This window comes from Cellvibrio fontiphilus, from assembly GCF_042646205.1.
GTDB classification, from domain to species: domain Bacteria; phylum Pseudomonadota; class Gammaproteobacteria; order Pseudomonadales; family Cellvibrionaceae; genus Cellvibrio; species Cellvibrio fontiphilus_A.
Genome location: NZ_JBHRTF010000006.1, coordinates 461,374 through 507,990, shown reverse-complemented (window position 1 = coordinate 507,990; position 46,617 = coordinate 461,374). Strand labels below are relative to the sequence as shown.

Below are 46,617 nucleotides of genomic sequence, written 5' to 3'. Positions count from 1 at the left end.
AATTTAAAGCCCAATGTGTAGTCACGCTGAGTGCGTTTAATTCGAGCTGGGATAGTGTTTTCCAAAATAGGTCTCCAAGGTGTAAACCTATTTCAGGACGGGACAGCGGCAACAAAAAAGGCAGCAAGCCGCCAATAAACTGGCCTTATCGAGTTGAGCGCAAGGAAATCCAGTAAAACTACTCAGGGTTAATTGCGACCTGCATCAAATTTATCTGGCCTTGTAGTGCTCAAGTCCCTATAATTTGCGCACTTTCAGTGACCCCCTTCCTTGATCGTGAATGTCTTGCCGGGGTAATGCTGATACAGACGGATGTCTGAGGGCTGCCGGTTTACCAAGTTGGTAACGTTCACGCTGATTGATTCTGCACCACAATCTTTTCAGCCTGCCCCAAAGTATACAATCGGTTATGCAATACGGATGTTGTGGATTGTAGCTGTGTCTGCTTTGCAGATTACGCGGGAATTTGTTGATTAAATCGCTTTTTATGATTGCCCTTGTGCCCTGACTCGCGCGAGTTATTTTCACAGGCTTTTCAAACATCGTATGTTGCTCATACGCATAGCGATCCAATCATCGCTCCCACTTTATTGTGTTTGCCCATTCACTGTTTCGTTTTGCACGGGCGGCTTTACGCAGCTTGTTTAATTCGCGATGACTTTTGCAAACACGCCTTAGAAAATTTTATACACATCAATAACAAACCGCTGGAACTGCCACGTTCGGTTTTTACCTGCGCGTTTGCAATTGATAACGATGTTTACACCAACAGGTTATTACATGTCTGACACTATTTTGTTTTCCGATTTAGCCCTTTCTGCGCCCGTTCTTAAAGCCATTCAAAATGTTGGCTACGAAGTCCCCTCACCCATCCAAGCCGCTGCGATTCCAGTGCTTTTGGCGGGCGGCGATATTTTAGGTATGGCGCAAACCGGTACCGGTAAAACAGCTGCATTTGCTTTACCTCTGCTCTCCAAATTGGATTTGAGCAAAAGCGAACCGCAAATTCTGGTGCTTGCACCTACCCGTGAGCTGGCCATTCAGGTGGCTGAAGCCTTCCAAAAATACGCGGCAGAAATGCCCGGTTTTCACGTACTGCCTATTTACGGCGGTCAGGACATGACCAGCCAGTTGCGTCAATTAAAACGCGGCGTACATGTAGTTGTTGGTACGCCCGGCCGTGTTATGGATCACCTGCGTCGCGGCAGTTTGAATCTGAACAATTTGCAAAGCCTGGTATTGGATGAAGCCGACGAAATGTTGCGCATGGGCTTTATTGACGATGTGGAATGGATTTTGGAGCACACGCCAGCCACACGCCAAACTGCACTCTTCTCCGCCACCATGCCACGCGAAATTCGCAAGGTGTGCGACAACTATTTGCGCGATGCCAAAGAAATTAAAATCGCCAGCACCCAATCCACTGGCGACAATATCGAACAGGTATATTGGATGGTCAGCGGCACCAACAAACTGGATGCACTCACCCGCATTCTGGAAGTTGAGCCGTTTGACGGCATGATTATTTTTGTGCGCACCAAAACCGCCACCGTTGAGCTGGCTGAAAAATTGGAAGCGCGCGGCTATTCTGCCTCCGCACTCAATGGCGATATGAACCAGCAGTTGCGTGAACGCGCGATTGAGCGTTTAAAAACCGGCAAGTTGGATATAGTAATTGCCACCGACGTTGCCGCGCGCGGTATCGACGTTGAACGTGTAAGCCACGTAGTGAACTACGATATTCCTTACGATTCCGAAGCCTATGTACACCGTATTGGTCGTACCGGTCGTGCTGGCCGCAGCGGTAAAGCAATCCTGTTCGTTGCACCGCGTGAAAAGCGCTTGCTTTACACCATCGAAAAGGCCACTAAAAAGCCCATCACTTTAATGGAGCTGCCAAGCGGTGCGACGGTTACCAAACATCGTATCGACCAATTCACCCAACAAATTACCGATACCTTGAAAGAGCAATCGGATTTGAGTTTCTTCAATGATTTGTTGGCTGAATACAGCCACAAAAATGATGTATCGCCAGAAGAAATTGCCTCAGCCCTTGCGTATTTGTTGCAGCGTGAGCGTCCACTGCAGGTGAAATTTACCGACATCAAACCCGAGCGTAGCGAACGTCGTGACCGCGATGACCGTGGCGGGCGTGATGATCGTGGCAGCCGTGAGCGCGGCCCGCGTGAAGATCGTCCACGCCGCGAGCGCAGCGATGAAAACATGGATCGCTACCGCATTGAAGTGGGCCGCAACCATGAAGCGCGCCCCGGCGATATCGTTGGTGCCATTGCCAATGAAGCCGGCATCGAAAGCCGTTTTATCGGCCACATTAAATTGCACGATGAATTTTCTACCGTCGATTTGCCCACCGGTATTTCCAAAGACGTGCTCGCCAAGCTGAAAAAAGTACGCGTGCGCAATCGCCCACTGGAAATTTCATTGGATACTGGCCCACGTGGTGATGATTATTTCAGCCGTAAACCCAAGCGCGACTTTGGTTCAAGAGATGGCGGTTCGCGTGAAGGTGCTGGGCGTGAAGGCGGCGGTCGCGACAAACCTCGCTTTAATGATCGCGATAACGCCAGCAAAAAATCCGGCTATCGCCCAAAAAAGTTTGACTAATTAAACGCAGCTAAATAGCGATACAGGGGCGCAATTTATTGCGCCCCTTTTTTATTTAAAATAACACATCGCCAGTTTTGGATTTGATAATTTGAGCCGCTACTGGTTTTCAAACCGCAGTTTTCCATTCACAGCGTGATTAACGCGTTCCATCATTTCTTCTGATTCAGATTTACCACCGCAGGATGTCATATACCAATTCTGCGCTTCACCTGATATTGGCACCGATGAACGTAAACATTTGCCTCCACCTAAATCGACAATAGTGGCACCGGATGGATCCATGTGAGTTTTTGGGCCTGCATCTGCTCGCCGTAATTCAGGTTTGCGCTCCTCTGCTTGTAACGCTTGGCGCAACGCAGGATGAAATACATTGGCCGCAATACCACTTGTAGGTGTGTTTTTTTGAGCATTGTTATCAGTTTGAATAATGTCGCGCAGCTCTTCTGCATTCAGCCGCTGAAACACAGGGGTTTTTATCTCAGTTTTTTGGGGTTCTGGCACTGCTATATCCACAGGAGGGTTCGAGGTAGCTATTGTTTGTTGAGGGGCTGTCGCATTGTGCGAAATTGGTTGTTCTTCATCTTCATTATTGTGTAGAGGGAGTGGTGCTTGCTCAATCACAGGCTCTGTTTTAGGTAGCGGTTGAAGCTGAACTCTTAGTGTTATTGATTCAGGTTTTTTAAGCACAGCAACATTGTGTTGCCAATCGATTAACAACATGGACGCATGAATTGCGCAAGACACCAAAAGACCAAATATCAAATAGACCGGTGATCTTTTTGTCGCCGATGATACTTCCGGTGAAATTGCATCGGCGACCTTGACGTGCAAATGAGAGAGATCGACGTCCCAGTTATCAGGCATGGTAGCTAACATACTTGTAGTGCCATTGAGCGCATAGCGCCAGAGAAAGAACCAGTGATAAAAACTGTTTCCTAGACCTGCAAGCAGGTTAAAAGTTCGCGGGCTTGATGCGCGATTTATTTCACACTAACCCTTGGCGGGAGATTTCAATATTTTGCATAGGCCAGTGAAACAAAAGCGAAGCTGCTACGTATAGTTATTAACTTTCGAACCTTACCTAGCCCACACACGCGTGGATAAATCCAAGGAGTCGTTACACCCATGCCTCGCCATAAACACATTCACAGAGTGCATCGTTTTACTCGCACTTTGTTACCCATATTGCTCGCCGGATATGTCGGCCAAAGTCATGCGGATAGCGGGAAGATTCGCCTTACCGTGCTTGATGCCAACACCCAGCGCCCCATCGCCAATGCGTCTGTCACGCTGCAGTCTCGCGCGGGGCAAACCACCGAAGCCAATGCCAATGCGCAGGGTTTGATTGAGGTTGAGGCGCTGGACGCCGGTTTGTATACCCTCATTATTAACCACCCAAACTATCAAACTATGCGCCTGCCACGTGTGCGAGTGTTGGATAACAAAACCACGCCACTGGAAACCCAACTTGCCAGTCTGAATATCGCTATCGAAGAGCTGCTGGTGGTGAGGAAAACTATGCCCGCAAACCCGCTCAATGCAGCAGGCGCAAGTTTTATCGACCAGGAAGCGCTAAACAGCGCGGCCGGTAGCGGCAGTGATGTGCTGCGCTCGCTGGATGGTCTGCCAGGTTTATTTGGGGATGGCGCCTTCTCCAGCTTTACCGTGCGCGGTAACGGCCCGCGGGATAACCTGATTCTGGTGGATGGAATCCCCTTTGATAAGGTGGTGCACTTTAGCGATAGCTTTGGCGATTTGGAGGATATCGAAGGCGGCGGCCGCTATTCGGTGTTTGCGCCCAACACTATCGCCAACGCTGAATTTCAGCCCGGCGGTTGGAACCCGGCCTATGGCGGGCGCGCAGGCTCGCTGCTAAAACTGAACGTGGCTGAAGGCAACCCGGATACACCGTCTTATCGCACTCGCCTGGATATTGCCGGTATCGAAATTGGTTACGATGGACCGAGCCGCTTTCACGAGCAAACCTCCATTTTATTTTCCGCGCGCGATTACAATTTTGGCCGCCTGTTTGAAGCTATAGGCCAAGATGATATTGGCACCCCAACACTTACCGACATTATTTTTAAATCCACCACTGAGCTTAACGATCAAGATCAACTCAGCTTCCTGGCAATTTATGCGCCCGAAGAATATCAGCGCACATTGGACAATGTACTCGCCTCCGATGAAGATGAACCGGGAATTTATGAAAACGTCGCGCTCATAGATAGCCAAGCTGACAATAGTTTGTTTGCACTGACCTGGACGCGACTCATCGGCAGCGATGGCAAACTCACTAACCAAATTTACCGCCGCTACTACGATGAACGCATCAATACCGGTGAGGCTTACCCGGATTTGGTAGAGATGGATGCACAGCTCGACACTATTCCGGTACGCAATCCTATTCTGCGCTCTGCGGCGCAAGAGGAAGAGCTGGGTTTGCAAAGCGATTTTGAAATCAATAATCACTTTGGCCGTTTCTCTAGCGGTTTGCGTGTCACGGAAGTCGATTTGGCATTTGCCTTGAATTTGGATGATGACTGGATTCGCTACACCTATGATCAGAACGATTTTCGTGAAAATCCCGAACAGAAATATGTTGTGCTAAGCCCCGAGACAATTAACAATCGCTACGCACAAACCGAAACTAACTATGCGCTTTATGCCAATCAGGAATTTGCCGTAAATGATTGGAGTTTTCGCGCCGGAGCACGTTATGACCGCGATAACTTTTCCAACGAAAATTTAATCTCGCCGAGGTTTGGAGCTACCTGGGCCGCCACTAGCGACCTGCGTGTTACTGCCACCGCCGGCCGTTATTTTCAAGCGCCGCGTTTTAATGATCGCGCCAGTGACGCCAGCAATAGCCAGCTGGAAAATGAAATCATCGATCAATTTAGCCTCGGCTTCCTCTATCGTGTGGATTACAACCTGGAGTTACTGGTAGAGCCTTACTACCAGGAACTCAGCAACCTGGTGGTAAAAGCAGACAGGGTTAATCAAACCCAACTCAATACCGGCGAAGGTTCATCCTACGGAATTGATACAGCGCTGACGCGGCTATTTGATAATGGCTGGTCTGCCAGCATCAATTATTCTTACAACAACTCAAAGGTCCGTGACAATCCAACGGCAATGGAATACAACGCCGATTTTAATCGTCCGCATATTCTGAGTATTGGCGGCGTGTGGGAAATTAACCAGCGCTGGAAATTATCGTCACGCTGGAAATGGGCATCTGGCAAGCCAGACGATTCTTATATTATTCACGACAATGTGTTGGGCGCAGGCCAACCGCTGCGGTTTTCACGCGAGTCCATCGCTAACAATACTGAGCGATTCGATGATTACAGTTCGTTGAACTTCCGCGCTGACTATTTGCGCACTTTTGGCAGAACCAACGTGATTGCATTTATCGATGTGATTAATCTGCTCGGCTCAGACAACCCAAACAATAGCAATTTCAACGAGCGCAGTGGAACCGTAACAGATGATGAGGGTAACGCAGTACCCATTGTCGGGCTGATGTTTGAGTGGTAGAAGTTGAAGTTGAAGTTGAAGTTGAAGTTGAAGTTGAAGTTTGAATGGTAATTGCCACACACAAACTCGCAACCAGCAGCCATGAGGCTGCTGGTTAATATTGCAGATTATTCATCAAACATTTGAATCATATAGCCATCTTTAATTGCCTCTGCCATAGCCTTATCGGCGGCGATCACCCGCGGGGCACTGGTCAGATTGCTCGGCACCAGCTTGCGGTTTTCAATATCAATATCGGTGAAGCCGGCGCGCATTAAATACAACTTGCACAAATGTTCGGCGCCAAACAAATCGCGAAAATTGATGTAAACAATAAACGGGACCATCTGCCCTTCTTTGATATCATCAAACGCGCGTTTGGCTCGGCCATTGGCGGAAAAAATATACATAATAGTTATCCTGATAAAATCGCTTGAATTAAATGGTCATCACCACACGCAAGGCATCCAGGCGGATTTTTGCCTGGGAAAGAAAATGCTGGCTTGCAGCCAAACGTTGCGCAAGATAGTCAATCTCTTCCTGGCGAACATTCGGGTTTACCTCTTTCAGCGCTTTCATACGCGCCAACTCAGCATTTAATTGCTCGCTCACTTTGGCCTGGGCTTGCGCAATTAATTCCGCTTGTTTGGCCTGAGTTATTTCCTCGGCGGTCTGCACCATAGTGGTTAAGGTGGGGCGCGCGTGACGCACCAAATCTTGTGCGTTGTTGCGTGGCACTTTTTGCAAGAGTTTGCTCAACTGGGTAATACCTAGAACAGCGGACAAGTCTTTACCCTTATCATCCAGCAACACGCGCAATAAGGATTGTGGCATATAGCGGAACAACTGCAATTCCGCTGGTGCCGGGCAATGCAATACAAACAACGCCTCAAGCAATAATGAGCCTGGTTTCAACGGTGGCAATTTCAAGGTGCAGAAAGCCGTATTGCCAAATTCGCTCAGGCTAATTAAATCCTGCGCGCCCCGCACCAACGGGTGCTCCCAAGTAAGAAATTGCATATCTTCACGGGAGAGCGCCTGCTGCCGATCATAGGTGACCGTTAAACCATCTTCTGGCAAGCCGGGAAACTGCTCAATGCGCATATGATCACTGGGGTGCAGCACCAAACTTTTTTCACTGTGTTTTTCGTAGTCAATACCAAAACTATCAAACACCTGCTCCATGTAATTGGGCAGTGCATTGCTCAAATCATTTTGTTCCAAGGCATCAATTAATTCAGCTGCCTGCGCCGGCTTGCAAGAGTTCAGCTCCAGCAAACGATCGCGCCCCTGTTGCAACTGGGCGACTAATGCGGCAGCGTAAACGCGAGTTTCTTCTACCAGGCTGGCAAAAGCAGCTTCATCTTTATTCACCAGCGCAGGCAGGAGTGTATCGGCAAATTGCACAAACGCGGCCTGACCTATAGCACAGGTTTTTTCAAAGGCATTCAAACCTTGGTGATACCAGTCCAGCAATTTTTGCTGCGCCGTGTGCTCGTAAAACGGCACGTGGATATTCACTGTGGCGGTTTGACCGATACGATCCAAACGGCCAATACGCTGCTCCAACAAATCGGGGTTAGTGGGCAAATCAAATAGCACCAAATCTTGCGCGAACTGGAAGTTGCGTCCTTCACTGCCGATTTCAGAGCAAATTAGTACCTGGGCACCATCTTCTACTTCAGCAAAATAAGCCGCAGCGCGATCGCGCTCAATCAAACTCAAACCCTCATGGAATACTGCAGTGGTCAAACCTTTGCGCAAGCGCAGATATTCCTCAATGGTTTGCGCGGAATCTGCATTCGCACAAATCACCAATACTTTTTTGCGGCGATGTTGACGTAACCATTCCGCCAACCAAGCTACTCTTGGATCAAGCAGCCACCAGTCGCTTTCTGTTTTTTGCTGCCAGTAATGTTCAGCGCAAATTTGTGCCGCAAGTGATTGTGTTTGCAAGCTGTGTAAATCTTCATCCAACAGCGTCAAAGCATGCATCTGCAATTTACGCTCAGGAAAGCCGGAAACCGAGTTGCGGGTATTGCGGAACAACACACGGCCGGTGCCGTGGCGATCCAACAAATAATGAATAGCCGTATCAACCGCCGCACCAAGGCTTTGCATTTTCGCTTGAGTTTGCAGCTCATTAATGGTGTCAGCTGGTAAATATTCAGTGAGCGCTTTAACTAATGCTGGCGGGATTTCCTTGGAGCTGTCGCTATGGGTTTGTAATAACTCTTGAACCAAATTATTGAGTGGTTGATAGGCTTTTTGCTCAGCGATAAATTTTTCCAAATCGTAGTAGCGATCCGGGTCGAGCAAACGCAGCCGCGCAAAATGACTTTCCAAACCCAGCTGCTCAGGCGTCGCAGTGAGCAGCAATAACCCTTTGGCTTTTTGCGCTAAACCTTCAATACAGGTGTAAGCCTTGCTCGGCTTTTTATCATTCCACTGGAGATGGTGAGCTTCGTCCACCAACAATAAGTCCCAATCGGCAGCAACCGCTTGTTCATAACGGTATTTGTTTTTAGTGAGAAAATCTAACGAACAAATGATGAATTGCGCAGTTTCAAAGGGGTTGCTGGTATCTGCACTTTTTTCAAACTCATCTTCAAAGTCGTCAACAAAATCGACTGACTCTTCAACACTGTCCAAACCTACCAGGGCGTTACAGCGGGCTTCGTCCAACAAGGTAAATGCAAAATTAAACCGGCGCAGCATTTCCACCAACCACTGGTGCTGCAAACTGGCGGGCACCACAATTAATGCGCGCTGCGCACGGCCACTCATAATTTGTTGGTGCAAAATCAAGCCGGCTTCAATGGTTTTACCCAAGCCCACTTCATCGGCCAACAACACACGCGGCGCATGGCGCTGGGATACTTCACTGGCAATATAAAGTTGGTGCGGTAGCAATTGCACACGCGGCCCCGCCAGACCAAACATGGGCGATTGGCGATGCAGATTTTGGTAATGCAGGGTTTGATAACGCAGGGTGAAATGGGTGTGTTTATCAATTTGCCCCGCAAACAACCGGTCGCGCGGGGTGCTGAATTGCACAAAGCTATCCAGCTCAAATTCGGGAATGGCAACTTCTTCGTCGTCTTTTGTCAGGCCGACGTACATCAAGCAACCAGCTTGTTCGACGATACGGGTGATCTGGATTTTGGTGCCGTCCTGATGGCGAACTTTTTCGCCCACTTCGTACTTCACCCGGCTGACCGGTGCATTGTCCATCGCGTAGGTACGGCGCTCACCGGCGGCAGGGAAACTCAAGGTTAAGCGGCGGTTGGATACATCCAGAACTATGCCCAGCCCCAAATCTGCTTCTGACTCACTTATCCAGCGTTGACCTATCACAAACGCCGCCTCACCCGTAAATCTGGTTCTACTCACGCAATTACCTGCCTAGCCAATCAAAATTGTCGAAAAGGCGCGCATCATACTGTTTTAAGAGCCACAAAACCAAAAAATTTGGCTGTCTGCTGGCGTGCTTTTCTATAGAATCCCAGCAACAAGTCACCTCAACGGTAGCCTATATGCATATCAATACTCCCGATACCGCAAGTACACAGCGCCTTGAACAACTCGTCGCTAAAACTGATTTTTTACGCCTTACCAGCAGCAGCGAACACTACCCGAATGCTATGGGTATAGGACTGCCGTTATTGGTGGTGGAAACTGCCCTTTGCAGCGCCGTGGTCTCTCTTCAGGGGGCACACCTGCTTGAGTTCAAAACTACTAATGGTGATCCATTGTTATGGCTCAGCCCTAATTGTGATTTCACTCCGGGTGTCGCTCTGCGCGGTGGTGTTCCACTTTGCTTGCCCTGGTTCGGTGTTAACCAAGCCTACCCTGACAAACCCAAACATGGTTTTGCCCGCAACAATTTTTGGGAGTTGGGTGATGCCCACCTTTTGAGTGATGGCAATGTCGAGCTTGAATTTTTATTTCTGAGTGATGCCAACGAATTATTCCCTTACGATTTTTCTGCTGAATTGCGCATTACCCTGGGCAACAGCGCCAAACTTGAATTGACGATCAACAATACCGATACCGAAGACTTTGAATGCAGTTGGGCAATGCACAACTACCATCGTATTAACGCGCTGAGTGAAGTAAAAGTAACGGGATTAGCGGAACGCAAATATTTTGACAACTTTGAAAACTACACCGAAAAATTCCAATCTGGCGATGTAACTTTCCCCGGCCCGGTAGATCGTGTTTATCCCGCTGTAGAAAATGCTGTCATTATCGAAAGTTCACCGCGCATTGAAATCACCCATCACAACTGCCCCAGTGTAATCACCTGGAACCCAGGCACTGAAGCGGCAGGGAAAATTGCAGATATAGGTGCGGGTAACGAACAGTTTTATATTTGTGTTGAACGCGGCGCGGTATTGAAAGAAAAGTGGCACCTGACAGCTGGCTCGAGCCAGAGTGCGTGGATGGAATTCAAACAAATCTAATTTTTCTGCTTATAAAAAAATGCCGCTGTTTTTAACAAACAGCGGCATTTTTATTGGTTAACGGCTTATTCGTTAACGGCGAATTACGCTGGCAGCAATTCTTTTACTGCATCACGCTCTTCTTGCAACTCTTTTTCAGTGGCAGTCATACGCGCGCGTGAGAACTCATTGATTTCTACACCCTGCACGATTTCCCAATCGCCGTTTTTGCAAACACATGGGAAAGAGTAGATCAGACCCTTTTCGATGCCGTAAGAACCATCGCTGTAAACGCCCATGCTCACCCAATCATTGGCTGGAGTACCCAGTGCCCAATCGCGAATGTGGTTGATGGCTGCGTTAGCCGCCGATGCAGCAGAAGATGCACCGCGCGCAGCAATAATGGCAGCACCACGCTGTTGTACGGTTGGGATGTAATCTGCTTCGTACCAGGCTTGATCAACCAGGCTCAGTGCTGGTTTGCCATCAACCAGGGTGTTGTGCAGGTCTGGGTATTGGGTAGAAGAATGGTTGCCCCAGATCAGCGCTTTGGTGATGTTGTTAATGCTGGTGCCAGTTTTGGTAGCCAGCTGCGACAGCGCGCGGTTGTGGTCCAAACGGGTCATTGCCGTGAATTGACGCGGGTTGATGTCCGGCGCATTGCGTTGGGCGATCAGCGCATTGGTGTTGGCAGGGTTACCAACGACCAATACTTTAATGTTGCGTGAAGCGTGGTCGTTAATCGCTTTACCTTGCACAGAGAAGATTGCAGCGTTAGCAGCCAACAGGTCTTTACGCTCCATGCCTGGGCCACGTGGACGTGCGCCAACCAATAAGGCGTAGTCTGAGTCTTTGAAGGCAACCGCTGGATCATCGGTAGTAACAATGCCGGCCAACAATGGGAATGCGCAGTCGTCCAATTCCATCGCCACACCTTGCAGTGCTTTCAACGCTGGAGTGATTTCCAGTAATTGCAGGATTACTGGTTGGTCCTTGCCCAGCATGTCGCCAGCCGCAATGCGGAACAATAGGGAATAGCTGATTTGGCCAGCGGCGCCAGTGACGGTAACTCTTACAGGTGCTTTCACGATGAGACTCCATTTATTCGGGTGATATTGGAAGAAAACGAAAGTTCGGCATTGTGTGCCTGGGTATTACAGATAAGACGGGCGAGCATTATAGGCATTTGAGCAGAAAATTCACCCCATTTAACCCTGTGTTACGCCAGCAGTTGCTAATCCATCATGCTGAATCCAGATACGCTGTTGTCTGTAATAGAAAAGAACTCGATGAAATTGAAAAAATATTTTTACTACGCCCTATTGAATTTTTTAGGCGATAGCACAGAATCAGCACGCCGATGTTCTGTCGGTTCCAAGGGGATTCTCCCGATACCATCCATTTATTATCTAGTGTGGCGTGCACCAAAATGAGCCATGAATCACCCTGTCTGAGCTGTGGAGCTTGCTGCGCCCACTTTCGTGTGTCGTTTTATTGGGGTGAGTGCCAGAGCACTGGGGGCACAGTGCCAGATGAGCTGACACTGCAAATCAGCTCGCATCACGCCTGCATGAAAGGCACACAGAGCAACCCGCCGCGCTGTGTCGCCTTGGTGGGCGAAGTTGGCACACGCGTGAGCTGCAGTATTTATGAGAATCGCTCCAGCACCTGTCGCGAGTTTGATATTTTGAATGAAGATGGATCAGCCAACGAGGCGTGCACACGAGCGCGAGCACTTCATGGATTACCGCCAGTCAGCTTTGATAACGACAGGGAAGATTCTGCCGCTTAGTGGCTGCTATGAGTGCGCGCAACATCAAGCAGGCTCACTCATAGCAAACAAATCATGCTTGATAACGCGCTACCAGCGCGCGATATAGCTCATCTTTGAATTCGGCTTTGGTGGCATCCAGCGTCAGCACAACTTCCACCAAATGCTCATTGTCTTCCCGGCCATCATGCCAATGCTTGCGATAGCTGCCATCTTTATAGCCATGATCCTGACGGAAAAAATTCAGCACATTTTTGCCGACATAACCGCGATAGAGTTGATCAAAACTCATGCCTACACCGGCCATCAAGCGCGCAAATAAACCCAGGTGGAACTGACGGTCGCCTAGCGTGGCCGCGGCAAATTTTTCCAGATCCAGACGGAAATCTTGCTCGTCAGTGGCGATCACCAATTCGCTTTGAATTTTGTCGCTAATGTCGTCCAGCGAGGCACCTGACTGCAGCAAAATACTCAAACCAAAATGCCAAATGTCGATCAATTCCAGCGCGACTTGTTCGGTGTCGGGTGCTTGTTTTTTCCACCACTTCCAACCGTAATGATCCATAAGCTCCGCGCATTCCACCCAAATCGCGCGGTACCATTCATACCCTCGGGCGCGCCAATCCGCAGTCACTTTGGTGTTCATGGCATCTTGCAATTCAAGCATGATTTTAATTTGTTGGGCGTTCATGATTTTCTCTTTTAAAAGTCTGGATTCCCGCTGCGCTGGGATGACGATGGAGTTTTTAAACCGGCAAATAGTGTTTTGCCTTACTAAACAACCGATAAAAGTTTTCAGTTGTTTTTTCTGCTAATGCTTCTAACGGAATACCGCGCACATCCGCGACAAACTGCGCGACTTCACGCACGTATTTGGGTTCGTTGGGTTTACCACGATAAGGAATGGGAGCGAGGTAAGGTGAATCGGTTTCGACCAGCAAACGATCCAGCGGCATGTTGCGAACCACCTCGCGAATTTGATCGGCGGTTTTAAAAGTGACTATGCCGGAAATGGAAATGTAGTAATTCAAATCCAGCGCGGCTTTGGCCATGTCCCAGTCTTCAGTAAAACAGTGCAACACACCGCTGTGCTCAAGACTGCCGTGTTCTTTGATAAGTGCAAGGGTGTCAGCCTTGGCTTCGCGGGTATGCACTACCACCGGCAGGCCGATCTGTTTACCCACCTGTAAATGCAAGGCAAAACTTTCGTGCTGAATGGCTTTGCTTTCAGTTTCATAGTGGTAGTCCAACCCCGTTTCACCCAGCGCCACCACCTTGGGCTGGGACGCCCAACCAATAAGCTGCTCGGCAGTGGCAGCGCCCTCTTTCACATCGCAAGGGTGCACGCCAACAGAGGCCACTACACGCGAATGCGACTGTGCGATATCAATCACCGTTTGGATATTTTGCAGGCTGATACCAATACACAACATTTGCTGTATGCCACGCTCATGGGCAGCGGCAATGGCTGCACTCAAGTCACCACCATAGGGCTCCAGTTTCAGCCGATCCAGATGGCAGTGCGAATCAATCAACATAAATAACTCTCGTGAAACGATGAAATGTAGAAAAGCCTAATAACAAAGCCAGGCAGAACCTGGCTTTGAGCTAAGACAGCGGGGCGAATTTTACATGCTGCCCGGACGGGATGGTATGACAGAATGCTACATCGTATGGGTGGGCTTGTCGGAGTTGAGCATACCGGCCAGATAGTTTTCAATTTTATTGATGGCGGTATTGTCCTGATCGCTAAATTGAACACCTATACCCGCCGCGCGGTTACCTTGGGCACCTTTGGGTGTTACCCAGACAACCTTACCAGCAACCGGGATCTTTTCCGGCTCATCCATCAAACTCAACAACATGAATACTTCGTCACCTAACTTGTAGGTTTTGTTGGTCGGAATAAACATACCGCCATTTTTAACAAACGGCATATAGGCAGCATAAAGCACGGCTTTATCTTTGATCGTTAACGAGAGTATGCCGTTGCGGGCACCACCACCAATGGGTTGCATAACTGATCCTGCTTGTAATTTTTAGACAACATTTGCCTTAACCAAGTCGAACACTAATAGATTAGCTGACTAGTGTCCAGACGCCACCGCGCGATTCGTGCTGGCGCGCAGCAAGGCGCCCCAATCCAGCAATAACTCCTCTAATAACAATTGCTTATTGGGATTGGAACCGCTGAGTAACTGTTTTTTGGAGAGCATGAGTTTTTCAACATAGCGATGCAGCAATGGCAAATTCAAATGCGCAAGGCGCTCCCTTAATTCCACCGGTGCCTGCTGTATCTGGGGATCATCGGCACCGACTTTCCAACGCGCTAGGCCATGCAACAACCCAAGCAGCCATTCCAGCAACCCGGGCACATCACCGCTGTGCCACTGCGCTGCCACTTCAATGGCGGAAATCTGCCCAAGGCTCAAACGCGTGAATAACTGCAGGGTTTGTTCGCGTTGCTCCAGCGCATCGCCCTGCAACAAAGCCAATGCGGTTAAGGGTGCTCCACGCGCCGCCGCCAGTAAGTTTTCGGGGGTGTAGTTACTGCCAACCAACAGCGGCGACAACCAGCGAATGACTTGCTCGCTGCGCGGCATAGGCAGTTTGCGCATCTGGCAACGGCTGCGAATAGTGGGCAAAACCGAGCTTGGGCTGTGGGTAACCAACACTAGCAAAGTATTGGCCGCCGGTTCCTCCAGCGACTTAAGCAATGCATTGGCAGCATTACCGTTCATTGCCTCTGCCGGCTCGATAATCACTACTTTATAGCCGCCTTGCTGCGCCGTTTTACCCAAGGACTCAGTAAGTTCCCGCACCTGATCCACCTTGATAGCCTTGCCCGCCTCTTCTGGCTCCAACCAGAGCAAATCCGGGTGGGTTTGGGCTTTATTGAGTTCGCAGCCACGACATCTGCCGCAGGCAGTTCCTTCAATGGGTGCATCGCACAGGAGCAGTTGTGCTAGTGCATCCGCAAGATAGCGCTTGCCGATGCCGCGCGGCCCGGCGAACATCATGGCGTGGGGTAATTTCTTACTCGCCAACTGCTGCACTAGCTGCTGCCATTCTGTTAATTGCCAGGGATAGGGGTGAATTGGAAAGTCGCTCATGAACCACTCGGCATCAAAGATCTAACAAAAGTTTTGGGCAAGCTTAGCAAATTTGCGATAATCCGCGCCCGCTTAAATTCCAGCCCAGGCTCACCAATGACTGATTTCCCACTCGATATTCTCTACCTTGATGAGGATCTGCTCATTGCCAATAAACCCGCCGGTTTGCTCTGTGTGCCGGGCAAGGGGCCAGACAAACAGGACTGCCTATATAACCGCGCACTGAAATTTAACCCCAACGCGCGAGTGGTGCATCGGCTGGATCAGGGCACATCCGGCATAGTGATGTTTCCCTTGAATTACCTGACCCTGAAAAACCTGACCCACAAGTTCGAGGCGCGCCAAATACATAAACGCTATGTGGCAGTGGTTGAGGGACTAGTCACGGAAGATGAAGGCGAAGTGAATCTGCCTTTGATTTGCGATTGGCCCAATCGCCCCTTGCAGAAGGTGTGCTTTGAAAGCGGTAAATCTGCCCATACTCGCTATAAGGTGTTGGCGCGTAATCCAGGAGAAAATACCAGTCGCCTCCTGCTTGAACCGGTCAGCGGGCGCACCCATCAGCTGCGGGTACACATGCTGAGCCTGGGGCACCCCATGTTGGGCGACGGCCTCTACGCACCGCCAGATGTGCTGGCAAAATCGCCGCGCCTGTTATTACATGCACAGGAGCTGTGGTTTGATCACCCTATTACCGGCGCGCCGCTCAGAGTGGAAGCGGCGGCAGACTTCTAGGTTTTTATTACGCGAGCAACTTACTTAGCAGAGAATCTATTTCTGCCTGTACTTCAGGCAGCGTTTTACCTGCATCGACCAAGGCATAACGTAGGGGGGATGACTCCGCCCGCTGACGATAGGCCGCCCTCACCCGCTCAAAAAAGCCGATGGTTTCACTTTCAAAACGATCCAGCTCTCCGCGCTGACGGGCGCGGTTTAACCCCAGCTCAACATCGATATCCAGAATCAGGGTCAGGTCGGGGCGCAAATCCCCCTGCACCAGTTGCTCCAATTGGTTGATAGTCGCCTTACTCAAACCACGGCCACCGCCCTGGTAGGCGTAGGTCGCATCGGTAAAACGATCACTTAATACCCAGGCACCACGCGCCAACGCCGGTTTAATCAGCTGCGTCAAATGCTGGGCGCGGGCAGCAAAAACCAATAACAGCTCTGCGGTTTCGTCGACAGGCTCGTCGCGCTTGCTCAGCAACAGGCTGCGCACCTCTTCCGCCAGAGGGGTCCCACCCGGCTCGCGGGTGACTATTACCTCAATCCCACGAGCCACAAGCCAATCGCGCACGAACGTCAAATTAGTACTCTTGCCGACACCTTCAGTGCCCTCGATGGTCAAAAATTTACCGCGCTGCATAAGTCTCTCACGCTTCAAAAAATTAATAATTTATGCGTTCCTTCCCCTTGGGGGAGCGCGTATCATACCGGCTTTTTCCGGCACCACCCTCTAAATCTCAAGGGAGATTCACCATGATCACACTGCACACTAACTACGGCGATATCGTTATTGAACTGGATTTTGATAAGGCGCCCAATACTGCTGCCAACTTCAAACAATACATTGAAGAAGGTTTTTACAACGGCACTATTTTTCATCGCGTTATTGATGGATTCATGATTCAAGGCGGCGGTTTTACTGAAGATTTCCAACAGAAAACCACCCGTGACCCGATCCAGAACGAAGCTGATAATGGCCTGCAAAACCTGACTGGCACACTGGCAATGGCGCGTACCAACGACCCGCACAGTGCAACAGCGCAGTTTTTTATCAACGTAAAAGACAATAGCTTTTTGAATCACAGCGGTAAAAATTCATCCGGCTGGGGCTACTGTGTATTTGGCAAAGTGGTTGGCGGCATGGATGTAGTTAACAAAATCAAAGGCGTCAAAACTGGTAGCAAAGGCTTCCATCAAGATGTACCTAAAGAAGCCGTTATTATCCAAAGCGCAACTATCGCCGAATAGGCATCGATAAAAATGCATAGCCTGTTTATTTCAGATCTGCATTTACACGAATCACGCCCGCAGATAACGCGGGCGTTTTTTCATTTTCTGCAAACCCAAGCCGTTAATGCAGAAGCACTTTATATCCTCGGTGATTTTTTTGATGCATGGATTGGCGATGATGACGATGCACCGCTCTCCCAGCAAGTAGCTGCCGAGTTGCGGGCTCTTCGCAATAAAGACGTAGCGATTTATTTTATGCACGGCAATCGCGATTTTTTATTGGGTACCATTTACGCGCAAAAAGCAGGCATGAAACTTATCGCTGAAGGCACAGTGGTTAATTTGTACGGCAAGCACGCTTTATTAGTGCATGGCGACGCTCTCTGCACTGCAGATCAAGATTATCAAACATTTCGCCAGATGGTGCGCAGCGCAGAATGGCAACATCAAGTACTGGCCCAACCACTCAGCGCACGCCGTGCTTTAGCTGCTCAATTGCGCGATAAAAGCCAGAGCATGAACAGCCTGAAAGCAGCCGACATTATGGATGTCACTCCCGCGGAAGTAGTTCGTCAAATGGAACAGGCGAATGTCCAGCTAATGATTCACGGCCACACCCATCGCCCTGCACGACACACACTAATCGCCAATGGTAAACCTGCCGAGCGCATTGTACTTGGTGACTGGCATGAACAGGGCTGGTGCGTTAAAGTTTCAAAAGAAACCATCGAATTAATTAGCTGGGTAATTTGAGCCAAAAAAATTAATGTAGTTTTGAAGTGAAAGTTATTAATGCAAATAAAAAGCCCTCGCCAATCAACATGACGAGGGCTTTTTATTTGCACGCTGAAAGTGTATTAACGATTGCGGTTGCTCATTAAATACAGACCGATGAGAATGATAAACACCGGCCACCAGGTCCAAAACGCCAGGTCGATCAGAAATAACAAGGCAATAAATATAATGCCGGCAGCAAATACCAATGAATTTGTCGCCGCCCACACTTCGCCTTTTGAATAGAATCGCCAGGCTTGATGAATAGGGCCAAGTGCGGTAAATAAAATCAGAAACGCCCACCAATTATGAATATCGAGGAAGAAAAATTCATACCCAAGGTTGCGCGCCAACAGCAAAGCACCCACTACAGCAACAACCAACCCCAAGGATAATTTACCTGTTTTGGATGCGGGCGCTTGTGGATTATTTAGCTGGTGATCTGGCAATAAAACGGGTGGTTTTGGCTTGTCATCTGGCTGGTTCATAAAAGCTCCATTTTTTAAAGTGTTGGGATGGCAGCCAGTAAATGACGGGTATATTCCTGTTGCGGTGCGGCAAATAATGCTTCCGTCGCGCCCTGCTCCACCAGCTTCCCATGTTGCATCACTACTACGCGATCACAGAGATAACGCACCACTGACATGTCGTGGGAAATAAACAGCATGGTCAGGTTATGTTTTTGGGTGAGTTCCAAAAGTAGCGCTAATATTTGCGCACGAATAGTAACATCGAGAGCAGAAACAGGCTCATCGGCAATAATTAATTGCGGCTTGAGTGCAATAGCTCGTGCAATCGCAATACGTTGACGCTGGCCGCCAGAAAATTCATGGGGATATTTGCGAATAAACCGGCGATCCAATCCAACATCATCCATCAGGCTTTTCACTAGCTCAAGTACATTGGACTGGTTAGCTAAATCATGAACTAATAATGGTTCCGCCAAGGTATCAAACACTGTCATTCGCGGGTTAAGCGACGCGTAAGGATCTTGAAAGATCATTTGAATTTGGGGGCGAAGATTATTGAAACTCGCCTCTGATAAATCGCGCAAGTTCTTGCCCTGAAATAAAATCTCACCGGATTGCGCATCAACCAAACGGATAATACTGCGCCCCAAGGTAGATTTACCTGAACCGGACTCACCCACTACACCCAGAATTTCGCCGCGATGTATATCAATACTGACGTTCTCAACACCGCGCGCATAGGCTTTAATTTTGCTAAAAATACTGCCTACTCGCATGGGAAAACCCACTTTTAACTGTTTCACTTCCAGCAGTGGAGGTTCATCATATTGGGCGGCACTGGGCAGTGGTTTGGCGGTAGTTAATACCGCATTTAATAGTTTACGAGTGTATTCTTGTGTTGGGTTTTTAAAAATCTCAACACACGGTCCCTGCTCTATCAACTTTCCTTTTTCCATAACCAATACATGATCAGCCATTTGTGCAGCCACACCCAGGTCATGGGTAATAAAAATAACGGCTAGCTTGCGTGTCTGCTGCAATTGTTTAATCAATGCAAGAATTTGCGCTTGAACAGTGACATCCAATGCAGTGGTGGGTTCATCCGCAATCAAAAGTTCCGGTTCAGCCAGCAATGCCATGGCGATCATGACGCGCTGACGCATACCGCCAGAAAACTGGTGTGGATATTCATGAATACGCTTGGCGGCATCATGAATACCAACTTCTTCCAATGCAGCAATAGCATTGTGCAACGCCTGTTGTTTACTGACGCCCTTATGTTGCAACAGTACTTCTGTTAATTGATCCGCAATGCGCATATTGGGGTTTAAGCAAGTCATCGGGTCTTGAAAAATCATCGCGATTTTATTGCCGCGCACTTTGCGCAGCTCTAGCTCGCTCATTTTCAATAAATCTTGCCCATGGAACAAAGCTCGGCCCGACTCAATTTTTCCAGGCGGTGTAGGAATCAGCCCTAGCAAGCTGTAACAAGCAACGGATTTACCTGACCCTGATTCACCAACAATGCCCAACACCTCGCCCGCATTGAGTGAAAAATTCAAGTTTTCCACCGCGAGAGTTTGACCATTACGGGTATTAAACACCACACGCAAATTTTCGACGGCTAATAAAATCTCTTGGCTCATGACTTAATCCTTGGAGGCACGTGGGTCCAGCGCATCGCGCAAACCATCACCGAGAAAATTGAGTGAGAACAAGGTGATTGTCAGCACTAATCCGGGGAAAAGTAGTAGCCATGGATATTCCTCCATAGTTTCAACACCACCTGAAATTAATGAGCCCCAGGAGCTTGCGGGCGGTTGGATACCTAAACCCAAAAAGCTGAGAAAAGATTCCAAAAGAATTACGCTGGGAATGGTTAACGTGGTGTAAACAATAACCGGGCCTAGAACATTGGGAATTAAATGGCGAGTGATAATTCGCCATGGCGATAACCCCATAGAAATAGCTGCTTCAACAAATTCCTGCCGCTTAATAGTGAGCACCTGCCCCCGCACAATACGCGCCATGGTCAACCACTCCACGGCGCCGATTGCCAAAAACAATAGCAACATGCTGCTACCAAAAATAACGGTGAGCAGAATAATGAAAATGGTAAAAGGCAAAGCATAAAGCGCATCCACTATACGCATCATCACCGCATCAACACGCCCGCCCACAAAACCGGCGATTGCACCCCATAACACGCCAATGGTAAGTGCCACTGCCGTGGCGATAAAACCAACCATCAGGGAAATACGGCTGCCGTACATAATGCGCGTAAGTTGATCGCGGCCCAAAGTATCTGTGCCTAACCAATGCGCGGCGGAGGGCGGCGAAGCACCAAGATCCAGGTTTTGTTCTTCGTAACTGTAAGGCGCAATCCAGGGCGTAAGGGTTGCAATCACCACCATGAATAAAAGAACAAACAAACCCAACATTGCCATTTTATTTTTTTTAAGGCGGGCAATCGCATCCTGAGTGAGTGAGCGCCCTTTTTCAGAGTCGAGCTGTGTAGCTGTCAATGTATTAACCGACATTATTATTTACCCCCAAGATCCTGACGCACTTTCGGGTTTAACCACACCAACACAATATCGGCGAGTAAATTGAACAGCACAATTAAAAACGCAAAAAAAATCGTCAGCCCCAAAATTAACGTGTAATCGCGATTAAACGCCGCCATCACATAAAAGCGCCCCAACCCGGGAATCTGGAAAATAGATTCAACCACAAACGAACCCGCAAGCAGGCCGGCAATTGCAGGGCCAAGAAATGAAATAACCGGCGTGATACCACCGCGCAAAGCATGTACAAAGACTATTCGAGCTGTAGATAAACCTTTGGCTTTGGCAGTGCGAATGTAATCTTGAGATAACACATCCAACATACCACCACGACTAATACGCGCGATGTAAGCCGCGTAAGCGAAACCCAGGGTCACTGACGGCAGAATTTTATCGCCGGGAATTTGCCCCCAACCAGCAACGGGCAACCAACCCAACCAAATACCAAACACCAGCAAAAGAATTGGCCCCAATACGAAGGTAGGCATACAAATACCAATCATGGCCGCAGACATGGGAATGTAATCTTGCATGGTATTACTGCGTAAAGATGCAAATACGCCCGCCGTTAACCCAACCACCAAGGCAAATAAAATAGCGTAAAGCGAAAGTTCTGCTGTTGCAGGAAAACCGGCGGCAATTAAATCATTCACTGTGTGGGTGGGATATTTGAACGAAGGGCCAAAGTCGCCCTGCAGTAAATTCACCATGTAATCGGTGTATTGTTTCCACAGGGGATCATCCAAGTGATAGCGCTCGTTTAAATGCTTGAGCACTTCTGGTGGAACTGCTCGCTCATTATCAAAGGGGCCGCCAGGAGCCATGCGGATCATAAAAAAGGTAACGGTCGCAACCAGTAGCAACACAGGGATTGCCTGCAAGCAGCGCTGGATAATAAATCGCAACATTAATTATTCCCCTTTTTGGCTGATTCTAAATACATATATTTGTAGGGGTGATAATCCATAGTGTTTGGGTAATAACCCTTCACATCTTGAGAGAGCAGATAATTAGTTGTGTAGTTGTAAATTGGCAAAATAGGAGCCTCGTCAACCAATATTTGTTCGGCCTCCTGAAAATATTCGTAACGCTCTTCTCTCGTTTTTGCTGAAGTTGATAGGCGCATTAACTCGTCGTATCGTGAATTGCCCCACCCTGTATTGTTATTGCCGCCATTAGTTACGAATAGCTCAAGAAAAGTAAAAGGATCTATGTAATCGCCAATCCAACCGCGACGGCCGATCTGGAAATTGAGTAATTGTTGGTTGCTCAAAAAAACTTTCCACTCCTGATTTTGCAATGACACATCAATATTCAATGCCTTTTTCCACATTTGTTGTATAGCAACAGCAATTTTTTGATGATCCTGGCTGGTGTTATAAACAAGCTCCAGTTTTGGAAAGCCCTTTCCATCAGGATATCCAGCCTCAGCTAATAGCCGGCGAGCGGCATCAATGTCATAGATCATTTTGGCGCGCGGCGTGTACCCCAAAGTATCTGGAGGTGTTAATGCGTAGGTTGGTAATTGGCCGCCTCGTGTAATGTGTTTTGTGATCGCCTCTCTATCAATTGAGTAAGCTAAAGCTTTACGTATCCGCACATCGTTCAAGGGTTTTTGGGTGACATTAAACGCATAGTAGTAAGTTCCAAAATAAAGATTACTTCGATATTCAGGAGCATTACTCTGACGATATCTCTCGATTTTGGCGCTGGGTAATGTTTCAGTTTTGTGCAACTGCCCTGCTTTAAACATCCGCTCTTCCACAAGTGATTGATCGATCGGATAAAAGTGAATTTCATTCAATCTGACAGTTGCCGCATCCCAATAATACTGATTGCGCTGCACAGAAAACACTTTGCCCGGAGTCCACTCTTTAATCACAAAAGGGCCGTTGCCTACAAAATTTTCTGGCCGTGTCCAGCGAGTAGCAGCTTCATCCATACGACCATGTTTTAGCAATGTCGGCAAATGCACAGGAAAAGCGCTGTGATGATCCAAAATTTGCAAAAAATAGGGAGTAGGATTTTCTAGTGTCACCTGCAGAGTTGAGCGATCAAGAGCAACCACCCCTACCTGTTTAAAATCGGTGATTTTGCCAAGATGAAAGGCTTCAGCATTTTTAATGCTGTACAGCATATTGGCATATTGATTACCTAAAGCCGCAGAAAGTGCACGCTGCCAGGAAAGTACAAAATCCTCTGCAACCAAAGCATCACCATTTGACCATTTGGCAGTAGGCCTAATGAAAAAGGTGTAAACCAAGCCATTATCAGAAATAGTCCAGCGCTCAGCAACAGCGGGGATAATTTCCAACGTCTCCGGGTGTTTGCTCACCAAACCTTCAAATAAAGCCATCTGCAAATGGTATTCCGGCATACCTGTGGTGGTATGAGGATCAATTTCGGCAGGTTCTGTGCCATTACCAACATGAAGAATTTGTGCTTCTGTACCTATATCTACCAAGGTTTTTCGGTCACCACACCCGGAGAGAATGAAGCTCAGAAACGACAACAGGAGTAAAAGGTTTATTACTTTCATAGAAAAACCAACAGCGAATTAAATGCACAAAAGCCCCCTACCAAACGATAGGGAGCTTTTGACCTATTTGACAGAAAGATCCTTGGCAAACGCGTCAAAACTATAAGGGCGCCCTAAAAAGTCCTTCACCAAATCAGCTGCGTCTTTGGAGCCGCCCGGTTCAAGTACAGTTTTGCGGAAATGCTGTGAGAGTTCAGGGTTACGCAACCCTTTCTTCATGAATTCGCTATGCATGTCGGCGGCGATCACCAGTGACCACATATAGGTGTAATAGATGGAGGAATATCCATTCAAGTGACCGAAGCTTGCGTAAAAATAAGTATCGTCCACATACCCAAAAGGCGAGTATGTGGATTGAATCTCTTCCATCGCTTTATTCAGATCAAGTTTGGAGGGATCTGTGTTGTATAAGCCGAGTGATAGCGCCGCATAAAACAATTGATGTTTTGTCCACATGGCGCGCCCAAAGTCACGCGCGGCGATCATTTTCGCAACTAACTCTTGTGGGATAACCTCGCCTTTATCATTTTGCGCAAAGCTGGCAAGAGTTTCGGTATCCCATACCCATTCCTCCAGCATTTGTGAGGGAGCCTCGACAAAATCCCATTCGGTTTTTATGCCCGAGAAATACATCCAGCGCTGGTTGGTCCCGGCAAAAATTCCATGCAGCAAATGGCCAAACTCATGCAAAAAAGTTTCTACGTCTGCGTGCTCCATTAAACCGGAACTACCGTCATCGCCCGGGAAATTACACACCAAAGCAGCTACCGGCAGTTGTACACCATCTATGCCATTCACAACCGAAAATGCAGCGGCATGTTTGTACTTTCCAGTGCGTGGGTGCATATCCAAATAGAAGCGACCAATAACTTTTTCACCCTCCAGTATTTCATAGGCATTTACTGACTCATGCCAAACATCGGTTTGCCAAGGGCGAATGGAAACACCAAACATGGCCTGCACCAATTCAAAAATACCTTGTTTTACTTTGTCGTAATGAAAGTACTGACGAACTTCCTGCGCATTGACCTGGTAATCCTCTTTTTTGACCAAGTGCTCCACATACATTTTTTGCCAATCTTCAACGCGGGTAGCAGTTGGATCAATCTGCTGCAGTCGCGCTAACAACTGTTGATATTCCTGCTCGGCACGCGGCGTTGCTACAGCAGAAACCTTGTCAATAAAACTTTGGACGTTTGCTGGCGAACCGATCATCTTGTCTTCGGTAATAAATGCCGAGAAATTCTCATAACCCAGAATTTGTGCCAACTCATGGCGCTTTTCGATCAGACTTTGCAGTACAGCCTTATTTTCTGGATAGGCCTGCTGGCGAAAGATGACATAGAATTTTTTGCGCAACTCATCGTTTTCGGCATATTGCATAAACGGTACGTAATCAGGGTATGCCGTTGTGAGAATAATTTTTCCATCTTCATTCGGTTTGTGAGTATCTATGTAGTCTTGAGGCAACCCTTTAAGGTCATCAACAGAATCCAATACCAATTGGCGCGCGCCATCGCGAATATTTTTATCGAAGTTTTGGCCAATTAAATTGATTTCTTCATTCAATTTTTTGATGCGCGCGCGCGTTGCCTCGTCTTTATCTACACCGGCACGTTTAAAGTCTAGCAGCAAGTGCTCTACCAAACGTTTGTCCTGTGCATCCAAACCGGTTGTATCTACCGCGACCAGATGGTTATACAGCGGGCGGGACAAGCTGATTTCGCTAATTAGCTCAACAAACTTTTGCTCGCACTCCTCAGCGCTTGCACGAACCGCCTCATTCGGGTGGACATTGGCGTAGAGGCTGGCAAGGTTCATCTGTTTGTCGAGCAACAGGTCGATATTGTTGATCGCTCCCAGCAGCTCTTGGGGTTGGTAATGTATTGACTCTGCAGCAAACGCCTTCATTTGCGTGCGAATCTGGCCATGATCAGCTTCACAGCCGGCAAGGTAGTCGGCAGCCTTGGCATCAGCGGGTTTTTGCCAAGCAACTGAAGCCACCACATCTGAAGAACCTTCAGCCTCAGGGCGCGAATCGCAGCCGGCGAGTAATCCAATACTCAAGGCCAAAAAGGACGCCGGCTTTAGCAGCTTCCAGGGGGTAATCACTGTCGCCAACACCTGTTTGCATGGACTCATATGTGCCTCTGTTCAAATTGTTGATGGGCGGGGCTGGCAGTCAAACAATCTTGCTGAAATGCCCCGGCATTAATGGCTATTCAGGGCATGGTAGTACACTTTGGATTACAAACAAAGAGCCTAAAAAACCTGCTCTGATAGGCACTTAGAGTATAAAAATCCGTGTGGAATTGATGAAATTCTTGTGGAGGAAAGCCTGCCGGCTAACCCATCAGATGTTTTGCAACAAATTGATAGATTACTGCTAAGCTTCAGATAAACCTCCAGATGCTTATAACAAGATCGAACACTATGCCTGAATACTTGCTCACTGAAGACCAGCGCGACTGCCTGCAAGAAATTACCAACGTCGCCATGGGCCAAGCCGGTGCCCACCTGGCCCGCCTGCTGGACGTCTTTGTCGTATTGTCCATACCCCACGTTAGCGTGCTCAACCCAACCGATATCGCCATGGCACTCCAGTCCCTTAACCGGGAAAACCAAAACGATATAGTTCATGGTGTCTGCCAGGGTTTTATTGGCGGTGGCATAGCGGGCGAAGCCATGCTGATATTCCATGGCACCGATTTTGACGACCTTGCCAGACTGCTTAAATATGACCGTGTTCCCGATGAGCAAGCTCAATACGAATTGCTGATGGATACGGCGAATGTATTAAATGGCGCCTGTCTTCGTGGCCTTGCCGAGCAATTGGATACGCACTTCAGCTTCGGCCCCCCCATGTTATTGGGGCAACACTGCAACATCACCGACCTACTGCAAAACAACAATATGAAATGGAAGCAAGCGCTGGTAGTGGAGATCAACTACGCGATTGAAGATCACAAGATCAACTGTGATTTGTTATTGGTGATTGCTGAACATTCCATTTCCGGTCTGACCGAAAAACTTGACTACCTACTTGATTAGGCTGAATAACACCGATGGTAAAAACCAAAGACTCCGACAAGCTGTTCGATGATGTTCATTGGCAAATGGACATTTTGCAAAACATTGATGTAGGGCTCGTTGTGATGGACGAAAACTACACCATCAATGTGTGGAACAGCTTTATGCAAAATCACAGCGGCAAAGCGCCAGAGAAGGTACTGGGTAAGAGTTTATTTGAAGCCTTCCCGGAACTCCCCGAGGCCTGGTTCAAACACAAGGCACAATCGGTGTTTGTATTACAAAATACGGCATTCACCACTTGGGAGCAGCGACCTTATTTATTCCGCTTCCCACACTATCGCCCTATTACCGGGACGGCCGAATACATGTATCAAAATAGCAGCATTATTCCGCTGCTCGATACCAACGGCATTGCCAAGCACATCTGCCTGATCATTTACGATGTGACGGATACAGCCGTAAATAAAATTGCGCAGCAACAAGCCAACAAACAACTGCAAAATATGAGTCGCACTGACCACTTGACCGGCTTGTTTAACCGCGGTTATTGGGAATTGAGATTGATCCAGGAGTTCAAACGCTTCGATCGCTATGAACAGCCATCAAGCCTGATTATGTTGGATATAGATCACTTCAAGAAAATTAACGACACCTATGGACATACTGTTGGCGATGAAGCGATCCGGGCGGTGAGCAGAACCATCAAAGAGCACGCGCGCGATTTGGATATTCCCGGCCGCTACGGTGGCGAAGAATTCGGCATCATCCTAACCAATACCAACGGTGATGGCGCCTGTGTGTTTGCTGAACGCCTGCGTAAAACAATCGAGTCCTCAACCATTTATGCCGAGGGGCACGAGATTCAGTTCACGGTGAGCATGGGAGTTTCAGAACTCAACCCGGAGTTACACGACCATCGCCACTGGATCGAAAAAGCCGATCAGGGCTTGTACAAGTCCAAAGAAGGCGGCCGCAACCGGGTTACGCTTTTACCTTAACGCCGGGCCACAGTAAGCGCAGCAGCTGCGGGCGCCAAGCCAGCAGCATCGCAACCGAGGGAGCACAGACGGCGAGCAGCATCAACCACACCAATATCGCCATGGAAGGTCGATCAGCAATAAAACAGAACAGCGCCGCAACCAACAAGCCCACCGAACCAAGCAACCTGAGTGTGGCACGTATTTGCAGACTGGGAGCCGAGGTAGTTTTCATTACTTGCTGCCAGTGCACACTCATCGCAAGGGCAAACCAGGCAAACCCAACAAAACAGCTCAACGCGGCGAGCATCAATGCGACCCAAGGCTCAACCATGATTCACCTCACCATTGATTCCAAAGTTGCACCCCACCTCTTCGCTGACCAACTGGCTTTGCGCGGCTGACTGCTCAACCCGCCACAGTTTGCGTGCGGCACCCACTAATAACACCGCCGTTACTATCAGGCTCAAGTCAACACCGGCCACGGGCCAATAGGTGTTGGTGAAGACAGTTTTGAACAGATGGTCACCGGTCGAAATCCAGTTGAGTAACACTGCTGTACCAGCGAGAAGCGCCGCCAGCCAGCACTGCTCGCGCCACGCCGGATTCAAAGCTGCACGGGCAACAGGTGCGCTGCGCCAGAATGCGTGCAATAAAGCCAATAACCACGCGCCCCAGAAGGCTCTGATCTCCCAAGAGCCTTTACCAGCCAAGTCAGCGGGGAGCAGGCGGTTTGCCACCAGGATCGCAAGGGTTGCGATGAGCATGCCGGTCACCGTAGTAACCGCAAAGGCATCAACAATACGACTAGCTTGGCTATTGGTTTTTGCATGCTGACGCTTGCGCTTTTCGACAAAGAAAATAAAGCCGGTTGCGATACAAACACAACCGAGCAAACCGCCAATCACATAGAGCCAGCGCAATAACCAGTGCTCAAAATGCTGTAAATGCAAACCAGTCAGAAATTCGTTGATCTCGGCGACGGCGGTGCGCGGCGGATCTTCGCGCAGCACTTCGCCGGTACTGGCTTTAAAGTGTATGCCTTCACCCACCAACGCAACCCGGTCACTTCCCGCGCGATAAATACTCACATAGCCATTTTGATCACCCAAATGATCAGCATAAAGGTAACCCACTTCACCGGCCATATCGCGCTCAGCCCAACGACGCTTGGCTTCTGTCACCATGGCATCGACCGAGGCCATGGGTGCTGCCACACCGGAAGGCTCATGGGGCAGCCCTGTGCGCTCTGACTCCAGAATTTCATGCTGGTCATGCAGGGGTTTAAGCAGGGTTCCCGATACTGGGAGGTAATAATAAGCCGCGAAAATAATCAGGCCCGTAAATGCAAAAAAGAAGTGGAATGGCAATGCAACCACACCGGTCATATTGTGCAGATCCAGAGTGCTGCGCTGAGTACGTTTTTGTGGTCGAAAGGTAAACAGCTCACGAAAGATTTTGCGATGCATAATCACGCCGGTCACCAACGCAGCCAACATGATAAATGCCGCCAAACCGACCACATAAAAGCCAATATTTTTCCACTGCCAATTAAGGCTGTAATGCATAGGGTAAAACCAACCGCTGCCGATTTTTAATGCATCATCGGGAATAACTTCACCCGTACGCGGGTCGATAGTCGCCCAACCGTGCACATGTAAATGATCATCAGCAGGGTTCTTGGGCTTATTCGGGATACTGAACTCTGCCCCTATCGCCAATACCGGATCACGATGCGTGGTGTAAGCATAGAGTGATGCCATAGGCATAGCATCCGGGTGCGGTAAATCACCAATTACCCGCTCTGCCGTAGCTGCCATATCCACCGGGTGAGCACGCAACTTTTCAAATACCGGTTTCAGTAAATGATCAAACGATGGCATGGGCTGAGGTTCAAAGCGCGTTTTCGGAATCGCCCAGCGATCTATCTCCCGATCAAATACCGATAGTGCACCAAAGAAAAAACAAATCATGAGCACAAAGCCCATCACCAAACCGAACCAGGTATGAACCCACGTCATGGATAAACGAAATTGACTAAACATAGAACCTTCTATTCCTCGGCCATCAACCCAAAAGCACGCGCTGCAGCGCCCAGGCCGCCGCGGTCATAAGCACTGCACCACCGCCCAACAACAACCAGGCCCGCGCAATACGAGAGGTCGCAAACACCCAGAGAAACAGGGTCAAGAACACTAAAAATGCCAACAACAGCACCGCTGTTTCGGCCTCATGAAAATCCACACCCAGTGCTACCAGCCCGGCAATACCAAGTGCAGTAAACCCCCAAGTAAATGCGTAGCCGCCGACTAGTGCCGCCGCAATTCGGTTGATAATGCTCAGCTGTTGAATCATTGATCTTATAGGCCTGATAAAAATACAGCCATAATTTCATAAATGATAAGTATTCGCAATATCATTATCACCAAATCCATGCAAGGAGATTCAGATCACCCATCCAAATGAGACTATGGAATAATAAGCCGCACTTGCACTTCGACATTCGAGCTGCCCTCCTCGCTTTAACATGCAAACTCGCTTTCAACTCACTGAAAAATAAAGACTTCTAGATGAATACTATTGAGCCGACAGACCAGCACACACCGATGATGCAGCAGTATTTGCGCATAAAAGCCCAGCACAAGGATGAGATTGTGTTTTACCGAATGGGCGATTTTTACGAGCTGTTCTTTGAGGACGCCAAGCGCGCGTCGCAGATTCTGGACATCACGCTAACCGCGCGCGGCAAGTCCAGCGGCGAGCCTATCCCTATGGCGGGCATTCCGTTTCATTCGGCCGATGGCTATCTCGCCAAGCTGGTGAAAGAGGGAATCTCGGTAGCGGTGTGTGAACAGGTGGGCGACCCGGCTACAACCAAGGGGCCGGTTGAGCGTAAGGTGATGCGCATTGTGACGCCCGGCACCGTAAGTGATGAAGCACTGCTGGATTCGCGCCGGGACAATTTATTAGTGGCCTTGCATCAAGCCGGTGAGACTTTTGGGATTGCATCGCTGGATATGGCGAGTGGCAGTTTTTTGGTGTTGGAAGTAGAAGGTTTGGAGGCGGCGCTGGGCGAATTACAGCGGCTGAGCCCTGCGGAATTATTGATTAGCGATCACATCACTACACCGGCATTAGTCGAGAATCGCAAAGGTTTGCGCCGCCGCGGCCCTTGGGAATTTGATTTGGAAACCGCCGAGCGCTTGTTGATTCAACAATTCGCCACCAAGGATCTCGCCGGTTTTGGTTGCGATCATTTAAAAACAGCGATTTGTGCTGCCGGTTGTTTATTAAGTTACGCGCGCGAAACCCAGCGCACCGCTCTGCCCCATGTGCGCAGCCTTGCCCATGAAAATCGTGATGAAGCGGTGATTATGGATGCAGCAACGCGACGCAATTTGGAATTGGATATCAACCTGACCGGTGGTGACGAACACACCTTGTTTTCAGTGTTAAATCGTGCAGCAACGAGCATGGGTAGCCGTTTACTGCGCCGCTGGCTGAACCGCCCACTGCGCGATTTGGATTTATTAATTGGCAGGCAAGATGCCATTGCGGAACTGCAACATAATTATGCGTTTGAAATTGTTAATGGCATTTTAAAACGCGTAGGCGATATGGAGCGCATTTTGGGGCGCTTGGCCTTGCGTTCTGCGCGCCCGCGGGATTTATCGCGCCTACTAATGTCGGTAGCCACTTACCCCGAATTACAAAATGAATTGGCACAGAAAAAAGCGCCGCAATTAAAAACACTGGCGCAACAGATTTCTACTTTCCCCGAGATTGTGGATTTATTGTCGCGCGCGATTATTGAAAACCCGCCCGTCGTGATTCGCGAGGGCGGTGTGATTGCCGAAGGTTACGATGCAGAATTGGATGAGCTGCGCAATATAAGCACCAACGCTGGTCAATATTTATTGGATTTGGAAACCCGCGAGCGCGAGCGCACCGGAATTCCAACCTTAAAAGTTGGCTACAACCGCGTGCACGGTTATTTTATTGAGCTGACGGCGGCGCAATCGGAAAAAGCACCGGCGGATTATATTCGTCGTCAAACCTTAAAAAATGCCGAGCGCTATATCACGCCGGAATTAAAAGCATTTGAAGACAAAGCGCTCTCTGCACAAAGCCGCGCACTCACGCGCGAAAAAGCGCTCTACGAAGAATTAATAGATATTTTAAATGCGCAACTCATTCCACTGCAGGATTCCGCAGCGGCCGTTGCGGAATTGGATGTGTTAGCGACGCTGGCTGAACGTGCCGATGCACTAGGCTTTTGCAAACCGGAATTATCCTTGCGTGCGGGCATTCATATTGTTGGTGGTCGCCATCCGGTGGTTGAGCAAGTGACCAGCGCGCCCTTTGTGCCGAACGATCTGGAATTTAATCCGCAGCGCCATATGCTCATCATCACTGGCCCCAATATGGGTGGTAAATCCACCTATATGCGACAGGCGGCATTGATTACACTGCTGGCACACATCGGCAGTTTTGTTCCGGCGCAACAAGCGACGATTGGTATTGTTGACCGGATTTTTACCCGTATTGGTTCGGCCGATGATTTGGCCGGTGGCCGTTCGACCTTTATGGTGGAGATGACCGAAACCGCGAACATTTTGCACAACGCCACCGAGCGCAGCTTGGTGTTGATGGATGAAATCGGGCGCGGCACCAGCACCTTCGATGGTTTGTCGCTCGCCTGGGCTTGCGCAAAACATCTCGCTGAAAAAGTGCGTGCGTTTACTTTATTCGCCACCCATTATTTTGAAATTACTTCGCTGCCAGAAACGGTTTCTGGCATTGCGAACGTGCATTTAAATGCAACCGAACACAAAGATAACATTGTGTTTTTGCATAAAGTACAGGAAGGCCCTGCGAGCAAAAGTTATGGCTTGCAAGTAGCGAAACTGGCGGGAATTCCGGCGCAGGTCTTGGCCGAGGCGCAACAGCAATTACATTTACTGGAAAATGGCGAGCACCCGCACGCGCTTAAATCTTCAGCTGCGCAAATACCCTCTTTTGAAGCAGCATCTATTACGGTGCCCTCTGTTGCGACACCAACTGTCAGTGAGCCGGCGAGTTCTGCCGTTGCATCGCCACTGCAATCAGGCTTATTCGATGCCCTGCCGAATCCTGCTTTGGCGGCACTGCATAAAATCAACCCGGACAACCTCAGCCCGCGCGAGGCGCTGGAGCAGCTTTATCGACTCAAGGAGCTTTACGCCAAAGGCAAATAGCCACAAAAAAGAAGCATTCTCAATAACGCCCAAATACCGCTGGTTTCGCGGATTTTCTCTGGGTTTTAGCCGGCAAAAGCCTACCAAAATAGGAGGCGGCTGTTTAGAATGCGCGCTCTTGTTTTGGCGCTGCCTTGTGTAGCTCATTAACTAACGAATTCTGTTACCTGTGGGAGTCTCCTATGACGTTTGTAGTTGGGGAAAATTGCATCAAATGTAAACACACTGACTGTGTGGAAGTCTGCCCTGTAGATTGCTTCTACGAAGGCCCCAATTTTCTGGTGATTCACCCGGATGAGTGTATTGACTGCGCTTTGTGTGAGCCAGAATGCCCGGTAGGCGCTATCTTCTCTGAAGATGAGCTGCCAGAAGATCAGGCGGTATTCCTTGAGCTGAATGCTGAATTGGCGCAGGTATGGCCAAACATTACCGAAGTAAAAGAATCCCCCGCTGATGCGGAAGAGTGGGATGGCGTTCCCGGTAAACTGCAGTATTTGGAGCGTTAATCCGCACTGGATACCTTGTAAAAAAACCGCGCTAGTCGCGGTTTTTTTTCGCCCGGCAAAAGTGGCTATTTAGGCGCCTGTGCTACACTCAAGTGAATTTTAAGACCGGCAAGACCCACATCCATTACCTAGACTCCGATGAAGTAACCAATAACGAGGATTATGCTATGGGGATTAACGACAAGGCTTACAGCGAGAAACGCGATTTTATTCGCATGAAAATTGGTGCACCGCTGAATGCCAAAATTGCTGCCGACTCCGCTGTGATTGAAGGTTTGTGCCTGGACCTTAGTGGTGGTGGCCTACAGGTAGAAGCCCCCCAAACAATCGCAATTGGGACTGAGGTGGATGTTGAGGTATCTTCCGATCACGGCCACAACCCCACACTCAAGGCCAGTGCCAAAGTTGTACGCGCCGCGCCATCCGAGACAGGCTCCCATCTACTTGGGCTGGAAATTATCAAGATTTTGCCTTGAAGCAATATCAAACAGGCAAAAAAAACGGCTACTCGATAGCCGTTTTTTATATCTAAATCAAAAAGTTAAGCCTTCAAGCTAGAAGTCACCTTCAAAGTCTTCCTCGCTGAAATCCTCGGTGCCAAAGTCATCGCTCACCTCACCATTAGAAATCAGGTAAGCGCGTCTTTGCAGGTATACATCGCGGATAAACACATATCGATCACCGGTGATATTGTTTTCCAAATCCAGCAACCCGGCGCGAATATTCAATATCGACAACGCTTTAACTTCTATCTCAGTGCGATTGTGGGATATGTAAGTAGTAGGGTCGGTGTACCAATTGATCGGCATAGCCGATGTATCACGCAGGGTGCTTGGCCCTAAAAAAGGCAATACCAGATAAGGCCCCTGCCCGACCCCCCAAACTGCAAGGGTTTGACCAAAGTCTTCGGGAGTGTCCGCGGGTAAATTCATATGTTTGGCAACGTCCAACAATCCCCCCAGCCCCAGGGTGCTGTTCACCAAAAAGCGCCCGGTGTCATAACCAGCGCCCTTGAAGTCGCCTTGTAATGTCCCGTTGATAACGTTGGGAACCTCGCCAATATTAGAAAAAATATTGCTAATACCTGTCTCGATTGGATCGGGTGTGACTGCCTTGTAACCCTTTGCCAGAGGTTTTAGAAACCACCGATCTACCCGGTCATTAAAATTGAACACAGCGCGATTCCAACCCTGCCAAGGATCGGGGTTTACCTCCTCCTGCGCGAGACTGGTTCCGACCGGCAACACTGCAAGGAGCGCAATAGCGATGGAGTTGGGGATAGGCTTCATAAGATCCTTTAGGGCCACAAGGGCACAGAGATAAAACAGGAGATAGGCTGATACATCAGGCGCGCCACTTTAACCAATCGCTAACTGCCACTCAACCGGATTACCGCAACGCCCCCACCCGTAAGGCCCGCGCGATAAGCATTGCTGACAAGTGTCATTGGCGATCAACAATGGCTTATTGAACACCTACGCACCGCGCGCCGCCCACAATCAAACGCAATCGAGAACATTTTCAATGCCATCAACCGGCCAGCTTAAAGGATGGTTTCGGCTGCAACATGAAATATTTCTGCCATTTTTCAGAAACAAAACTTTCATCATTCTGTCGTCCAAGTTTCACATTTGTCATCAAAGATAGCGTCACCTAAGCGCTAGGGATCAAAACAGCGCAGCGATTTTCACTTACACCTTGTGACAACTGAGAAGAGACTTAACTCATGAAGCTGAAGAATATTTTTGCACTGAACCTCCTGGCAGCAACCTTGGCAGCATGCGGTGGCGGTGATATCAATTTGAACCCAAGCAATACTGTGACTGATTCAAACAACAATACCACCAATAACAACGGCGCCAGCAGCTCTTCAGTTGCCACTAACCCCTGCGCCTCTTATGAGTTGGGCGGTCAAAAATTCCAAGGGACTTTCAGCGGCAATAACTGTACTTACGGCGTAACTTTTGTGAGCGACACTCGCCCACTGACCGCCGACCTTGAAATCCCCGCTCTGGCAAACAACGGCGTACACATTTTCCAGGACAGTTTGTTTGTCGGTGAAGATGTTGATGCCAACGATGTTGCCGCTGGTGCTGCGGTACCTGCAGCTGGCGCTGGCCCCATCCTGACTATCAAAGCGGGCGCCAAATTGGCGTTCAGCAACCCGGTTGATTACGTGCGTGTAGCGCGCGGCTCACAAATTTTTGCAGAAGGCACCAAAGAAGCGCCTATCGTGTTCAGCGCGACTAAAGATCTGATAGAAAACGCAGCAACCGAAGGTGATCGCGGTCTGTGGGGCGGCATCCAAATACTCGGTCAAGGTTTGACCAACAAATGTACCGACCCGGCCAACTGTCACGTGACCTCTGAAGGCCGTCCTGGCACTTACGGCGGCAACAACAACAGCGAATCCTCTGGCGTATTGCGTTACGTTGTTGTTAAGCACGCTGGTTATGAAGTGGTTGATGGCAATGAATTGAACGGTATTACCTTCTACGCCGTTGGCTCAGGTACTGTTGTCGATTACGTACAAACCTACTCTACCCGTGACGATGGCTTTGAAATGTTCGGCGGTGCAGTAAACCTCAAGCACGTAGTTGCTGTGAACGTTGCCGATGACTCTTTCGACTTTGCTGATGGCTACGTCGGTAACATCCAATTCGCACTGGCCATCCATACCTCCGGTGCAAACCGTTGTATCGAAGGCGACAACACCGGTGAAGGTCGCGGCGATGGCATTCTGCCAATGACCCACCCACGTATTTCCAACCACACCTGTGTGACCAGCGCGGTTGACACCAACCAAGGCACCTTCCCAACCTCTAAAGGTGACTCAGAAGGCCCACTGTTGCGTGAAGGCACCCAGTTTGAAATCTACAACTCGATCATCACCTCAAACGCCACCGGTATGTCATCTAACGAATGTTTTGAACACGATGATACCGAAGGCCCACAAACTGGCGATGCGATGGAAGCAGGTATCTCTGTTGTTAAGAGCACCCTGGTTGCCTGTACCGAAGCGATCAAAACCGGCAAGGTTGATCCAAGCAACGCTGGCTTCAACCTGAAAACCTGGTTCACCGCAGCAGGCAACAACAACGTGGTAATCGACTCTGCAGTTACCGGTGGTTTGCCAGCCAACATTCTCAAAGATTTGGCGACCAACCCACGCGCTTACCTGACTCTGGCGAGCATGACCGATGGCAACGCGGCAGCGATCACTGTACCGGTAACCGACGTGACCAAACTGTCTGAAAATCCATCAACCACTACTGCACCAGCAGCAGGAAGCAACAACTTCTTTGATAGCGTGAACTTCATCGGTGCTGTTAGCGAAAGCAACGACTGGGTTTCAGGCTGGACTGTAGGCATGACCGCCAACTAATTCAGGGCATACATACGCCTTGTTGCTGGCAACGGAAAAGAGGCGCCCTAGGGCGCCTCTCTTTTTGATAACACCAGATGCCGCGCCCTGCAGACCAACGAATCAGAAAAGGTTATGACCATGCAAAATTGTTTACTCAACCGTCACAAATTATTTATCGCCATTTCTGCTGCCTCACTGTCAGTATTGGCACAACCCGGTTTCGCCCAAGAAGCCGATGAGCAACCAAGTATTCCAATGCCTGCGATAGAAGCGCCCGTGCTGGAAGAAATGTTAGTAACCGGCCGCCAACAAAGTGGCGCACAAACAATTGTGCAAGAGCGGATGGAAGATGCGTTCGCTGCTGACTTGATGGGTTCAGACCAAATTTCCCGCACCGGTGACTCCAACGTTGCCGTCGCGCTCACCCGTGTGACCGGCGTGACCTTAAACCAGGGCAAATACGTTTATGTGCGCGGCCTTGGTGAGCGTTACTCCAGCGTGCAATTGAACGGCGCCCAAGTGCCATCGCCAGAATTAACGCGCAATGTATTACCGCTGGATATTATTCCCGCATCCATCGTGGATAGTTTAAAAATCCAGAAATCCTATTCACCTGACCTGCCCGCGCACTTTGGCGGCGGCAACGTGAACATCCGCACCAAGAGTGTTCCGGACGAATTTATTTTTAACATCACCCTCGGCACCGGCACCAATACCAATAGCGGCGATGGCGATATCACCTATTCAGGTGGCGGTAAAACCAGTGGCTTACCAAAAGCCATCGACCAAGCATTGGACACTTACCAAGGCTATCTGGATATCAACGGTATCCGCCGTATTCTAAGTACCGAAGTCGATAACAGTGTGACGCCCGAACAAGCGCAGGAATCTATTGCGATCAACCGCAGCTTGATGCTGTCATTAAACCGCGATGTCGCTATCCGCGAAGACGATTCACCCTTGGATCAAAACGGCTCGGTTGCACTCGGCAACTCCTGGGATATTGGTGACGATTGGACTGTCGGCAGCATTCTCAACTGGTCTGAAAAAACCGAATGGCGCAACAAAAACCAAATCCGCCAAGGCGTAGGCTCACCCGATGTCACCTACTCTTCCACTAAACGCACCCAGGAAGACACAAAAGAACTGGGTTCGATTGGTGTTGGTATCGATTATCAAGACATGCACAACATCGAAGCCAGTTACATGTTGATCGGTAACGAAACCGATGAAGCAGCCATTACCTTTGCGCAAAACAGCAACAACAATTTGGCTGACGGCAACCAAAAAGTTACCTACGAAACCCGCTATCAGGATCGCGAAGTTGAAATTACCCAGGCCTTGGGTACACATAAGTTCGACCAACTTTCCGGCAATACCTTGGGTGATATCAGTGTCGATTGGTTTTATTCGGATTCCACAGTGGAAACCAATATTCCTGGCGCAACCACCATTGGCGGTGATAACACGGTAGATCCACAAACCGGTGAAGTTCTCAGTACACGCATTACCTCCAATTCATCTGCACAATTTGCATTTTTGAATTTGCAAGACGATGTAATAAGCCACGGCTGGAATGCAAAATTACCCCTGTTGTTTGACAACGCCGAAGTTACGCTCAGCGGCGGTTATAGCTACAACGACAAATCGCGCCAATATTTTGGTTACACAGCGCTGATTGATGTGGGTGGCGGCAACTTCCTGGAAGGCATGCCGGGCGATGTGTTTACCGATAGCAACATCAATAACCTCAACAACGATTTTGAATTGACCATGAGCCGCGGTTTCGGTACCGAAAGTTATATTGCCGGGCAAATGACCGATGCGTTTTACGGGATGATCGATGCAACCCTGAGCGATACCTGGCGTATCACCGCTGGTGCGCGCTACGAAGATTTCCGCACCGCATTGTTGCCACTCGATCTGCTCGATTACACCGGCATTACGCTGGAAAACCTGATCAAGGAATTGCAAAACGAAAACCAGACTTACACTCGTCGCAGTGATGATGTGTATCCATCGGCGGCATTAACCTACATCAACGATGGCTTCATGAATTCAGAAACTTTCCAGTTGCGTTTGAGTTATGCGCAAACGGTGGTGCGCCCTGACCTGCGTGAAATGGCCGATGTGGTTTATATCGATCCTGAATTGAATATCCGCGTGCGCGGCAATCCAAACCTGCGCGATTCCATGTTGGATAATATCGATTTACGTGGTGAATGGTATTTCGATGGCGGCAATAACCTGACCGTTTCTTTGTTCTACAAAGACATCACTGATCCTATCGAACAAAAACTGGAACCCGGTTCAGACAGCGACATCATCATGAGTTTTGAAAACGCCTTGTCTGGTGAGCTCTACGGTGTGGAATTTGAAGGCTTGTGGAATCTTGATTACGGATTTTTCGTATCAGGTAACCTGACCTTAAGTGATTCAGAAGTGGTTTCTCCCACCAACGGTGGTTACACCAATAGCGTTCGCACCATGAGTGGCCAATCACCTTACGTGCTCAATGCGCAATTGGGTTATGACTCTGATGATGGTAAACACGGCGCGGCGCTTTCCTACAATATCGCCGGTGAAAAACTGACACTCGCTGCGGTTGATACTGGTCACGACGATGCCTTTGAGCAACCGTTTAGTTCGCTGGATTTTACCTATTCCTACTATCCAATTGAGCAGCTCATCCTCAAAGCAAAACTGCGCAACTTGCTGGATGAAGATCGTGAAATCACCCAAACCAATGTGCAAGGGCAAGATGTCACCATCCTTCGTCAAGAAGTAGGCACCAGCATCAGCCTTGACATCAGCTACAACTTTTAAAAAGGATAGAGAGAGACAGGATGTCCCGCCTATACGGAAATGGATCTAACGGAGATTTATTTAAAAGGATTGCACAAGCCACCTTCGGGTGGCTTTTTTTCGCTTGCCACTATTTCTACCGTAAGGATATTTATAAAAGCGGTGCAAATAACAAAAAATTTTTAACTTTTTTGTGTTTAGGCCTGAAATTGTCACAAACTATTCACAATAGTGTGCTAAGGCCGGTGCTAATCTGACAATGAGTTCGGAGATCGTTGACCCGAAAGGGTGCAGGTTGCCGTTTATTGATTCACGAGGAGCACTAAAATGACTAACAATATTCTTAAAAAATTGATTCGCTCACTGGCAATTGTAGCGGCTGCAGTTCCATTTGCGAGCTACGCCACTGCTTATACCCCTGCTAACTTCGGCAATGCAGCTGAAACATTAACTAAACAGATTACCCTGCCCGCCTCTTTTGGCGAGGGTGTAAATACCGTTGCCGTTTATTGCCAGGCGGATGTAATGAGCACCGGCAATATCAACGCCGTTAATTGCTACGAAAACAGCCCGTTGGTTTCCATGCAAAAAACTACTGAGTCTGCACTGAAATCCGCCACCTTTGAACCCGCGACTATCGATGGCAAAGCAGTACCAGTGAGAATGCAAATGCGTGTTGTCTACTCATTGGGCGGAACCCAGGCACCGATTGTATTGCTGCCGAACCTAGGCACATTGCAAGCAAAATACGGCACTCACTATTTCGCACCACAAGAGCGATTGGACACCAGCGATTGGTACGCACACTACACCACCAAAGAGCGCGGCGACGGTAAATTATTTTTTGCCGAAGGCAAAATGACCCGTGTGATGGCCAACATTGAAGCCGACGGAAAAGTAGAAACCGTCAGCACCATTGAAGCGGCGCTGCGTAAACAAGCCGATGCTGATAGCATCGAAAGCTCACTGAAAAAATCCAAATTTATTCCAGGCTTTGTGGAAAATAAACCCACCGCTATGCACTACATCGCCGTAGTCAATTACAAAAAATAATCTGTTGTAATAAAAAAGGCCGCATTTATTGGCGGCCTTTTTTATTTGGGAAACTGGTTTTAAGCAAAGCTATAAACACTTGTATTCAATACGCAATTCAAGGCGCCCCATGGCTAACGGCAAATAACTTTCACTTACCACAGTGAACCCCTTGGAACAGCGCTCCATTAATTTTGGCAAGGTTTGCTGCTTTACCAAAGCAACATTTGCCCAACTTTCTACCTCTGCACTCAGTTGCAAGATCCTGTTTTGTGCAAGCTGGCTTGCGTTTTTGTTCTGGTCTATAGGCACAGCATTAGCTGCGGTTTGGTTTTCATTATTGGAAGTGTTTAATACCGCGCCCTCCTCACCCTTTTTAAATGCTTTTTGCAAAAATCCATTTAATCCTTGATCGCTGTAATCGCATTCCTTTTGGTTGACATTCATTGAGTCAGCGGCATCAACGGCATTAGCACATTCCTCGTCGGCAAATGCAGCAGGTATACCACCGCTAGCCAGCCAGATTACTAACAGGGAGCTGTATAATTTTTTCATCGTTTGACCTCAATTTTCTCGATCTACCAGAAACAACAAAGGGTGCCGAAGCACCCTTTGTTATCAACAGAGCACAGAATTAGAATTTAAAATCCATGCCTACACCAACATAGGTGTCGTCGCGCTGTGCTGCAGGAGCAATCACGTCATTTTCTACCGTGGTGATGTAAGAGTAGAGAGTAGCTGCTTTTGTCATTTTATAATCAAGGCCAATACTTGCAGTTTCACCATCAGCCATTTTAACTTCTGACTGACCGTATTGCGCTTTTGCCGCCCACTTATCAGTCAGATTCCACAAAGCTGAAACCAAAGCACCGTCTTCATCAACAATACCGTTGTCATAGTTTTCTGCCAACAGACCGAATTGGAAAGCACCAACATTCAAGCGTCCCACCAAACGAACCAGATCGGTATCTTCGGCTTCTACGTCTTGGTCCATAGCAACACCCACGTAGAACACTGGCGATGTGTAACCAAAGGATGCAGAAACACCTGCACCATCACCCGTTCTTGGGGTAGTACCATTGTTCTCTTCAGTTACATAAGCAACCGAACCAGCAAAACCGTCACCAAAGGTTGGGGTGGTGTATTGAACGATATTGCTTGCGCGAATTTCACCTTTGAAAATCTGGGTGATGTCACCTTCAAGGTCATTGAACAAATCTACTTTTTCTTGAGCAACCTTGGTGGGGGTATCAAAATGACCGCCGATAAAGGTACCAGCAGTACCTTGCAAGCCGAGGTAAATATTGCGCTGACCAAAGGTTTGAGAACCATTGGTACCATCGTCCACTTCTGTTTGATATTCGAATTGATAAATGACTTTCAGGCTGGAATTAATCTCCTCACCACCTTTCACACCAATACGTGAAGCATTGCTAACCAATTCAACCTGGCTATCGTCTGCTGCTTGCTCATCAGCATGCTGAATAGAAACGTTTGCCTTACCGTAAACTACAACGTCGGCAACTGCAGCCATTGGGAAAAGAGAGGCCACTGCAAAGGCCAGTAATGATTTTTTCATGGAGTTGTCTCCTAGTGATGATAATAGTACTCATATCCTGAGCACTGGGTCGTTGAGTCAAACATGACACTTGTGTGTCATTGTTATTGCCATTATGTGAACACAAAGTTACAGAAATATGACAGCGGGCAATTCTAGCCGATTAAGCGGCGGGATAAATAACACCCAGTTCGCATAACCCTGCTACCAGCGCTTTAGCTTCGCCCTCTAGCACAGAGGGCTGATCATGGCACAATTCGGCAGCAATCCGGTTTAGCAATTCACCCAAAGCACTGGCAGGATTGATTTGCATCAAATACAGCAGCCTTTGTGTAAGTGAATTCACTTCCATAAAACAAACCTTGTCATCGCGGTTGCGATAAACCACCAAGTTCACTGGATCGGCCACCAGCGGTTTAAATTGCCGCGAGATTCTATGAACCGGATATTGATAATGCAATGTAACAGCCAGGGGCGATAAAGAAAAAGTGGCGGCTAAAATATCATTAGGCAGCTTTTGGTAGCTTGGCAGCTCTGCCTCGCTCGTATCCAGCGCCAATTCAATCCATTCGTAATGGGCCAATTCACAGGTGAAAGGAAAATCTTTATCCAGATAACGGGATTTCACCAGAAATTGTAAAAATTCTTCACTGATTTCTAAAAAATAAGGGGTTTGGCAGCGGTGCTGTTTAATAAATTCGCGTATCAGGCAATGCCATTGCGAATCAGCAACCAGTGAGCGCAGCACCGGGAAAACCCCAACGATTAAATTTTCAATATTGTTATAAATAAGGTCGCGATAAATCTCCATGCGCCGCTGTTCAACACCAACCGGCAAGGGTTGTTCAGCGGGTGCGCGCAAATAACGCGTAAAATCTAATTGCGTTTGCTGGAAGCTGTTCATGGCAACACCGCCTGTTTTTGGCAACGTTTAATGCACTCCAATTCGGCCATTAACTCAGCCAAAGGTGGGATATTAAAATCGCGCTCCAACAAAGTTGGTTTCACACCAAAAATGCTGTAGGTGCGTTCAAGCAAATTCCACACAGGGTCAATTACTGCAGTGCCGTGGGTATCCACACGCAAATCTTCTGCCTCGTGATAATGCCCTGCAATATGAATATAGGCCGTTCGTTCACCGGGCAGACTGGCTAAAAACTCATAAGGATCGTAGCCATGATTAACGCTATTAACGTAAATATTATTCACATCGAGTAAGAGCGCACAGTCAGATTTTTTAATGACCGCATTAATAAATTCACTTTCACTCATTTCTTGTTGCGGCGCGCAATAATAGGAGGAATTTTCCAGGGCGATACGCTGGCCAAGAATATCCTGAGCTTGCAAGATGCGATCAGCAACGTAATTCACTGCTTCTTCGGTAAAAGGGATAGGTAGTAAATCGTAAAGCTGACCATCATCGGAGCAATAACTTAAATGCTCGCTGTAATAGCGAATACCGTGCACTTGCATAAAGGTTTTTATTGCACGAAGTAGTTCGGTATTTAACGGTGCAGGGGAGCCTATGGAGAGGGACAAACCGTGGCAAACAAATGGAAAACGCTCGGTATAGCTGCGAATTTTTTTACCCAGACGGCCGCCAAGATTAATCCAATTTTCTGGCGCCACTTCCAAAAACTGAATATCTTCCGGTGTTGTATGTTCAAGACTACCCAGCAAACTCCGGCGCAGGCCCAAGCCCGCGCCAGAGACAGCGGCAGTGTAGCTAGCAGATGGCAACGACAAGGTTACTCAGCTTTTTTCTCGGTTTTATCGGCACCGCACTTACCTTCGCCACACTTACCCTCGCCTTCGGCTTTTTTCTCGGCACCGCATTTGCCCTCGCCACACTTGCCTTCACCCTCTGCTTTTTTGTGTTCAGCGCCACATTTTGCTTCACCGCATTTATGCTCACCGTCTGCTTTTTCGGTGTGATTGTGGGCGAGTGTGTAACCCGCATTCAGCGCTTGGGCGGAAAAGCCGGCATCTGCCGCTACCACCGGAGTTAGGGTTGCAGAAGCACCTAATGCAACACCCATTAATGCGGACATGGAAGTAATTTTGTTATTCATAAAAGCTCCTTCGTAGTTAATAACGGAAAAAGTATAGCTGGGCCAACACCAATCATGCTTGGGCTTTTAGCATAGCCTGCTCCCACTGTTTATCCAAACGCTTGTGTGAAACGGGCACCAGGGTCTTGAGGGTTTGAGCAAACAGGGAGATACGCAGCTCCTCAATCCACCAGCGATAGTCTTGCAAGTCACTATTTTGCACCAGTCGATAATCGCCTTCTTTGGCCAGATAATCCACTAAACGCTGCCAATGCGGTGCAATTTCCGCCAGCTGCAGCTTATCTTTTTGCACATTGAGCGCGGCCTTCTCCAGGCGCTGCTGGATACCGCGCAAGTATTTTGCATACTGCTGCAGCCAAATTGCCGGGGTTTTGTACACCAGGCCAGGGTAAAATAATTCTCCCAACTGCTGATTGATATCACTGATGGTGAACGCCAACATCAGCATATTTTTTTGTTGCTTGAGTTGCTTTTTTACCTCGACCAAGAGTTTTAACGCAGCAACCAGCTGATTGGCCAAGTCCTGTGCCTGTACAATTAATTTTTCTTTTGCCAATTCAACCCGGTTTTCAAACTCAGCATGGGTGCGCGGCAGTTGTTGCTGATCCGGCACTGCCAGCTGTTTTATCGCCGCCATAATAAGATCATCCGCCACATGCTCACGGTTGCCTATGCCCGCAAGGGTGAGCGCGACTTCCTGCCCTTTTAATAATTCCTTTTGCAAATATTTTACCGTTTGATTCAAGGACAAAAAAATCAAGCGGCTTATACCGCGCTGGCTTATATCCAAGGCCTGTAATGGATTATCCAGCACCTGCAAAGCAACCGAACTCTGTTTGTCCACCAAAGCGGGATAAGCTCGAATACTGATGCCGCCACGGGGCAATTGAATCGCCTGCGGCAGTTCGGGGAAATCCCAACTGGTAATACCCTCGCGCTCAATATTGGTTGCCGCCGATTGAATATTTTGTTGCACACGCTCGCGATATTTATCGCGCAGTGGTGCTAAATCGCGGCCGCTGGCGATAATTTTTCCTTTGTCATCCACCACATGAATATTAAACCGATAGTAGTCATCAACACTGGTTTCCAGCCAGGCTTCTTTGGGAATATCTACACCGGTCAAACGTTTTAATTGCACACCTAGGGCTTCGCTGAGGGGTTTGTTATCGGGCGCTAGTACCGCCAGTATTTTATCCACCACATCGGGCACCGGCACAAAATGTTTGCGCAGGTTTTTAGGCAGGGATTTAATCAGGTTAATACATTTCTCGCGCAACATGCCCGGCACCAACCACTCCAACCTATGCTCAGGAACCTGATGCAGCACACTCATGGGCACATGGATACTGACACCATCAAAAGCGTGATTGGGCTCAAAGTGATAACTGAGCGGGAACACCATGCCGCGCCATTCCAGCTCGTTGGGAAATTGCGCCTGGGTGATATCACCCGCGCCGTGGCGCATTAAGATTTCGCGCGTTAAAAACAAAACTTTAGGATTTTGTTGTTCGGCTTTTTTGCGCCAGGCTTCAAACCCGGTAAGGTTAACTACCTGTGCGGGAATTCGCTCGTTGTAAAAATCAAAAATAACTTGTTCATCCACCAGAATATCGCGGCGGCGCGCCTTGGACTCCAGCTCTTCCAACTCTGCCAGCAACTGTTGTTGATGGGCAAAAAAATCGCTGTCGGGATTTTTATTGCGCAAACTTTTACGTTTGGGGTGTTGATCGTATTGCCCCTCCACCAAGGCGGCGCGAATAAATACTTCGCGACACTGCGCTGGGTCTATATGACTGTAGCTGACCGATTTTTTCTCCACAATCGTCAGGCCGTAAAGGGTAATTTTTTCATACACCATTACCTGACCGCTGCGGCTATCGTAATGCGGTTCAAAATGTTGGCGTTTTACCAAATGCTCTGCCGCCGCAATCACCCATTCAGGTTCAATTTTGGCAACCGTGTGAGCAAATAATTTGGAGGTTTCAATCAGCTCCGCCGCCATAATCCACTTGGGTGTTTTTTTAGCGAGTGACGAGCCGGGGAAAATCGCAAACTTACGATTGCGCGCGCCCAGGTATTCACGCTCTTCATGATTGAAACCCAAATTGCCCAGTAAACCAGTCAACAGGGCTTTATGGATGGCTTCATAATTCGCTGGTTCGCTGTTAACACGAATGCCCAAATCTTTGACCGCCACGCACAATTGGTGATGCACATCGCGCCATTCGCGCAAACGCAAATA

The 46,617-nt window shown here is 48.6% G+C and carries 40 protein-coding genes (1 of these 40 only partly in view); 15 read left to right on the top strand and 25 right to left on the bottom strand.

Annotation, left to right across the window (positions count from 1 at the left end; genetic code table 11):
• The first annotated feature begins 780 nt into the window (after positions 1 to 780).
• On the top strand, positions 781 to 2,625 hold the full coding sequence (locus ACFODX_RS16065) for a DEAD/DEAH box helicase (protein WP_378121006.1): 1,845 nt from the start codon (positions 781 to 783) through the stop codon (positions 2,623 to 2,625).
• A gap of 99 nt (positions 2,626 to 2,724) precedes the next feature.
• Here the strand turns inward: ACFODX_RS16065 and ACFODX_RS16060 are convergent, their stop codons facing one another.
• Positions 2,725 to 3,504: a hypothetical protein gene (locus ACFODX_RS16060; RefSeq protein ID WP_378121004.1), complete on the bottom strand. Its 780-nt coding sequence runs from the start codon at positions 3,502 to 3,504 to the stop codon at positions 2,725 to 2,727.
• A 249-nt stretch (positions 3,505 to 3,753) separates the two neighbouring features.
• Between ACFODX_RS16060 and ACFODX_RS16055 the strand changes: the two genes are divergently transcribed.
• Complete coding sequence (locus ACFODX_RS16055) at positions 3,754 to 6,171, top strand: TonB-dependent receptor (RefSeq protein ID WP_378121002.1); 2,418 nt, start codon at positions 3,754 to 3,756, stop codon at positions 6,169 to 6,171.
• A 107-nt stretch (positions 6,172 to 6,278) separates the two neighbouring features.
• Here ACFODX_RS16055 and ACFODX_RS16050 read toward each other — a convergent pair whose 3' ends face one another.
• Together ACFODX_RS16050 and rapA are read right to left on the bottom strand one after the other, a co-directional pair.
• Entirely contained in the window at positions 6,279 to 6,560 is a 282-nt protein-coding gene (locus ACFODX_RS16050; protein ID WP_378121000.1) for a hypothetical protein, read from the bottom strand.
• 28 nt (positions 6,561 to 6,588) lie between these two features.
• Entirely contained in the window at positions 6,589 to 9,543 is a 2,955-nt protein-coding gene (gene rapA / locus ACFODX_RS16045; protein WP_378120998.1) for an RNA polymerase-associated protein RapA, read from the bottom strand.
• A 143-nt stretch (positions 9,544 to 9,686) separates the two neighbouring features.
• Between rapA and ACFODX_RS16040 the strand changes: the two genes are divergently transcribed.
• Complete coding sequence (locus tag ACFODX_RS16040) at positions 9,687 to 10,616, top strand: D-hexose-6-phosphate mutarotase (RefSeq protein ID WP_378120996.1); 930 nt, start codon at positions 9,687 to 9,689, stop codon at positions 10,614 to 10,616.
• An 83-nt stretch (positions 10,617 to 10,699) separates the two neighbouring features.
• Here the strand turns inward: ACFODX_RS16040 and ACFODX_RS16035 are convergent, their stop codons facing one another.
• Positions 10,700 to 11,683 carry a malate dehydrogenase gene (locus ACFODX_RS16035; RefSeq protein WP_324258894.1) on the bottom strand — a complete coding sequence of 328 codons (984 nt, stop codon included), beginning with the start codon at positions 11,681 to 11,683 and terminating at the stop codon, positions 10,700 to 10,702.
• 341 nt (positions 11,684 to 12,024) lie between these two features.
• Between ACFODX_RS16035 and ACFODX_RS16030 the strand changes: the two genes are divergently transcribed.
• Positions 12,025 to 12,387, top strand: a complete 363-nt coding sequence (locus tag ACFODX_RS16030) for a YkgJ family cysteine cluster protein (RefSeq protein WP_324258893.1) — start codon at positions 12,025 to 12,027, stop codon at positions 12,385 to 12,387.
• Positions 12,388 to 12,439: 52 nt separating this feature from the next.
• On the opposite strand, the gene ACFODX_RS16025 is transcribed toward ACFODX_RS16030, so the two are convergent.
• The 4 genes from ACFODX_RS16025 to ACFODX_RS16010 form a co-directional block, all read right to left on the bottom strand.
• Positions 12,440 to 13,057 (bottom strand): dUTP diphosphatase, encoded by a 618-nt coding sequence (locus tag ACFODX_RS16025; protein WP_378120993.1) that lies wholly within the window; start codon positions 13,055 to 13,057, stop codon positions 12,440 to 12,442.
• 55 nt (positions 13,058 to 13,112) lie between these two features.
• Positions 13,113 to 13,904, bottom strand: coding sequence for a TatD family hydrolase (locus ACFODX_RS16020; RefSeq protein WP_378120991.1), 792 nt, complete (start codon positions 13,902 to 13,904; stop codon positions 13,113 to 13,115).
• Positions 13,905 to 14,030: 126 nt separating this feature from the next.
• A complete protein-coding gene (locus ACFODX_RS16015; protein WP_078042939.1) occupies positions 14,031 to 14,384 on the bottom strand; it encodes a PilZ domain-containing protein in 354 nt (117 codons plus the stop codon).
• Between the two features lie 69 nt (positions 14,385 to 14,453).
• Positions 14,454 to 15,479, bottom strand: a complete 1,026-nt coding sequence (locus ACFODX_RS16010; RefSeq protein WP_378120988.1) for a DNA polymerase III subunit delta' — start codon at positions 15,477 to 15,479, stop codon at positions 14,454 to 14,456.
• Positions 15,480 to 15,575: 96 nt separating this feature from the next.
• Between ACFODX_RS16010 and ACFODX_RS16005 the strand changes: the two genes are divergently transcribed.
• Entirely contained in the window at positions 15,576 to 16,214 is a 639-nt protein-coding gene (locus ACFODX_RS16005) for a pseudouridine synthase (protein WP_378120985.1), read from the top strand.
• A gap of 7 nt (positions 16,215 to 16,221) precedes the next feature.
• Here ACFODX_RS16005 and tmk read toward each other — a convergent pair whose 3' ends face one another.
• The gene (gene tmk, locus ACFODX_RS16000) at positions 16,222 to 16,845 is read right to left on the bottom strand and encodes a dTMP kinase (protein ID WP_378120983.1); all 624 of its coding nucleotides are present in this window, start codon (positions 16,843 to 16,845) and stop codon (positions 16,222 to 16,224) included.
• Between the two features lie 113 nt (positions 16,846 to 16,958).
• Here tmk and ACFODX_RS15995 point away from each other — a divergent pair, with 113 nt between their 5' ends.
• Both ACFODX_RS15995 and ACFODX_RS15990 read left to right on the top strand, forming a co-directional pair.
• The gene (locus ACFODX_RS15995; RefSeq protein ID WP_378120981.1) at positions 16,959 to 17,453 is read left to right on the top strand and encodes a peptidylprolyl isomerase; all 495 of its coding nucleotides are present in this window, start codon (positions 16,959 to 16,961) and stop codon (positions 17,451 to 17,453) included.
• A gap of 12 nt (positions 17,454 to 17,465) precedes the next feature.
• Positions 17,466 to 18,188 (top strand): UDP-2,3-diacylglucosamine diphosphatase, encoded by a 723-nt coding sequence (locus ACFODX_RS15990; RefSeq protein WP_378120979.1) that lies wholly within the window; start codon positions 17,466 to 17,468, stop codon positions 18,186 to 18,188.
• A 104-nt stretch (positions 18,189 to 18,292) separates the two neighbouring features.
• Here the strand turns inward: ACFODX_RS15990 and ACFODX_RS15985 are convergent, their stop codons facing one another.
• The 6 genes from ACFODX_RS15985 to ACFODX_RS15960 form a co-directional block, all read right to left on the bottom strand.
• The gene (locus ACFODX_RS15985) at positions 18,293 to 18,697 is read right to left on the bottom strand and encodes a LiaF transmembrane domain-containing protein (RefSeq protein WP_378120977.1); all 405 of its coding nucleotides are present in this window, start codon (positions 18,695 to 18,697) and stop codon (positions 18,293 to 18,295) included.
• Between the two features lie 14 nt (positions 18,698 to 18,711).
• Positions 18,712 to 20,325: an ABC transporter ATP-binding protein gene (locus ACFODX_RS15980; RefSeq protein ID WP_378120975.1), complete on the bottom strand. Its 1,614-nt coding sequence runs from the start codon at positions 20,323 to 20,325 to the stop codon at positions 18,712 to 18,714.
• A gap of 3 nt (positions 20,326 to 20,328) precedes the next feature.
• A complete protein-coding gene (locus ACFODX_RS15975) occupies positions 20,329 to 21,219 on the bottom strand; it encodes an ABC transporter permease (protein WP_378120973.1) in 891 nt (296 codons plus the stop codon).
• A 2-nt stretch (positions 21,220 to 21,221) separates the two neighbouring features.
• Positions 21,222 to 22,154, bottom strand: a complete 933-nt coding sequence (locus ACFODX_RS15970) for an ABC transporter permease subunit (RefSeq protein ID WP_378120971.1) — start codon at positions 22,152 to 22,154, stop codon at positions 21,222 to 21,224.
• Complete coding sequence (locus ACFODX_RS15965) at positions 22,154 to 23,785, bottom strand: peptide ABC transporter substrate-binding protein (RefSeq protein ID WP_378120969.1); 1,632 nt, start codon at positions 23,783 to 23,785, stop codon at positions 22,154 to 22,156. The genes ACFODX_RS15970 and ACFODX_RS15965 overlap by 1 nt, the downstream gene beginning before the upstream one ends.
• Positions 23,786 to 23,848: 63 nt before the next feature.
• Positions 23,849 to 25,927 carry a M3 family metallopeptidase gene (locus ACFODX_RS15960; protein ID WP_378120967.1) on the bottom strand — a complete coding sequence of 693 codons (2,079 nt, stop codon included), beginning with the start codon at positions 25,925 to 25,927 and terminating at the stop codon, positions 23,849 to 23,851.
• Positions 25,928 to 26,218: 291 nt separating this feature from the next.
• Here ACFODX_RS15960 and ACFODX_RS15955 point away from each other — a divergent pair, with 291 nt between their 5' ends.
• Together ACFODX_RS15955 and ACFODX_RS15950 are read left to right on the top strand one after the other, a co-directional pair.
• Positions 26,219 to 26,836, top strand: coding sequence for a histidine kinase (locus tag ACFODX_RS15955; protein WP_378120965.1), 618 nt, complete (start codon positions 26,219 to 26,221; stop codon positions 26,834 to 26,836).
• Between the two features lie 14 nt (positions 26,837 to 26,850).
• Positions 26,851 to 27,816: a GGDEF domain-containing protein gene (locus ACFODX_RS15950; RefSeq protein ID WP_378120963.1), complete on the top strand. Its 966-nt coding sequence runs from the start codon at positions 26,851 to 26,853 to the stop codon at positions 27,814 to 27,816.
• Here the strand turns inward: ACFODX_RS15950 and ACFODX_RS15945 are convergent.
• Genes ACFODX_RS15945 through ACFODX_RS15935 form a run of 3 tightly spaced genes read right to left on the bottom strand, consistent with a single transcriptional unit; the run spans position 27,800 to position 30,150 of the window.
• Positions 27,800 to 28,129 carry a DUF3325 domain-containing protein gene (locus tag ACFODX_RS15945; RefSeq protein WP_378120961.1) on the bottom strand — a complete coding sequence of 110 codons (330 nt, stop codon included), beginning with the start codon at positions 28,127 to 28,129 and terminating at the stop codon, positions 27,800 to 27,802. The genes ACFODX_RS15950 and ACFODX_RS15945 overlap by 17 nt on opposite strands.
• Positions 28,122 to 29,840, bottom strand: a complete 1,719-nt coding sequence (locus ACFODX_RS15940) for a PepSY-associated TM helix domain-containing protein (RefSeq protein ID WP_378120959.1) — start codon at positions 29,838 to 29,840, stop codon at positions 28,122 to 28,124. The genes ACFODX_RS15945 and ACFODX_RS15940 overlap by 8 nt, the downstream gene beginning before the upstream one ends.
• Before the next feature lie 22 nt (positions 29,841 to 29,862).
• Positions 29,863 to 30,150 (bottom strand): iron uptake protein, encoded by a 288-nt coding sequence (locus ACFODX_RS15935; protein WP_378120957.1) that lies wholly within the window; start codon positions 30,148 to 30,150, stop codon positions 29,863 to 29,865.
• 215 nt (positions 30,151 to 30,365) lie between these two features.
• Here ACFODX_RS15935 and mutS point away from each other — a divergent pair, with 215 nt between their 5' ends.
• The 3 genes from mutS to ACFODX_RS15920 all read left to right on the top strand — a co-directional run bounded on the left by mutS (position 30,366) and on the right by ACFODX_RS15920 (position 34,014).
• Positions 30,366 to 33,032, top strand: coding sequence for a DNA mismatch repair protein MutS (gene mutS, locus ACFODX_RS15930; RefSeq protein ID WP_378120955.1), 2,667 nt, complete (start codon positions 30,366 to 30,368; stop codon positions 33,030 to 33,032).
• Between the two features lie 182 nt (positions 33,033 to 33,214).
• A complete protein-coding gene (fdxA, locus tag ACFODX_RS15925) occupies positions 33,215 to 33,538 on the top strand; it encodes a ferredoxin FdxA (RefSeq protein WP_324258842.1) in 324 nt (107 codons plus the stop codon).
• A 92-nt stretch (positions 33,539 to 33,630) separates the two neighbouring features.
• Entirely contained in the window at positions 33,631 to 34,014 is a 384-nt protein-coding gene (locus ACFODX_RS15920) for a PilZ domain-containing protein (protein ID WP_378120952.1), read from the top strand.
• A 78-nt stretch (positions 34,015 to 34,092) separates the two neighbouring features.
• Here the strand turns inward: ACFODX_RS15920 and ACFODX_RS15915 are convergent, their stop codons facing one another.
• Positions 34,093 to 34,827: an MlaA family lipoprotein gene (locus tag ACFODX_RS15915; RefSeq protein ID WP_378120950.1), complete on the bottom strand. Its 735-nt coding sequence runs from the start codon at positions 34,825 to 34,827 to the stop codon at positions 34,093 to 34,095.
• A 437-nt stretch (positions 34,828 to 35,264) separates the two neighbouring features.
• Here ACFODX_RS15915 and ACFODX_RS15910 point away from each other — a divergent pair, with 437 nt between their 5' ends.
• The 3 genes from ACFODX_RS15910 to ACFODX_RS15900 all read left to right on the top strand — a co-directional run bounded on the left by ACFODX_RS15910 (position 35,265) and on the right by ACFODX_RS15900 (position 40,763).
• Complete coding sequence (locus ACFODX_RS15910; RefSeq protein WP_378120948.1) at positions 35,265 to 36,923, top strand: hypothetical protein; 1,659 nt, start codon at positions 35,265 to 35,267, stop codon at positions 36,921 to 36,923.
• A gap of 120 nt (positions 36,924 to 37,043) precedes the next feature.
• Entirely contained in the window at positions 37,044 to 39,731 is a 2,688-nt protein-coding gene (locus ACFODX_RS15905; RefSeq protein ID WP_378120946.1) for a TonB-dependent receptor domain-containing protein, read from the top strand.
• 306 nt (positions 39,732 to 40,037) lie between these two features.
• Positions 40,038 to 40,763 carry a hypothetical protein gene (locus tag ACFODX_RS15900; RefSeq protein ID WP_378120944.1) on the top strand — a complete coding sequence of 242 codons (726 nt, stop codon included), beginning with the start codon at positions 40,038 to 40,040 and terminating at the stop codon, positions 40,761 to 40,763.
• Positions 40,764 to 40,832: 69 nt separating this feature from the next.
• On the opposite strand, the gene ACFODX_RS15895 is transcribed toward ACFODX_RS15900, so the two are convergent.
• The 6 genes from ACFODX_RS15895 to hrpA all read right to left on the bottom strand — a co-directional run.
• Positions 40,833 to 41,297: a hypothetical protein gene (locus ACFODX_RS15895; protein WP_378120942.1), complete on the bottom strand. Its 465-nt coding sequence runs from the start codon at positions 41,295 to 41,297 to the stop codon at positions 40,833 to 40,835.
• Between the two features lie 79 nt (positions 41,298 to 41,376).
• Positions 41,377 to 42,321, bottom strand: a complete 945-nt coding sequence (locus ACFODX_RS15890) for a porin (RefSeq protein ID WP_378120940.1) — start codon at positions 42,319 to 42,321, stop codon at positions 41,377 to 41,379.
• Positions 42,322 to 42,463: 142 nt separating this feature from the next.
• Positions 42,464 to 43,204 (bottom strand): HvfC family RiPP maturation protein, encoded by a 741-nt coding sequence (locus ACFODX_RS15885; protein ID WP_378120938.1) that lies wholly within the window; start codon positions 43,202 to 43,204, stop codon positions 42,464 to 42,466.
• Positions 43,201 to 44,046, bottom strand: coding sequence for an HvfB family MNIO-type RiPP peptide maturase (locus ACFODX_RS15880; RefSeq protein WP_378120937.1), 846 nt, complete (start codon positions 44,044 to 44,046; stop codon positions 43,201 to 43,203). Before ACFODX_RS15880 ends, ACFODX_RS15885 begins: the two co-directional genes overlap by 4 nt.
• A 2-nt stretch (positions 44,047 to 44,048) precedes the next feature.
• The gene (locus ACFODX_RS15875; RefSeq protein WP_378120935.1) at positions 44,049 to 44,372 is read right to left on the bottom strand and encodes an HvfA family oxazolone/thioamide-modified RiPP metallophore; all 324 of its coding nucleotides are present in this window, start codon (positions 44,370 to 44,372) and stop codon (positions 44,049 to 44,051) included.
• Positions 44,373 to 44,424: 52 nt separating this feature from the next.
• Positions 44,425 to 46,617 carry the 3' portion of an ATP-dependent RNA helicase HrpA gene (gene hrpA, locus ACFODX_RS15870; protein ID WP_378120932.1) on the bottom strand. It continues 1,770 nt past the right edge of the window, so the window shows 2,193 of its 3,963 coding nt (coding positions 1,771–3,963); its start codon lies beyond the right edge, outside the window; its stop codon occupies positions 44,425 to 44,427.

Coding starts and splice junctions, on each gene's coding strand:
- ACFODX_RS16065 (WP_378121006.1), top strand. CDS start 781: ATGTCTGACACTATTTTGTTTTCCGATTTAGCCCTTTCTGCGCCCGTT.
- ACFODX_RS16060 (WP_378121004.1), bottom strand. CDS start 3,504: ATGTTAGCTACCATGCCTGATAACTGGGACGTCGATCTCTCTCATTTG.
- ACFODX_RS16055 (WP_378121002.1), top strand. CDS start 3,754: ATGCCTCGCCATAAACACATTCACAGAGTGCATCGTTTTACTCGCACT.
- ACFODX_RS16050 (WP_378121000.1), bottom strand. CDS start 6,560: ATGTATATTTTTTCCGCCAATGGCCGAGCCAAACGCGCGTTTGATGAT.
- ACFODX_RS16040 (WP_378120996.1), top strand. CDS start 9,687: ATGCATATCAATACTCCCGATACCGCAAGTACACAGCGCCTTGAACAA.
- ACFODX_RS16030 (WP_324258893.1), top strand. CDS start 12,025: ATGAGCCATGAATCACCCTGTCTGAGCTGTGGAGCTTGCTGCGCCCAC.
- ACFODX_RS16025 (WP_378120993.1), bottom strand. CDS start 13,057: ATGAACGCCCAACAAATTAAAATCATGCTTGAATTGCAAGATGCCATG.
- ACFODX_RS16020 (WP_378120991.1), bottom strand. CDS start 13,904: ATGTTGATTGATTCGCACTGCCATCTGGATCGGCTGAAACTGGAGCCC.
- ACFODX_RS16015 (WP_078042939.1), bottom strand. CDS start 14,384: ATGCAACCCATTGGTGGTGGTGCCCGCAACGGCATACTCTCGTTAACG.
- ACFODX_RS16010 (WP_378120988.1), bottom strand. CDS start 15,479: ATGAGCGACTTTCCAATTCACCCCTATCCCTGGCAATTAACAGAATGG.
- ACFODX_RS16005 (WP_378120985.1), top strand. CDS start 15,576: ATGACTGATTTCCCACTCGATATTCTCTACCTTGATGAGGATCTGCTC.
- tmk (WP_378120983.1), bottom strand. CDS start 16,845: ATGCAGCGCGGTAAATTTTTGACCATCGAGGGCACTGAAGGTGTCGGC.
- ACFODX_RS15995 (WP_378120981.1), top strand. CDS start 16,959: ATGATCACACTGCACACTAACTACGGCGATATCGTTATTGAACTGGAT.
- ACFODX_RS15990 (WP_378120979.1), top strand. CDS start 17,466: ATGCATAGCCTGTTTATTTCAGATCTGCATTTACACGAATCACGCCCG.
- ACFODX_RS15985 (WP_378120977.1), bottom strand. CDS start 18,697: ATGAACCAGCCAGATGACAAGCCAAAACCACCCGTTTTATTGCCAGAT.
- ACFODX_RS15980 (WP_378120975.1), bottom strand. CDS start 20,325: ATGAGCCAAGAGATTTTATTAGCCGTCGAAAATTTGCGTGTGGTGTTT.
- ACFODX_RS15975 (WP_378120973.1), bottom strand. CDS start 21,219: ATGTCGGTTAATACATTGACAGCTACACAGCTCGACTCTGAAAAAGGG.
- ACFODX_RS15970 (WP_378120971.1), bottom strand. CDS start 22,154: ATGTTGCGATTTATTATCCAGCGCTGCTTGCAGGCAATCCCTGTGTTG.
- ACFODX_RS15965 (WP_378120969.1), bottom strand. CDS start 23,785: ATGAAAGTAATAAACCTTTTACTCCTGTTGTCGTTTCTGAGCTTCATT.
- ACFODX_RS15960 (WP_378120967.1), bottom strand. CDS start 25,927: ATGAGTCCATGCAAACAGGTGTTGGCGACAGTGATTACCCCCTGGAAG.
- ACFODX_RS15955 (WP_378120965.1), top strand. CDS start 26,219: ATGCCTGAATACTTGCTCACTGAAGACCAGCGCGACTGCCTGCAAGAA.
- ACFODX_RS15950 (WP_378120963.1), top strand. CDS start 26,851: ATGGTAAAAACCAAAGACTCCGACAAGCTGTTCGATGATGTTCATTGG.
- ACFODX_RS15945 (WP_378120961.1), bottom strand. CDS start 28,129: ATGGTTGAGCCTTGGGTCGCATTGATGCTCGCCGCGTTGAGCTGTTTT.
- ACFODX_RS15940 (WP_378120959.1), bottom strand. CDS start 29,840: ATGTTTAGTCAATTTCGTTTATCCATGACGTGGGTTCATACCTGGTTC.
- ACFODX_RS15935 (WP_378120957.1), bottom strand. CDS start 30,150: ATGATTCAACAGCTGAGCATTATCAACCGAATTGCGGCGGCACTAGTC.
- mutS (WP_378120955.1), top strand. CDS start 30,366: ATGAATACTATTGAGCCGACAGACCAGCACACACCGATGATGCAGCAG.
- fdxA (WP_324258842.1), top strand. CDS start 33,215: ATGACGTTTGTAGTTGGGGAAAATTGCATCAAATGTAAACACACTGAC.
- ACFODX_RS15915 (WP_378120950.1), bottom strand. CDS start 34,827: ATGAAGCCTATCCCCAACTCCATCGCTATTGCGCTCCTTGCAGTGTTG.
- ACFODX_RS15910 (WP_378120948.1), top strand. CDS start 35,265: ATGAAGCTGAAGAATATTTTTGCACTGAACCTCCTGGCAGCAACCTTG.
- ACFODX_RS15905 (WP_378120946.1), top strand. CDS start 37,044: ATGCAAAATTGTTTACTCAACCGTCACAAATTATTTATCGCCATTTCT.
- ACFODX_RS15900 (WP_378120944.1), top strand. CDS start 40,038: ATGACTAACAATATTCTTAAAAAATTGATTCGCTCACTGGCAATTGTA.
- ACFODX_RS15895 (WP_378120942.1), bottom strand. CDS start 41,297: ATGAAAAAATTATACAGCTCCCTGTTAGTAATCTGGCTGGCTAGCGGT.
- ACFODX_RS15890 (WP_378120940.1), bottom strand. CDS start 42,321: ATGAAAAAATCATTACTGGCCTTTGCAGTGGCCTCTCTTTTCCCAATG.
- ACFODX_RS15885 (WP_378120938.1), bottom strand. CDS start 43,204: ATGAACAGCTTCCAGCAAACGCAATTAGATTTTACGCGTTATTTGCGC.
- ACFODX_RS15875 (WP_378120935.1), bottom strand. CDS start 44,372: ATGAATAACAAAATTACTTCCATGTCCGCATTAATGGGTGTTGCATTA.